Here is a 50,794-nt window from a genome sequence, read left to right on the forward strand (position 1 = left end):
CACCGCCGCCGGGGTGCTGATGGCGAAGCTGATGAACGTGTTCAGTAAACACAAAATCAACCCGCTGATTGGTTCCGCCGGGGTGTCGGCGGTGCCGATGGCGGCCAGGGTGTCGAACAAGGTGGGTCTGGACGCGGACGGGCAGAACTTCCTGCTGATGCATGCGATGGGCCCGAACGTGGCGGGGGTGATCGGCTCGGCGATCGCCGCCGGGGTGATGCTCAAGTACGTGCTGGCAATGTAACAGAGGAATAAGGCAATGGAAGAAACCGTGTTACTGGATATCCAAAGAATACAGACCTCCGAACAGAGCAGTATTATCCTCAGGTCGATACGGGCGATTGATTTAGTGAATCACCTGACCCCGGCGCTAGGCATCATTGAGAGCCTCAGCGAACAATACAATGTGCAGAAAATACTGGTGACTTGTCTTTATGCCGGACAGCAGCTTGCCATGGAACGGCGGATCGTGTTGCCGCTATTACCCGAGTCGCTCTATTTGTTGGGTGGGGTGGTGATGGCCGCCGGAAAGGCAGTGGAAAAAAGAGAGACTCTCACTCACAACCGCCTGTGCGAAGAGGCGGGAAAGCTGCTTAAAGACGATGCGGCCTGGGAGAGCTTTGATGTGATAAGAAGCATTGCTCTGCCGGTTTACCGCCGGCTGGTTAAAGAGCAGCGTACCCACGTCGCCTCTTTATTACAGGCTCTGCTGCATATCCTTGCCTGGCGTAGTGAAAGCGCATGGGCGCGGGACCAGGCGCAAAGAATGCTCTGGGCAGGGGGCGTGTTCGGGCGGGGAGGGATAGATTCGCTGATCGCCTTTGACCACGCGTTGGCAGAAAAAGAGATAACGTTCCCGTCTCTGCGCGAGTTGTTAACCGTGACGGCATTTCTGGCCCACTTCCCTGCGGGCCCGGTCTTTTCTGATTAACACGCGCTGGCGGCCAGGCGCTGCGCGCTTACTGCGGCGGCAGGCAAACGCCGATGCCGCCGATGCCGCAATAGCCGTGCGGGTTTTTATACAGATACTGCTGGTGATCGTCCTCGGCATAGTAGAACGGTTTGGCGGTGGCGATCTCGGTGGTGATGTGACGGGTATCGTGCGCGTCGTTCATCGCCGCCTGGAAGCGCGCGAGGCTGGCCTTTGCCGCCTCCGTCTGCTCCGGCGTCAACGGGTAGATCGCCGAGCGGTACTGGGTGCCGTGGTCGTTCCCCTGTCGCATACCCTGTGCCGGATCGTGGTTTTCCCAGAACACCTGCAATAACTGCTCATAGCTAATCACCTGCGGATCGTAAACCACGCGTACCGCTTCCGCGTGACCGGTCTGGCCGCTGCACACTTCGCGATAGGTCGGATTCGGCGTATAGCCGCCGGTGTAGCCTGCAGCGGTGCTGTAAACCCCCGGCAATTGCCAGAACAGGCGCTCAACTCCCCAGAAGCAGCCCATGGCGAACAGCGCCACTTCCATCCCCGCCGGGACGTTGGTCATCGAGTGGCCGTTAACTGCGTGGAGCGTCGCCACTGGCATAGGGGTATTGCGTCCAGGCAGCGCATCCGCCTGGGCGACAAGATGCGTTTTATCAAATAGACTCACGGTGGGCCTCTCAATACAGAATTCGTCGTTAAGGTTGTAACGAAGCGTGTCTTTTAACACAATAAATACGCGTAATACGTCTAGATTAATACATAAGAATTATTTGGGTTATTGCCACTTTTTCAACCCTAAGTTGTTAGGGTTTTGTTAAGCCGTGGAGCGGCACCAGTGTTTCCTGTCGGGGGAAACAGGGATATTCAGGAGAAAATGTGCTAAAAATCCGCCAGTTATGTGTCACCAGCCTTTTGCTGGTCAGCGGGATCGCCAGCGCAGCGAATGTGCGTTTGCAGGTTGAGGGGTTATCCGGGGAGCTGGAGAAAAACGTTCGCGCCCAGCTTTCCACCATCCAGAGCGATGAAGTCACGCCGGATCGCCGCTTTCGCGCGCGCGTGGATGACGCCATTCGCGAAGGTTTGAAAGCGTTGGGTTATTACGAGCCGACGATTGAATTTGATTTGCGTCCGCCGCCGAAAAGGGGACGTCAGGTGCTGATCGCTAAAGTGACCCCGGGTGAACCGGTGCGCATTGGCGGAACTGAAGTAATTCTGCGCGGCGGCGCCCGCACCGACAGCGACTATCTGGCGCTGCTGAAAACGCGCCCGGCCATCGGGACGGTGCTGAACCACGGTGATTACGACGGTTTCAAGAGCTCGCTGACCCGCGTCGCCCTGCGCAAAGGCTACTTTGACAGTGAGTTCAACAAAAGCCAGCTTGGGGTCTCCCTGGATCGTCATCAGGCATTCTGGGATATCGATTACAACAGCGGCGAGCGCTATCGCTTTGGCCACGTCACCTTCTCTGGATCGCAAATTCGCGATGAATATTTGCAAAACCTCGTGCCGTTTAAAGAGGGCGATTACTACACCTCCCAGGATCTGGCTGAGCTAAACCGCCGCCTGGCGGCAACCGGCTGGTTCAGTTCGGTGGTGGTGGCGCCGGATTTCGCTAAGTCACGGAAAACCAAGGTGCTGCCTCTGCAGGGCGTTGTCTCGCCACGCAAAGAGAACACCGTGGAAACCGGGGTAGGGTATTCAACCGATGTCGGGCCGCGGGTGAAAGCCACGTGGAAAAAACCGTGGATAAACTCCTATGGCCACAGTCTGACCTCCAGCGTCAGCCTCTCCGCCCCGGAGCAGCAGTTCGACTTCACCTATAAAGTCCCGCTGCTGAAGAGCCCTCTGGAGCAATATTATCTGATGCAGGGCGGCTTTAAGCGCACTGACCTTAATGACACCCAGGCCGACTCTACCACCCTGGGTGTCTCGCGTTTCTGGGAGATGTCGAGCGGCTGGCAGCGAGCGATCAACCTGCGCTGGAGCCTGGACCACTTTACCCAGGCGAACGTCACCAACACCACCATGCTGATTTACCCCGGGGTTTCGGTGAACCGTACCCGTTCCCGCGGCGGCCTGATGCCAACCTGGGGCGATTCCCAGCGCTACTCCGTGGACTACTCCAACACCATGTGGGGCTCGGACATCAACTTCATCGTGATGCAGGCCCAGGACGTCTGGATCCGTACCCTCTATGACCGCCACCGCTTTGTGGTGCGCGGCAACCTGGGCTGGATCGAAGCGGACAACTTTGACAAGGTGCCGCCGGATCTGCGTTTTTTCGCCGGGGGCGACCGCAGTATTCGCGGCTATAAATACAAATCCATCTCGCCGAAGGACGATGACGGCAAGCTGATCGGGGCCTCAAAGCTGGCCACCGGATCGCTGGAGTATCAGTACAACGTCAGTGGTAAATGGTGGGGGGCCGTGTTTGTCGATAGCGGCGAAGCGGTCAGCGATATTCGCGAGAGTGATTTCAAAACCGGCGCCGGGGTGGGCGTGCGCTGGCAGTCGCCGGTGGGGCCGATCAAGCTGGATATCGCCCGGCCGATCGGCGACAAAGACGAACATGGTTTACAGTTTTACATCGGTCTGGGGCCTGAATTATGAGTTTATGGAAGAAGATAAGCCTCGGCGTCTTAATCGTGTTGGTGCTCCTGCTGGGCACCGTCGGCTTCCTGGTGGGGACCACCACCGGCTTGCATCTGGTGTTCAAAGCGGCGGATCGCTGGGTGCCGGGGCTGGAAATCGGCAAAGTCACCGGCGGCTGGCGTGATTTAACCCTCGATAATGTCCGCTACGAGCAGCCCGGCGTGGCGGTCACCGCCGGTCAGTTTCACCTCAGCGTCCGGTTGCGCTGCCTGTGGGACAGCAGCCTGTGCGTAAACGACATCGCGCTGCGCGATATTTACGTTGCTGTCGATACGAAGAAGATGCCGCCCGCCGCGCCGGTCGAGGAAGAGGACAGCGGGCCGCTGAATCTCTCCACCCCTTATCCGATCGCCCTCAGTCGCGTCGCGCTGCATAACGTCAATGTCAAAATCGACGATACCGCAGTGTCTGTACGCGATTTTTCCACCGGCCTGAACTGGCAGGAGAAAAACCTGACCCTGACGCCGACCTCGCTGCAGGGGCTGCTGATCGCCCTGCCGAAGGTGGCGAAAGTGGCGCAGGAGCAGGTGGTTGAGCCGAAAATCGACAACCCGCAGCCGCAGGAAAAACCGCTCGGCGAGACGATGACCGACCTCTTCTCGCAGCCGGTACTGCCGGCAATGACCGATGTGCACCTGCCGCTGAACCTCAACATTCAGTCGTTCCGCGGCGAGCAACTGCGCCTCACCGGCGATACCGACATCACCGTGTATAACCTGCTGCTGAAAGTCAGCAGTATCGACGGTCAGATGAAGCTCGACGCCCTCGATATCGACGCCGATCAGGGTAAGGTCACCGCCTCGGGCAGCGCGCAGCTGCAGGATAACTGGCCGGTGGACATTACCCTCGCCGGAACCCTGAACGTCGACCCGATGAAAGGGGAGAAGGTGCAGCTGAAGGTGGGCGGCGAAGTGCGTAAAACGCTCAAGGTCGGGGTGGACTTAAGCGGGCCGGTGGCGGCCACGCTGCGTGCGGATGCGCAGCTGGCGGAAGCCGGGCTGCCGCTCAATATGGAGCTGAAGAGCAAGCAGCTCGCCTGGCCGTTCAGCGGCGAGAAGCAGTTCCAGGCTGACGATGTTCAGCTGAAATTCAGCGGCAAAATGACCGACTACGCGCTGGCCTTTTCCACCGCGGTGAAAGGTCAGTCACTGCCGCCGGCGAAAATCGCCCTCAACGCCAAAGGTAATGAGCGACAGATTAACCTCGACAAGCTGACGGTCAACGCCCTGGAAGGAAAAACCGAGCTGAAGGCGCTGCTCGACTGGCAGCAGGCGATCAGCTGGCGCGGCGAGCTGACCCTCGACGGGATCAACACCGCCAAAGAGGTGCCGGACTGGCCGTCGAAGCTCAACGGCATGATCAAGACCCAGGGCAGCCTGTACGGCGGCAGCTGGCAGATGTCGGTGCCGGAGCTGAAAATTACCGGCAACGTGAAACAGAACAAAGTGGACGTATCAGGCTCGCTGCAGGGGAACAGCTATCTGCAGTGGAAAATCCCGGGACTGCACCTGGCATTAGGCCCGAACAGCGCCGATATCAAAGGCGAACTGGGGGTGAAGGATCTTAATCTCGACGCCACCATCGATGCCCCGCACCTGGATAATGCGCTGCCGGGGCTCGGCGGAACGGCGAAGGGGCTGGTGAAAGTGCGCGGCACCGTCGATGCGCCGCAGCTGCTGGCCGACATCACCGCCCGGGCGTTACGCTGGCAGGAGCTGACTATCGCTCAGGTCAACGTCAAAGGGGATGTGAAATCCACCGACCAGATTGGCGGCAACCTGGACGTGCGGGTTGATCGCATCAGCCAGCCGGGGGTCAATATCAGCCTGGTGCAGCTCAATGCCAAAGGCACCGAAAAGCAGCATGAGCTGCGGCTGCGGGTGCAGGGCGATCCGGTGTCCGGCCAGCTGACGCTGGCGGGTAGCTTCGATCGTCAGGCCGAACGCTGGCGAGGCTCGCTAAGCGATACCCGCTTCCAGACGCCGGTGGGGCCGGTGGCGCTGACGCGCAGTATTGCGCTGGACTACCGCAACCTGGAGCAGAAAATCAGCATCGGGCCACACTGCTGGACCAACCCGAACGCCGAGCTCTGCGTGCCTGAAACCATTGACGCGGGCGCCAGCGGACGGGCGCGGGTGAATCTCAACCGCTTCGATCTGGCGATGCTTAAGCCGTTTATGCCAGAGGAGACCCAGGCGAGCGGCGTGTTTACCGGTAATGCCGATGTAAGCTGGGACACCACCAAAGAGGGGCTGCCGCAGGGCAAAGTGACCCTCAGCGGGCGCAACGTCAAGGTGACCCAGGTGGTCAACGACGCGCCGCTGCCGGTAGCGTTCGATACGCTGAACCTCAGCGCCGACCTGCATAACAATCGCGCCGAGCTGGGCTGGCTTATCCGCCTGACCAACAACGGTCAGCTGGATGGGCAGGTACAGGTCACCGATCCGCAGGGGCGGCGTAACCTCGGCGGCAACGTCAATATCAGCAACTTCTCGCTGGCGATGATCAACCCGATTTTCGCCCGTGGTGAAAAAGCCGAGGGGAGGCTCAACGCCCGCCTGCGTCTGGGCGGCAACGTGAAAAGCCCGCAGCTGTTTGGCCAGATGCAGCTGAGCGGGGTGGATATCGATGGCAACTTTATGCCGTTTGATATGCAGCCGAGCCAGCTGTCGATGAACTTCAACGGCACGCGCTCGACCCTGCAGGGGACGGTGAACACCCGCCAGGGGCAGATTGCGCTGAGCGGTAACGCGGACTGGACGCAGATCGATAACTGGCGGGCGCAAATTGCGGCGAAAGGCAGCCGAGTGCGGATCACCGTGCCGCCGATGGTGCGTCTCGATGTGTCGCCGGACGTGGTGTTTACCGCCACGCCAAGCCTGTTCAACCTCGACGGTAAAGTGGATGTGCCCTGGGCGCGGATCGTGGTTAACGAGGTACCGGAGAGCGCGGTTGGCGTCTCCTCTGATGAAGTGATGCTGGATAAAAACCTCAAGCCGATTAAGCAGCAGAGCGCCGGTATTCCGATCAACAGCAACCTGACCATTCACGTCGGCAACAACGTTCGTCTGGAAGCCTTCGGGCTGAAAGCGCGTCTGACCGGTGATTTGAAAGTGGCGCAGGACAAGCAGGGGCTGGGCCTCAACGGGCAGATTAATATTCCGGACGGCCGTTTCCACGCCTATGGTCAGGACTTGATTGTCCGCAAAGGGGAACTACTGTTCTCCGGTCCGCCGGATCAGCCACTGCTGAACATCGAAGCGATTCGTAACCCGGATGCCACCGAAGATGATGTGATCGCCGGCGTTCGCGTCACCGGCTCCGCCGATCAGCCGAAAGCGGAGATCTTCTCTGACCCGGTGATGTCCCAGCAGGAAGCGCTGTCTTATCTGCTGCGCGGCCAGGGTTTGAGCAGCGGCCAGAGTGACAGCGCCGCGATGACCTCTATGCTTATTGGAATGGGGGTTGCACAAAGTGGTCAGGTTGTGGGTAAAATCGGCGAGACGTTTGGCGTAAGCAATTTGGCGTTGGACACCGAAGGGGTAGGCGACTCTTCCCAGGTGGTGGTCAGCGGCTATGTACTGCCGGGTCTGCAGGTAAAATATGGGGTCGGTATTTTCGATTCCCTGGCGACGCTGACTTTACGTTATCGCCTGATGCCTAGGCTATATGTGGAAGCGGTGTCTGGCATCGACCAGGCGCTCGATTTGCTCTATCAGTTTGAGTTTTAGCAATGCGAATATTTGTTTACGGCAGTTTACGACGCAAACAAGGCAACAGCCACTGGATGACCAACGCCCAGTGGCTGGGCGCTCATAGTGTCGACGATTATCAGCTGTACAGCCTGGGCCACTATCCAGGCGCGGTGCCCGGCGAAGGCACAGTACATGGTGAAGTTTATCGTATTGATGCATCGACGCTGGCCGAACTGGATGCGCTACGCACGAAGGGGGGCGAGTATGCGCGCCACCTCATTCAGACGCCTTACGGCAGCGCATGGATGTATGTCTATCAACGTTCCGTTGAGGGTTGTACGTTGATAGCGAATGGCAACTGGTTGGATCGCGACCAGTATTAACCACGACAGCGCCACCTTCGGGTGGCGTTGTTTTTTTATTACATCAATTCCCATGGCTTCATTCTGGCGCCCTGACGTCTGGCATAACGTAATATGGCCTGATGTACCTTCACTTTACCGGCCACCCGACGTGACAGGAGATGGGCAATCATACGGACAAATTCCATCGCTATTAACAGCAGGTTAATCGGGAGCAGGGTGCCAGTCAGCCTGGTAAGCATTTCACGATAAAATGGCCAACTGCCCAGATTAAGCAGGGGGTCGTGCAGTTTGATGGTGAGCGTAAAAAACATCACTATGAGTACGAGGCCGTACGCGATTTTATAAATTGATGCCATCTGCTGATTGCCAGGATGAAAGGGGCTATTTTTTAAATAAACACTGCCATCACTGACATTGTATAACGCCTGAAGATCATCGTATCCATGCCAGCGTGCGGCGATAACCCAGTCCCCATCGGCAAGAAATGGCGGGCGGCATCGATTATTCAGGGTATCGCTCAGCCAGGTCAAGCGCGCTGAAAAAAACGAGTGACGAGTCGCCAGCTGAAAACAGGCGCCTTCTTTGATAAAATAAGGCCTTACCCTCGTAGCGATCCATATTTGATAATAACTATTCAGAATCACGCCTTCTTCAAGCGCAAATTCTTTTGGCAGCGCTATCTCGTTGTTGGCTGATGGTGGATGCCTTTCAGAAGTAGCGGGTAGAATTTCCAGACGCTGACAGAATGAAATATCGCCTTGCTTCGTTCGCTGCATTTTCGCATTGAGAACACGTAATCTGAGTGAGAAATTGCAGGAGCAAAAAGAGAAGATGCCGAAGGGATTCACCAACATTGTGATGAAACATAATAATAAAAAAATATCCAACCATGGAGCACAAGCGAGAATGATCAGGCAAACAAAAAAGACCAAGCCGACAGGCCGAAGAAGCTTTTTAATGCTCAGCGGCTGCCGGGAAGGTTCGAGCAAAATGTGCCCATCGCTTAACCAGTGGATCCAGTAACTGCCATCCTTTAGGCGGTGAGTGCCGATATGTAGCGGCTGGCCGAGCCTCAGGCGGTCAAAAAGCGAGGGGTCTTTAAAATGGCATTTATCGGTATAAAAGACATGCTCGCCTGCAATGAGGCGTAAATAGCTTTGCTCTTCCGAGGCGGCAGTGGTGAAGCCGGTAAAATTCAGGGTGAAATAATGGGTCTGTTTCACAAGGTTCCTTCCTTAATGAAATAACGGCGTTTTTCCCTATAGCCTGTACTGCTGACTCAGACATTACCACAGATGAAAGTGGCTCCTGCCAATCAACAGAAGGGCCGCCAGCGTGGTGAGTACGAGAAACAACAATCGCCGAGTTGGGGTGCTGAACATTACATGATCTCCTCGAGCGTAGTATGGCGGGCCGCTCCCTGCAGGTAGCGCCGCATCGCCGAGCGCATCTTCATCCAGTCAGCCACCCGGTGTGACAATAACCAGGCCGTTGGGCCAATCAGCTCCAGTACCGCCAGGATCCCGCCGAAACTGAGTAATAATAGGGACAGCATGTCCAGTGAATCCTGAATTAACCACCAAAATCCCCTGGCTGGTTTGTATGGGTTATTTAGCGACATGCCGAGTATGAGGAGATACATCACCAGCACCATGCCATAAAACAGGTTATAGACTAGCGACATTTGCCGGTCACCGGGATAACAGGGATGATTTTTCAGAAAAGCGCCCCCGTCGCTGACGTTGTATAACGCCTGGATGTCGTTATCTTTCCGTTGGTAGACGGCGACTATCCGATCGCCGATAGCGAGAAAGGGCGGTTGACGGCGGTAAAAAAAGGGATGCAGGCCGAAGTTGGCGAAGCCGTTCTGCCAGAAGAAGGCCAGCGGCGCCGTATCGCATTGTATCCCAACGCCATGGTATTCCCGCGTTGGGTTCCCCGCGAACCACTTCTTAAAAATGATATTGCTAATTTTTCCCGTCCGGACGGCATAGCGTTCCGGCAGGGCTTGCGTAAAAGGCATTGCCGTCTGGCGGAGGGCTTGCGCCGTTGCGGGTAGAGGCTGGCAAAAGGAAAAGTCGCGGCGGCGGGCCTGCGCCATCTTCGTCAGCAGATCGCGCATGGCGGGGTGCCATTTTAGCGCCGGGTGGAACAGTCGCTCATAGAGCCCGGTTAACAGTCCGATGAGGGCCAGTATGGCGATAATGCCGAAGCCGAACCGTCCCCATTCTGAGGTGCTCATCACGAGCGGGATAAGAGCGACGATGAGCGTCAGCAGGCTGATAATCAGCAGCGGCCGGGCCCAGCGCTTTACCCGTTGATTGGGTTCAAGGTGCGTTTCGCCATCGCTGAGCCAGTGGATCCAGTAACTGCCGTTGTCCAGGCGGCGGACGCCAAGGTGCAGAGGCTGATTGATCGTCAGGCGGTCAAAAAGCGAGGGGTCTTGAAAATAGCGTTTATCGGTATAAAAGACATGTTCGCCGGCGATAAGGCGCAGATATCCCTGCTTTTCACAGGCGGCGGTGGTGAAACCGGTATAGTTCAGAGTGAAATAGCGAACGCTTTTCACGGGACACCCTCCATGGTGTTATCGCGGCTATCCGTGCCGCAATCAGGCAGGGTATGACCCTGCCTGAGACAGAATTACTTCTGCTTAGCGCGCTCGAAAGAGGCAACGATTTCAGCTTTCGCCGCTTCCGCGTTGTCCCAACCGTCGACTTTAACCCACTTGCCTTTTTCCAGATCTTTGTAGTGCTCAAAGAAGTGAGTGATCTGGGCTTTCAGCAGTTCCGGCAGGTCGTTCACATCGTTGATGTGATCGTATTCTTTGCTCAGCTTGGTGTGCGGTACCGCAACCAGTTTCGCATCTTCACCGGATTCGTCGGTCATCTTCAGAACGCCAACCGGACGGCAGCGGATCACGGAGCCCGGCTGCAGCGGGTACGGGGTCGGGACCAGTACGTCAACCGGGTCGCCGTCCAGGGACAGGGTGTGGTTGATGTAACCGTAGTTGCACGGATAGAACATCGCCGTGGACATGAAACGGTCAACGAACAGTGCACCGCTCTCTTTGTCGACTTCGTATTTGATTGGGTCTGCGTTCGCCGGGATTTCGATCACGACGTAGATGTCTTCCGGCAGATCTTTGCCCGCAGGTACGTTGAGTAAGCTCATGTCTGTTTCCTTTAAAATGTATGGCAAACAAGTGCTCGGTATTATAGCCAACTCACATCGAATGTCTTCGCTTCTTTTTCCCGATATCGCCGCGGCGTGCTCTGAATTTTGCGCGCAATAATGACATGAAAATCCATAAACATAGCCACATCATGAATAAATTTATGTAACCGTTTTCATTGCATGTGATTGATTTATCAAACCGCTTAAAAAAACGTCATAAACCGCGATCACCGCGCTCCTCGCGAAGCCTTATCGGCTCTTCGCTCGACAAATGACCAGGTGTTAACATCTCATTTACTTTTTTGAAGTGTGATGTAACGCATTCAGTTACATCACCGATTGTCTATAGTTTGTCCGCAGATGAGACTTTAACCAACAATAACCCTACGAGGATACCCTTATGTGGAAGCGCTTACTTCTTGTCACAGCAGTTTCCGCAGCTATGTCGTCTATGGCGATAGCTGCCCCGCTAACCGTAGGTTTTTCACAGGTCGGTTCTGAATCCGGCTGGCGTGCGGCAGAAACCAGCGTCGCGAAAGAGGAAGCCGCCAAGCGCGGTATTACGCTGAAGATTGCCGATGGTCAGCAAAAACAGGAAAACCAGATCAAAGCAGTGCGCTCGTTTATCGCCCAGGGGGTAGACGCGATCTTCATTGCGCCGGTGGTGGCCACCGGCTGGGAACCGGTGCTGAAAGAGGCGAAAGAGGCCAAGATCCCGGTCTTCCTGCTCGATCGTTCCATTGATGTGAAAGATAAAGATCTCTACATGACCACCGTGACCGCCAACAACGTGCTGGAAGGGCAGCTGATTGGCGACTGGCTGGTGAAAACCGTCGACGGTAAGCCGTGTAACGTCGTTGAACTGCAGGGCACCGTTGGGGCCAGCGTGGCCATCGACCGTAAGAAAGGGTTCGCCGACGCCATTGCCAAAGCGTCCAACATCAAAATTATCCGCTCTCAGTCCGGCGACTTCACCCGCAGTAAAGGGAAAGAGGTCATGGAGAGCTTTATCAAAGCTGAGAATAACGGCAAAAACATCTGCATGGTCTTCGCCCATAACGACGATATGGTGATCGGCGCCATCCAGGCGATTAAAGAAGCGGGACTGAAGCCGGGCAAAGATATCCTCACGGGCTCTATCGACGGTGTGCCGGATATCTATAAAGCGATGATCGCCGGCGAGGCCAACGCCAGCGTCGAGCTGACGCCAAACATGGCTGGCCCGGCGTTCGATGCGCTGGAGAAATACAAAAAAGACGGCACCCTGCCCGAGAAGCTGACCATCACCAAATCGACCCTGTATCTGCCAGATACGGCGAAAGAAGAGTTAGAGAAGAAGAAAAATATGGGTTACTAAGCCTTCATGAAAATGCCGGGGGCGCTACGCTTGCCCGGCCTACATTTCGCTCTTTTGTAGGCCGGATAAGCGCAGCGACATCCGGCGTGATGCAGGGGGAACCATGACCACCGACCAACACCAGGAGATCCTTCGTACTGAAGGACTCAGCAAATTCTTCCCCGGCGTGAAGGCGCTGGATAACGTCAACTTTAGCCTGCGGCGTGGTGAAATCATGGCCCTGCTGGGCGAAAACGGCGCCGGAAAATCGACGCTGATCAAGGCGCTGACCGGCGTTTACCATGCCGATCGCGGCACCATCTGGCTGGAAGGCCAGGCTATTTCGCCCAAAAATACCGCCCATGCCCAGCAGCTGGGGATCGGCACCGTCTACCAGGAAGTAAACCTGCTGCCGAATATGTCGGTGGCGGACAATCTGTTCATCGGCCGTGAGCCGCGGCGCTTTGGCCTGCTGCGACGTAAAGAGATGGAGGCCCGGGCGACGGCGCTGATGGCCTCCTACGGCTTTTCCCTCGACGTGCGCGAACCGCTGAACCGCTTTTCGGTGGCGATGCAGCAGATCGTGGCTATCTGTCGGGCCATCGACCTGTCGGCCAAAGTGCTGATCCTTGACGAGCCCACCGCCAGCCTCGATACCCAGGAGGTGGAGATGCTGTTCACCCTGATGCGCCAGCTCAGGGATAACGGCGTCAGCCTGATCTTCGTCACCCATTTTCTCGACCAGGTCTATGCGGTCAGCGACCGCATCACCGTGCTGCGTAACGGCACCTTTGTGGGCTGCCGCGAGACTCGCGAGATGCCGCAGATTGAGCTGGTGAAAATGATGCTGGGTCGTGAACTGGACCACAATGCCCTGCAGCGGGCGGGCCGTACTCTGCTGAGCGATAAGCCGGTGGCGGCGTTTGAAGGCTACGGTAAAAAAGGCACCATCGCCCCGTTCGACCTGCAGGTCCGCCCGGGGGAAATAGTGGGCCTCGCCGGCCTGCTGGGTTCCGGACGCACGGAAACCGCCGAGGTGATCTTCGGCATTAAAACGGCGGACAGCGGGAAGGCGTGGATCAAAGGCAAACCGCAGACCCTGCGCTCTCCGCATCAGGCTTCCTGCCTCGGGATCGGCTTCTGCCCGGAGGATCGCAAAACCGACGGCATTATCGCCGCCGCTTCGGTGCGGGAAAATATCGTCCTCGCCCTGCAGGCGCAGCGCGGCTGGCTGCGGCCGATCCCCCGGCGTGAACAGAACGAGATCGCCGAGCGCTTTATTCGCCAGCTGGGGATCCGTACCCCGAGCGCCGAGCAGCCGATCGAGTTTCTCTCCGGCGGCAACCAGCAGAAGGTGCTGCTCTCCCGCTGGCTGCTGACCAAACCGCAGTTCCTGATCCTCGATGAGCCGACCCGCGGCATCGACGTCGGCGCCCATGCGGAAATTATTCGCCTGATTGAAACCCTCTGCGCCGATGGCCTGGCGCTGCTGGTCATCTCCTCTGAAATGGAGGAGCTGGTGGGTTACGCCGATCGGGTCATTATCATGCGCGATCGCCGACAGGTGGCGGAGATCCCGCTCGCCGAGCTCTCTGTGCCGGCGATCATGAACGCTATTGCGGCATAAGGAGTAACCCATGATGCCTCGATCTCTTTCGCAAACCGGCCCGGAGAAGCGACGCTTCACCTGGCCGAAAGGCACCCCGCAGATCATTGCCCTGCTGCTGGTGCTGCTGGTCGACAGTCTGGTGGCGCCCCATTTTTATCAGGTGGTACTCCAGGATGGCCGCCTGTTTGGCAGCCCAATCGATATTCTTAACCGCGCCGCCCCGGTGGCGCTGCTGGCGATTGGCATGACGCTGGTGATCGCCACCGGCGGTATCGATCTGTCGGTGGGGGCGGTGATGGCGATTGCCGGGGCGACGGCCGCCTCGATGACCGTCGCCGGGCACAGCCTGGCGGTGGTGGTGCTGGCCGCGCTGGGGGCCGGTGCGCTGGCCGGGCTGTGGAACGGCATTCTCGTCGCCGTTCTTAAGATCCAGCCCTTTGTGGCGACGCTGATCCTGATGGTGGCCGGGCGCGGGGTCGCGCAGCTGATCACCGCCGGGCAGATCGTCACCTTTGATTCTCCGGCCCTGGCGTGGCTCGGCAGCGGATCGTTTCTGCTGTTCCCGATGCCGGTGATCATTGCCGCCGCCACCCTGCTGCTGTTCTGGCTGTTTACCCGTAAAACAGCGCTGGGCATGTTTATCGAGGCGGTAGGGATCAACATCCGCGCGGCGAAAAACGCCGGCGTGAATACCCGCATCGTGGTGATGCTGGCCTATGTCCTGAGCGGCGTCTGCGCAGCGATCGCCGGGATCATCGTGGCGGCGGATATTCGCGGCGCGGATGCCAATAATGCCGGTCTGTGGCTCGAGCTGGACGCCATTCTGGCGGTGGTCATCGGCGGCGCCTCGCTGATGGGCGGGCGCTTCAACCTGCTGCTGTCGGTGGTGGGGGCGCTGATTATCCAGGGAATGAATACCGGCATTTTGCTCTCCGGCTTTCCGCCGGAGCTCAACCAGGTGGTGAAAGCGGTGGTGGTGCTGTGCGTACTGATTTTCCAGTCGCCGCGCTTTATCGGTTTACTGAAAGGGGTACGCGGCCATGATAAAACGTAATTTACCGTTGATGATCACCCTGGCGGTGTTTGTGCTGGGCTATCTCTACTGCCTGACGCAGTTCCCCGGCTTTGCCTCAACGCGGGTGATCTGCAATATCCTGACGGATAATGCCTTCCTCGGGATCATCGCCGTGGGCATGACCTTTGTGATCCTCTCCGGTGGGATCGATCTGTCGGTGGGGTCGGTGATCGCTTTTACCGGCGTCTTCCTCGCCAAAGCGATTGGCTTTTGGGGAATCTCGCCGCTGGTGGCGTTTCCGCTGGTGCTGGTGATGGGCTGCGCCTTCGGTGCGTTTATGGGGCTGCTTATCGACGCGCTAAAGATCCCGGCTTTTATCATCACCCTCGCCGGCATGTTCTTCCTGCGCGGCGTCAGCTATCTGGTGTCGGAGGAGTCGATCCCGATTAACCATCCGGTGTACGACACCTTGTCCGGGCTGGCATGGACCATTCCCGGCGGCGGTCGTCTCAGCGCCATGGGGCTGCTGATGCTGCTGGTGGTGGTAGCCGGTATTTTTGTCGCCCATCGCACCCGTTTTGGCAACCAGGTGTATGCCATCGGCGGCAACGCGACGTCGGCGAATTTAATGGGGATTTCCACCCGTAGCGCCACGATCCGTATCTATATGCTCTCCACCGGGCTGGCGACGCTGGCCGGGATCGTCTTTTCCATTTATACCCAGGCGGGCTATGCGCTGGCGGGCGTCGGCGTGGAGCTGGACGCGATTGCCTCGGTGGTGATCGGCGGTACGCTGCTCAGCGGCGGCGTTGGGACTGTGCTGGGGACGCTGTTCGGGGTGGCGATTCAGGGGCTGATTCAGACCTACATTAACTTCGATGGCACCCTCAGTTCATGGTGGACGAAAATCGCCATCGGTATTTTGCTGTTTATCTTTATCGCGCTACAGCGTGGACTGACGGTGCTGTGGGAAAATCGGCAGAATGCAACGGTGACGCGGGTGAGCGGAGCGGGGACTCAATGAGAAATGCTCCTCCCGCAGGCGCGGGAGGAGCGGGCAGGGCGCTTAGGCGTCCGGGAACGCTTTAATAAAGTTCTCGACGTCTTCCACCATGTGGTTGTTGCCGACGAAGAACGAGCGGCGCTGGTGCAGGCTTTCCGGAATAATATCCAGAATACGCTCTTTACCGTCGCTGGCCTTACCGCCCGCCTGTTCGGCGAGGAAGGCCATCGGGTTGCATTCATACAGCAGGCGCAGTTTACCGTCCGGGTGGCTGGCGGTGCTCGGATAGAGATAGATGCCGCCCTTCAGCAGGTTGCGGTGGAAGTCCGCCACCAGCGAGCCGATATAGCGTGAGGTATAAGGACGCTGAGTCGCTTTGTCCTCTTCCTGGCAGTACTTAATGTACTTCTTCACGCCCTGCGGGAATTTGATGTAGTTGCCTTCGTTGATGGAGTAGGTATTGCCCTTCTCCGGGAAGCGCATGCGCTCCTGACACAGACAGAAGACGCCGAGGGACGGGTCGTAGGTGAAGGCATGGACGCCGCAGCCGGTGGTATACACCAGCATCGTCGAAGAGCCGTAGACCACATAGCCCGCGGCCACCTGCCTGTTACCCGGCTGCAGGAAGTCTTCTTCTGTCACCGGCGTGCCGACAGGCGTGACGCGGCGGTAGATGGAGAAAATCGTGCCGACAGAGACGTTAACGTCGATGTTAGAGGAGCCATCCAGAGGGTCCATCAGCACCACGTATTTGGCGTGTTCACACCCTTCGAAGACGACAATTTCATCTTCTTCTTCGGAGGCGATCCCGGCAACAATATCGCGTGCTCGCAGTGCGGCTTTTAATTTTTCATTAGCGAACAGATCGAGTTTTTGCTGAACCTCGCCCTGAACGTTTTCAGCACCGCTGGCACCCAGGATATCGACCAGACCGGCCTTGTTGATATCGCGGTGGATGATCTTGGCGCCCAACTTTATTGCTGACAACAAAGCAGTCAGCTCACCGGTGGCGTGGGAGAACTCGTGCTGCTTTTCAACAATAAACTCACCTAACGTTTTCATAACTCGTTCCCTGCATTTTTATGTTGAGTAAAACGAACGCAACAATCTTAACAAAGAATCAAAAAAGTGCGCACTGGTGAATCGCGCCAGCAAAATACAGATTCGCCTGAAATGCATTTCGCCAGGGCCCGGGATATGGGTAAAATGTGCCCCGGATAAGAGAAGGAAATGACGAATGCGCATTCATATTTTAGGAATCTGTGGCACGTTTATGGGGGGCCTGGCCATGCTGGCGCGCTCCCTCGGTCATGAGGTAACGGGGTCGGATGCTAACGTCTATCCGCCGATGAGCACCCTGCTGGAAAACCAGGGGATTGATTTAATTCAGGGTTATGACCCCAGCCAGCTGGAGCCCCGGCCGGATCTGGTGATCATCGGTAACGCCATGACCCGCGGCAACCCGTGCGTTGAAGCGGTGCTGGAAAACAATATTCCGTATATGTCCGGCCCGCAGTGGCTGCACGACTTCGTGCTGCGCGATCGCTGGGTGCTGGCCGTCGCCGGGACCCACGGCAAAACCACCACCGCCGGCATGGCGACCTGGATCCTTGAAGCCTGCGGCTATAAACCGGGCTTCGTGATTGGCGGCGTTCCGGGCAATTTCGACGTCTCCGCGCGCCTGGGCGACAGCCCGTTCTTCGTCATTGAAGCAGATGAATACGACTGCGCCTTCTTCGACAAGCGCTCCAAGTTTGTTCACTACTGCCCGCGGACGCTGATCCTCAACAACCTTGAGTTCGACCACGCGGATATCTTTGACGACCTGAAGGCGATTCAGAAACAGTTCCACCATCTGGTGCGCATCGTGCCGGGCAAAGGCAAAATTATCCTGCCGGAGAACGACATCAATCTGAAGCAGGTGATGGCGATGGGCTGCTGGAGCGAACAGGAGCTGGTGGGCGAGCAGGGCCACTGGCTGGCGAAAAAACTGAATACCGACGCCTCACAGTGGGAAGTCCTGCTCGATGGCGAAAAGGTTGGCGAGGTGAAGTGGACGCTGGTCGGTGAGCATAATATGCATAACGGCCTGATGGCGATTGCCGCGGCGCGTCACGTCGGCGTGCTGCCGGCAGATGCCGCGAATGCGCTGGGCAGCTTTATCAACGCCCGCCGTCGCCTGGAGCTGCGCGGGGAAGCCAACGGCGTCACCGTGTATGACGATTTCGCCCATCATCCGACGGCGATCCTCGCCACGCTGCAGGCGCTGCGCGGCAAAGTGGGCGGCACCGCGCGTATTCTGGCCGTGCTGGAGCCGCGCTCCAACACCATGAAAATGGGCATCTGCAAAGACGACCTGGCGCCGTCTCTCGGCCGCGCCGATGAAGTGTTCCTCCTGCAGCCGCAGCATATTCCGTGGCAGGTGGCGGAAGTGGCGGAAGCCTGCGTCCAGCCGGCGCACTGGAGCGCCGACGTCGATACCCTGGCGGAGATGGTGGTCAAAACCGCCCACCCGGGCGACCATATCCTGGTGATGAGCAACGGCGGCTTCGGCGGCATTCATCAGAAACTGCTGGATAAGCTGGCGCAAAAAGCGGCGGCGGCAGAGTAAGCGCGAACGCCTCCGGTTACTGCCCTCCGCGTGAGGGCAGTTTTATTTTCACCACCAGGGATTGTGCGATGCTGACCTGCGAAAGATTACGTTCTACCGACTCGCCCCATTTCGCCACGCTGGACGCGCTCTACGCCCGGGCCTTTCCGTGGCACGAGCAGCGCGAAAGCGACGCCAAACTTCAGGCGCTGAGCCACCCGCACTACGCGCTGGAAGCGTGGTTCGATGAAGGCGTCTTTGTCGGCCTCAGCGGCTGCTGGCAGTTTGCCGGCTACTGCTATATCGAACATCTGGCGATCGATGATACGTTGTGCTCCCGCGGCTATGGTAAACAGCTGCTGGCGCAGATCCTGACGCGTGCGCCGCTGACTATTCTGGAAATCGATCCGCTGACCACGGCAATCGCCCACAAGCGGCTGCGCTTTTATCAGTCGATGGGATTTCACGCTAACCCTTGGGCGCATCGTCATCCCACCTATCATCAGGGCATCGCGGATCATGAGCTGCTGGTGCTGAGCTACCCGCAGCCGATCGATGAGCGACAGTACCAGCAGTTTGCCCGGGAGCTCGGGCGCGAGGTGATGGGGCGGGAGTAGCCCGGAACGGTGCGTTGCCCCGCTCCGGGAATTCACTGGTTACCACCTTACTCTTTGGCGATCGGCGTCTCGTTCTCTGCGACGTTATTGTCGCCCTGAATCTGCGCGATTTTCTGCTCAACGGCGGCCACCTGAGCGCTGTCGTGCAGCAGGGTGTAGGTCAGATCAAACTGCGCGCTGGCGCCCGGCTGCAGCTGTTTCACGCGTTTTTGTTCCCGTTCGATGGTGACCGGATAGGCGTAGCTGGTGCCCGGTTCAATACCGGTGACGTAGCCCTGTTTGATGGTGTCGGTATTTTTCCATAGCGTCAGGACCGGCAGCTGACGGGTGTCGAACTGAATGGAGGCCCCTTTGTCGCCCGCTTTGTTAACCACCGCGGCCAGGGTCTGGTGATTTTCATCAGCCAGCGGCTGAATATTAAACACCATCTCGTCAAAGTCTTTGGTCGGCCCCTGATAGGTTTGCCAGGTTTTTAACCCGCTCTTCGCGTAATCATTGAACGGGCTGATGCTGGACATCGGGGCGAGGAAACGCGCGCCTTCTTCCAGAATTGGGGTGCCGAAGTTGCTGTGGTAGATGATCTGATAATCATGCGGATAGTCGGCATGGTTGGTTAAGACATCGTGCAGGCTGAAGCTGTTGCTGCCCGGCACGTAACGCAGTTCGGTCAGGGTCTGCAGATCGGCTTTTTTGAAGGTGCTCTCTTTCACCAGCCCGCGGATGCGGATTTCATACGGCGCGCTGTCGGCCACCTCGACTTCTACCCGCGAGGCCGGGGTGTTGCCAGCCTTGCCATGCAGGGTATAAATCTGCCCGTCCGCGGTCACCGGATGGCCGGTCCATTCATAGCCGCAGCGGACCATCATCTCGTTGAACCCTTCCAGCCAGCCCAGCCCGTTGCGGCTTTCCAGGTTGATAAACGCCGGGTTGACGACCTCTTTAACCGGTGAATCCCAGCCCATCCGGCTGCCGAAACCTTCAATACGCAGTAAGTTCATGCCGCGGGTTGGGCTGAGAGTGATAGTCAGGCCGTCTTTACTGTGAATGGTGAGGATTTTGCTGCCTTCCTGCTTGCCGCCGTGCAGGACTTTTTGCTCAATGCTGAACGCATGATCTTTCACCTTCAGCTGATCGCTGCTGATCTGCCAGTTTCCTTTATCCATCCCCTCGTCAGCATTCGTCAGCACCCATGTTTTTGCCGCGGCCGAGCCGGAAACCAGCAGGGCTATAGTCGTCAGAACCAATGTCTTTTTCATTTTTATTCCCTTTTTGCTGAATCGATTGTGTCGTTGACGTGTGAAATCTACCGGGATGGGGGTGTTGAAAATGTGAAGCGCCTCACCTGGTGAGAAAGTGGCCGATTTTATGATGTTAAATGCGATTAATGTCGTATTACTGTGCTAAATATTGCCTAATTATCACTATAAAATGTGATCTACATTGTTTTTAGATTTAACGATTCAGCTAGGCGCAAGAAAATAAAAAGTATCGTCGCGCGGGTGAGAGGGGACCCAGACGATGCGAAGGGTACATCCCTGCTGGCGCAAGCCTTAGAACTGGGGTGAAGGTAGGCCGGATAAGGCGTTAGCCGCCATCCGGCACAACGACGGGAACGGAGTCTGGTACAGATTGCCCGGTGGCGCTGCGCTTGCGCGGGCCTACGAAACAGAGTAACCGTTTGATATATAGGGATCTGTAGCCCGGATAAGGCGCTGCGCGCCGCCATCCGGGAGACTATTGCGGACAAAAACGGCGAGAATTAGCCCTCGTTTTCCGCCAGTTCGCGCAGGTACTGGAAGATCAGGCGCGCGGATTTCGGCGGCTTGTTGCCTTCTTTCTCTTTCTTCGCATTGCGGATCAGTGAACGTAGCTGCTGACGGTCAGCATCTGGCCACAGGTTCAGCACTTCAGCAACGGCGTCATCCCCGTCATCAATCAGGCGATCGCGGATCTGCTCCAGCTTGTGGAACAGCGCAACCTGCTGGTTGTGGCGGTTTTTCAGCTTATCCAGCGCCTGACGAATCGGATCGACATCGCGGTTGCGCAGCATCTTACCGATAAGCTGCAGCTGGCGGCGGCGACCCTCTTTTTTGATTCGCTGGGCGAGTTCGATGGCGTCGCGCAGGTCGGTATCCAGCGGAATTTTATCCAGCGCGTTTTTTCCCAGGTCAACGAGTTCCGCGCCAAGACGCTTCAGTTCTTCCGCGTCGCGCTTAATTTCACTCTTACTGACCCAGATAATTTCATCGTCTTCATCCTCGATATCATCACCGGGAACGTCGTCGAGCCAGTCTTCGGGCTGCTTTGTCATCTCAGGCTCCTTAAAAAAAGAGGCTAATGTTACCAGTTAAGGCGCGCACTGAAAAACGGTTCTCTGTTAGACTTCAGTTAACTCCTTCTTACATTATGGCATTAGCAATGAAAGTGATCTCTCAAGTTGCCCAGCAACGTAAGACGCTGGAAGAGGCCGTGACCACGGCGCTGGAACTGGCGGCAGGTAAATCCGATGGCGCGGAAGTCTCCGTCAGCAAAACGACGGGCATCGGCGTCAGCACCCGCTATGGCGAAGTGGAGAATGTAGAATTCAATAGCGATGGGGCGTTAGGCATCACGGTTTACCATCAGAACCGCAAGGGCAGCGCCTCCTCCACCGATCTCAGCCCGGACGCCATCGCCCGCACCGTACAGGCGGCGCTGGATATTGCGCGCTACACCTCGCCGGACCCGTTTGCCGGTGTGGCGGATAAAGAACTGCTGGCCTTTGACGCTCCGGATCTGGACCTGTTCCATCCGGCAGAGGTCTCTCCGGACGAAGCCATCGAGCTGGCCGCCCGCGCCGAGCAGGCCGCCCTGAAGGCGGATAAACGCATCACCAACACCGAAGGCGGCAGCTTTAACAGCCACTACGGCATCAAAGTGTTCGGCAACAGTCACGGCATGCTGCAAAGCTATTGCTCGACCCGCCATTCGCTCTCCAGCTGCGTCATTGCGGAAGATGACGGCGACATGGAGCGCGACTACGCCTACACCATTGGCCGGGCGATCGAGGATCTGCAGTCCCCGGAATGGGTCGGGGAAGAGTGCGCCCGCCGCACCCTGTCGCGTCTGGCGCCGCGTAAGCTGTCGACCATGAAGGCGCCGGTCATTTTCGCCAACGAAGTGGCGACCGGGCTGTTTGGCCACCTGGTCGGGGCGATTGCCGGTGGTTCGGTATACCGCAAATCCACGTTCCTGCTCGACTCGCTGGGCAAACAAATTTTGCCGGAGTGGCTGACCATCGAAGAGCATCCGCATCTGCTGAAGGGGCTGGCGTCTACGCCGTTCGACAGCGAAGGCGTGCGCACCGAACGTCGCGATATCGTCAAAGACGGGGTGCTGACCCAGTGGCTGCTGACCAACTACTCCGCCCGTAAGCTGGGGATGAAAAGCACCGGTCACGCCGGGGGCATCCACAACTGGCGCATCAACGGCCGCGGCCTGAGTTTTGCAAAGATGCTTAAAGAGATGGGCACCGGTCTTGTGGTTACCGAACTGATGGGGCAGGGTGTCAGTGGCGTCACCGGCGACTACTCACGCGGCGCATCCGGCTTCTGGGTAGAAAACGGCGAAATTCAATATCCTGTCAGTGAGATTACCATTGCAGGAAATCTGAAAGAAATGTGGCGTAATATCGTGACCATCGGCGACGATATCGAAACGCGCAGCAACATTCAGTGTGGTTCTGTGCTGCTGCCGGAGATGAAAATCGCCGGGCAATAACACCTGTTTGCTTAAATAATAAAAAGGAAGTGAGCAATGCGTAAAAAACTGTTAGCGATGCTGGCTGTCTCTGCTTTTGCGCTCGGTTCAGCATCGGCCTTCGCCGATCTGGGCGAAGACATGGACACTCTGGCAGAAAACCTGCAAGTGGTACAAAAAACCTCCGACGCCGGCGAGCTGAAAGCGGCGCTGAATAAGATGCGTACCGCCGCGGTTGATGCCCAGAAAGAGACGCCGCCGAAGCTGGAAGGCAAAGCTGCCGACAGCGCCGAAATGAAAGATTACCGTCACGGTCTGGATATCCTGATTGGTCAAATTGACGGCGCGCTGAAGCTGGCGAATGAAGGCAAGGTGAAAGAGGCGCAGGCCGCCGCGGAAGAGTTTAAAACCACCCGCAACACCTACCACAAGAAGTATCGCTAACGGCAGTTTTCGGGAGGTATCAGCCGATGCCTCCCACCTGAAAGCCTACCGATATCACATTTTTCCACTCTCTTTTTCCGGCCTTTCCGCTGCCGCGGGCGCCTTGTCCACGCTCATTGTTGTGATACATCTCACGCCATAGCCGTCGTTTTTACCTTTTCCCTGTGAATATGTGGGGTCGATCACCCCTGCCGTCTCCCTTTCCACTTCGAAGTGGAAAACTACTCGCTACAAACTCCCTCCCCCCGGCGCTACTTTGATTCCCAGAGACATCAGCGGGGTATCAGAAGTGAATAACGGAGCGGTAATACACGACGAAGGGGAGCAGGCGGCGCAGACCGAACGCCTGGCCGACAAGATGCTGCAGCAGGTTTTCGCCCTGTTAAGCCGTCACGGCATTGTCCCTAACGACGTTCAGGAGCAAATGCTGACTTCCCACGTGCGGGCCATGGCCCACCGGTCAATCAGCGGTGAACCGCTACCGGAGGTGGATGCCAGCCTGTTCGAAGAGATTTCAGAAGATTCAATGATGTTGGCCCGCGAAGTGGTCGCACAGTTCGGCAACCTGCCTGATGAAGAGGCCTGGCTGCTCTCCGTCCACTTCGAAGTCGCAAAAGATAACCTGTAAGGAGCAAAACATGGAACAAATCACCGTAGTCATTGGCGACCGTCTGGGCAAAGGACAAAAAGTCGCGGCAGGGGCAGAAAAAGCGGGCGCACGTGCTGTGGTCGTCCCGGGCGTGGCGGCTGACATGAAGCTTGGCGACATGATGAAAGCAGAAAACGCCACCTTCGGCATCTCCTTCTGCGGCAGCGGCGGCGCCGGCGCCATCACCGCGCAGACCAAGTACGGCTACAAAGCAAAATACGGCATGCGTTCCGTGGAAGAGGGCGTCACCGCCATCAACGAAGGCTGCAACGTGCTGGGCTTCGGCTTTATGGATAAAGAAGAGCTGGGCGAACGCCTGGTAGAAGCCTGGAAAAAGAAATACGGCGCATAAGTATGAAAGAGCAATTCACCACCACGGTGAGGGTTGCCGGCAAAGGCGAAAGCAAATCACGGGCCTTCGCCGATGCCCTGAACCATGTGCAGGCTGCGGTGATGAAAACGTCAGCGCACATTCTGCTGCGTATTGAGCCACAGGACGTGACGGTTGTTCATGCGCGCGAAGCGGTACGAAAAGAGGCCTTCCTGTTCTTCTTTTTGCGCCGCGAACGACGGACCTACAGCGTGGAGCTGGACGTCACCGTCAACGTGACCGCCATCGATCTCGATAAAGTGGATTTCGTCACGCAAACCTGATTGTTAGCAAAGGGTCTGACTATGTTCCTGATAATTTTAATAAAATCGCTTATCATCGGCGGCCTGGTCGGCGTCGGCGTGGGCGCCGGAGCGGCACGCATGTTTCACGCGCCCACCACGCAGGGGATGGGGGCATTTCGTACCCTGGGTGAGCTCAACTCCTGCGAGGGCGACCCGGCTTCCCACTTCTCCTTTGGCCTTGGCTTCTTCTTTAACGCCTGGGCTTCTTCCGTTGCAGCAGGCTCCTTCACTCAGGACGTCGACCACCGCATTATCCCCAACTGGGGCGCGGCGGCGCTAATGGTGAAAAATCGTAACGTCGGCGAAACACTGCACGATCCGAAAAAAATGGCCATTGCCTGCGGCATCATCGGCATGATCGTCGTCGCCTTCCTGAACCTCACCGCCTCGTCCGTGCCGGAAGCGCTGCAGGTCACCGCGGTTAAGGTACTGGTGCCGGCGGCAAACCTGCTGGTGAACACCGTGATGCCGGTGATCTTCTGGCTGGCGGCGATCGATGCCGGTAAGAAATCAGGCTTCTGGGCGACGATTTTCGGCGGCGCAGCGCAGCTGATTATGGGCAACGCCGTACCGGGGCTGGTGCTGGGGATCCTGATCGGTAAAGGCGTCGAAGAGAGCGGCTGGAACCGGGTAACCAAAGTGATGATGGTGGCCATCGTCGCGCTGTTTGTCCTCAGCGGCTTCTTCCGCGGCTTCGACATGAAGATGATCGAATCCTTCCATCTGACCGTGCCGAACTGGCTGGACATGATCCACAACTCACTCAGCGGCAAGTAACGGGAGCCTGATAATGGAACAGAATAAAGGTTTTTGGTATGCCGACTGGTCGTTCCCGATCTTTGTTGGCCTGCTCTCCTCCGGCGTCTTCGCCGGGACCCACATGTATTACCTGTACGGCATCGGCGCCTTTAACGAAGTGGCCTTCGTGGCGATGCTGAAGTCGGGGATTGATACCGGCGTGTACGGCGCGGTGGCGGCGTTTGGCGCCAGCTTCCTGTTCGCCCGCATCATTGAAGGGTCGCTGGTGGGCATTCTGGATATCGGTGGCGCTATCCAGACCGGTATCGGCCTTGGCGTGCCGGCGCTGCTGCTCGGCGCGGGCTTTGTCTTCCCGGTGGCGAATTTCGCCGCGTCGCTGGTCACCGGCCTGGTCCTCGGCCTGGCGGTCGGCTACATCATCATTCTGGCGCGTAAGTTCACCATCAACCAGAGCGATTCCACCTACGGCGCCGACGTGATGATGGGGGCTGGTAACGCCTCTGGCCGCTTCCTCGGTCCCTTGATCATCCTCAGCGCAATGACCGCCTCGATTCCTATTGGGATCGGTTCGCTGGTTGGCGCACTGCTGTTCTACATCTGGCAGAAACCGATCACCGGCGGCGCCATCCTCGGGGCGATGATCCTCGGCTCCATCTTCCCGGTGGCGATTAGCTAGCCGCCCGATGGCGCAGCGCTTATCTGGTCTTCAAGTCAGCGCGATTTGTAGGCCGGATAAGGGGGTACGCCGCCATCCGGCAACAGATTCACTCTTTCATCAGGAGATAGCTATGTTTGATTTACTCCTGCGCCGTGCGCGCCTCGTCGACGATACCCTGACTGATATCGCCATCCAGGACGGGAAAATCGCGGCGCTGGGCGAGATTAGCGCGCCCTCCCGCAAAACCCTCGAGCTGAACGGCAAGGTTTACGTCAGCGCTGGCTGGATTGACTCCCACGTTCACTGCTACCCCAATTCGCCGATTTATCACGATGAGCCGGACAGCGTCGGTATCGCCACCGGCGTCACCACCGTGATCGATGCCGGCAGCACCGGCGCCGACGACGTCGATGACTTCTATCAACTGACCCGTAAAGCGGCGACGGAAGTTTATGCGTTGCTCAACATCTCCCGCGTCGGGCTGATAGCGCAGAACGAACTGGCGAATATGGCCAATATCGACGCCGCCGCGGTGAAGCAGGCGGTGCAGCGCCATCCTGACTTTATCGTCGGTCTGAAGGCGCGGATGAGCAGCAGCGTTGTCGGCGAAAACGGCATTACGCCGCTGGCGCGCGCCAAGGCCATTCAGCAGGAAAACGGCGATCTGCCGCTGATGGTGCACATCGGCAATAACCCGCCGAATCTCGATGAAATCGCCGATCTGCTGAGCAACGGCGACATCATTACCCACTGCTATAACGGCAAGCCGAACCGCATTCTTAATCCTGCCGGCGAGCTGCGCAGCTCCATTACTCGCGCGCTGCAGCGCGGCGTGCGCCTCGATGTCGGCCACGGTACCGCCAGCTTCAGCTTTGAGGTGGCGCGGCGGGCGATTGCGCTGGGCATTCTGCCGCACACCATTAGCTCCGATATTTACTGCCGTAACCGGATCGACGGCCCGGTGCGCTCGCTGGCGCTGGTGATGTCGAAATTCCTCGCTATCGGCATGACCCTGCCGCAGGTGATTGACTGCGTGACCGTCAGCGCCGCCGAGGGGTTGCGCCTGGCGCGTAAAGGGCGCCTGGAAGCGGGATTCGATGCCGATTTAACTCTATTTAGCCTGCAGCATCAGCCCACGTTGCTGGTGGATGCCGAAAAAGAGAGCCTGCAGGCTGACAACATTCTGGTGCCGCTGGCCGCGATCCGCGCGGGCAAAGGCTATCTGACCGAACAAGGGAGTGCGGAACATGCCTTCGATTTTTGAGAAATACCATTTAAAACAGGTGATTAATACTTCGGGCCGCATGACGGCGCTGGGCGTCTCCACGCCGCGCCCGGAAGTGGTGGAAGCCGCGATAGCCGGTATGAACCAGTACTTTGAAATGAAAGACCTGGTGAACAAAACCGGTGAGTACATCGCCAAACTGCTGGACGTGGAAGGGGCGACCGTTGTCTCCTGCGCATCGGCAGGGATTGCGCAGTCGGTAGCGGCGGTGCTGGTGAAAGACAGCGACTGGCTGCTGGAGAACCTGCACGTTACCCCGATTGAGAATAATGAAATCGTGTTGCCGAAGGGCCACAACGTCAACTTCGGCGCGCCGGTCGGCACCATGGTAGCGCTGGGCGGCGGTAAGCTGGTGGAAGCGGGCTACGCCAACGAATGCTCTGCCCAACAGCTGGCGGCGGCGATCACCCCGCGCACCGCGGCGATCCTGTACATCAAATCCCACCACTGCGTGCAGAAAAGCATGCTCAACGTCGCGCAGGCCGCGGAAGTGGCGCGCCAGCATAACTTGCCGCTGATCGTCGATGCGGCGGCGGAAGAAGATTTGCAGTGCTACTACCGCATGGGCGCCGACCTGGTGATCTACAGCGGCGCGAAAGCCATTGAAGGGCCGACCAGCGGGCTGGTCATCGGCAAAACGCAGTACGTCGAGTGGGTTAAGCGCCAGTCGATGGGGATTGGCCGGGCGATGAAAGTGGGTAAAGAGGGCATCCTCGGCCTGACCTGCGCCATTGAACACTACCTGACGGCGACCAAAGAGAGCGGCGAGCAGATGGTGGCCAAAATGACGCCGTTTATCGAACAGCTCAACACCCTCAACGGCGTGACCGCGCGGGTAGTGTGGGATAGCGCGGGTCGCGATATCGCCCGTGCCGAAATTAAATTTGATGAAGCGACTACCGGCGTGAAGACCGGCGATCTGGTTAACGCGCTGAAGCAGGGCGAATACGCCATCTACTTCCGCGGCTATAAAGCGAATAAAGGCATTATCGAAGCCGATGTCCGCAGCGTGAACGCGCAGCAGCTGGCGGTGGTCGCCCGCCGCATCGCGGAAGTGCTGAATAAGGAGAAACAAGCATGAAACTGACCCCAAACTTTTACCGTGACCGCGTGTGCCTGAATGTCCTGGCGGGCAGCAAAGACAACGCCCGTGAAATTTACGACGCGGCGGAAGGTCACGTCCTGGTCGGCGTGCTCTCCAAAAACTATCCGGACGTCGCCAGCGCGGTGGCCGATATGCGTGACTACGCGAAGCTGATCGATAACGCGCTCTCCGTCGGGCTGGGCGCAGGCGATCCAAACCAGTCGGCGATGGTGAGCGAGATTTCTCGCCAGGTGCAGCCGCAGCACGTCAACCAGGTCTTCACCGGCGTGGCCACCAGCCGCGCGCTGCTCGGGCAGAACGAGACCGTAGTGAATGGTCTGGTCTCGCCGACCGGTACGCCGGGAATGGTGAAGATCTCCACCGGGCCGCTGAGCAGTGGCGCAGCGGATGGCATTGTGCCGCTGGAAACCGCCATCGCGCTGTTAAAAGATATGGGCGGCAGCTCGATCAAATACTTCCCGATGGGCGGCCTGAAGCACCGCGCCGAGTTCGAAGCCGTCGCCAAAGCCTGCGCTGAGCATGATTTCTGGCTGGAGCCGACCGGTGGTATCGATCTGGAAAATTACAGCGAGATCCTGAAAATCGCGCTGGATGCCGGCGTGAGCAAAATCATTCCGCATATCTACAGCTCGATTATCGATAAAGCCAGCGGCAACACCCGCCCGGCCGATGTTCGCCAGTTGCTGGAGATGACTAAACAGCTAGTGAAGTAGTGCCATTGTCCCTCACCCCAACCCTCTCCCAAGGGGAGAGGGGACCATCTGGTTTTCTCCCTCAGGGCGAGGGAACCGTCTGGTCTTCTCCCTCAGGGAGAGGGAACCGTCCGGTTTTCTCCCTCAGGGCGAGGGGACCGTCTGGTTTTCTCCCTCAGGGCGAGGGAACCATCTGGTTTTCTCCCTCAGGGAGAGGGGACCGTCCGGTTTTCTCCCTCTCCCTTTGGGAGAGGGCCGGGGTGAGGGGAAACTTATCCCACCGAACCATCAAGGAGTTGCTATGCCTGTCGCTCGTCATCTGCTTGTCGCTTCACTGTCCCTGTTTGCCGTCGCCGCGAGCGCCGCGCAAACCCACTACGCCTGGGTAGGTACCTACAATCCCAATGGCGAAGGTCTGTACCGCTTTACCGTCGATGGTAAAACTGGCGCGCTGCATGACAGGGCGCTGGTGAGCGCGTTGCCGAACGTCGCGCAGCTCACCGTCTCGCGCGATGGCAAAACGCTGTATGCCGCCAGCGAGGTGGAGAAAGGCGTGGTGCAGGCATGGCGCATTGAGAAAAATGGCGAGCTGACCGCGCTCAACCAGGTGGCTTCCGGCGGCGCCGGACCGGTCTACCTTTCGCTGACGCCAAACGGCAAACAGCTGCTGGTGGCCAACTATGTCAGCGGCAGTATCGCCGTGCTTCCGCTGAAAGAAGATGGTAGCCTGGGCGAGGCGGTGGATGTGCATCAGGATGAAGGTCCGGCCGGCGCCGAACGCCCGGCGGCGGCCGTTGAGGGCAGCTTTGCCATTAGCGATCACAATGGCCCGCACGCCCATATGATCGCCGCCGATCCCAGCGGGAAATATGTTTACTCCACCGATCTGGGGCTGGATCGGATCTACCAGTACCGTCTGGATAGCGCCAGCGGCAAGCTGACGCCGAACGATCCGCCGTTTATCGCCGCTTCGTCGCCGGGAGCCGGTCCGCGCCACTTCGTCTTTACGCCAAAGGGCGACGGCCTGTGGTTAATCAATGAAGAAGCGTCGACGCTAACCTTCTATCATCTGGATAAACAAAGCGGCCTTCTGCGCGAAGGCAAAACCGTCTCCGCGCTGCCGAAAGAGTATAAGGGCACCAGCTTTGCCGCCGGTCTGGCGCTGAGCAACGATGGCAAACAGCTGTACGTCGCCAACCGTCTGCATAACAGCATCGCCCACTTTACGGTGCAGGCTGACGGCAGCCTGAGCCATCAGGAAGATATCTGGACGCGTGGCGATTACCCCCGCACCCTGACGCTGGATAATCAGGGGCAGTGGCTGTACGTCATGAACCAGCGTAGCGATAATATTACCCGCTTCAGCGTGGCGCCGAAGGATGGCAAATTAACCTTTGCCTCAGACTACACGCCGGTCGGTAGCCCATCGCAGATGGTGATATCCGCCCAACCCTGAGCCGTAACCACAAGGAACCGACATGCGATTTCCCAACCAGCGCTTAGCGCAACTCTTCACCCTGCTGCGAAATGAAACGCTGCCGCAGGATGAGCTGGCGCAGCGCCTGTCGGTTTCTACCCGTACCGTGCGCGCCGATATTACCGCGCTGAATGCGCTACTGGCGCAGTATGGCGCGCAGTTTATCCTCAACCGCGGCAGTGGTTATCAGCTGAAGATAGACAACCCGGCGAGCTTCCAGGCGCTGGAGGAGAGTGCGCCGAAGGCGCAGCACGTGCCGCGTACCGCCCAGGATCGCATCACGTTTCTGCTGGTGCGGTTCCTGACGTCGGCGTTCTCGCTCAAGCTGGAAGATCTGGCCGATGAGTGGTTCGTCAGCCGCGCCACGCTGCAAAATGATATGGTCGAAGTGCGTGAGCGCTTCCAGCGCTATCAGCTGACCCTCGAAACCCGCCCGCGCCACGGCATGAAGCTGTTCGGCAGCGAGGTATCTATTCGCGCCTGCCTGACCGATCTGCTGTGGGAGCTGAACCAGCAGGGCGGTATTCATCCGTTGATTAGCGCCGAGGCGCTGGAAGCGGATGTCCCTGCACAGCTGGAACCGGTGCTGCAGGAGACGCTCACCCGGCACCATATTCGCCTCACCGATGTCGGCGAGCGCTTTATCTGCCTGTACGGCGCAGTGGTGGTACGTCGCGTTAGCGAAGGCTATCCGCTGGCCGATTTTAGCGCTGAAGATGTGGCGCAAAACGTCCGCGACGCCGCGCGCGATTTGGCGGGAGAACTACAGCGGCTGGCCGGAAAACCCTTTTCGCCCGCCGAAGAAGAGTGGCTGTGCGTGCATCTCGCCGCCCGCCAGGTACAGGATGTCGATCCGGAAACCATCAGCGCCGACGATGACGAAGCGCTGGTCAATTACATTCTGCGTTACATCAACAGCCAGTATAACTACAACCTGCTGGAAGACGCCCAGCTGCACGCCGATCTGCTGACCCACATAAAGACCATGATCACCCGCGTGCGCTATCAGATAATGATCCCCAATCCGCTGCTCGATAACATCAAACAGCACTATCCGATGGCATGGGATATGACACTTGCTGCGGTATCGAGCTGGGGCAAATACACGCCTTATACCATCAGCGAAAACGAAATCGGCTTTCTGGTGCTGCATATTGGCGTCGGGCTGGAGCGTCACTACAACATTGGCTACCAGCGCCAGCCGCAGGTGCTACTGGTCTGCGATACCAGCAATGCGATGGTACGGATGATCGAGGCGATCCTGCAGCGTAAATACCCGCAGCTGGAGATCGCCGCTACTATTTCCCAGCGCGAGTACGAACAGCGAGAAGCGATCGATGAGGATTTTGTTATCTCAACGGTGCGGATCGGCGAAAAAGACAAACCGGTGGTGACCATCGCGCCGTTCCCCACCGATTACCAGTTGGATCAGATAGGCAAGCTGGTGCTGGTGGATCGCACCCGTCCGTGGATGTTGAATAAGTACTTCGATGCCGCCCACTTCCGGGTGATCGATAAGCCGATAGATCAGCAAACGCTGTTCGCCGAGCTGTGTCAGCAGCTGCTGCTGGAGGGGTTTGTTGACGCCGAGTTTCATGCGTCGGTGGTGGAGCGTGAGGCGATCGTCAGTACCATGCTCGGCGATGGCATTGCGCTGCCGCACTCCCTGGGACTGCTGGCCAAAAAGACGGTGGTGTATACGGTTATCGCCCCTCAGGGCATCGCCTGGGGCGACGAAACCGCCCATATTATCTTCCTGCTCGCTATCAGTAAGCGCGAGTATGAAGAGGCGATGGCGATCTACGATATTTTCGTGACGTTCCTGCGCGAGCGCGCCATGAGCCGCCTCGCCGCGACCCGCAGCTTCGATGAGTTTAAAACGGTGGCCATGGAATGCGTCAGCCGGTTTTGAGAGGCTGACGGAGGGGATTAACGCAAATGATGTACCACCTGGTTGCTGCTGCCGCGCCAGATAAGCGCCGGGTCTTTTAAATCCTGCACAAACTTACCGTCGACCAGCACGTTGATCAGGTTCACCACCTGCATCTGCGCCTCATTCAGCTCATCCAGTTTATAGCCGGTCCAGACCCAGATATCTTTGTCGGGGCATTCGGCGCGCACGCGCTGAACCAGTTTGAGAATCTCCGCGACGTTCTGCGGATGCAGCGGATCGCCGCCGGAGAGCGAAAGCCCCTGGCGCTTGATACGCGTATCGTTGAGGTCGGCAATGATGCGGTCGGCCATCTCAGCGGTAAACGGCATGCCGGAGTTCACCCGCCAGGTGCTTTTGTTGTAGCAGCCAGGGCACTCGTGGACGCAGCCGGAGACAAACAGGGTGCAGCGGGTGCCGGGGCCGTTGACGATATCTACCGGGTAGTACTGATGGTAATTCATTTTTCGCTTCTCAATTAACGCCATAGCCGCGTTGGCTGCGCTCGCTCACCCCAGTCACGTACTGAATGTACGCTCCCGGGGATTCCCTCGTTTGCCGCCTTGCTCTGACGCTAATTGCTTTGCGAAAACGGAGGAATGCGGCCATTTCCCGGGTCGCGGCGTTCCGCCTTACCCGGGCTACCGGACGGTGCAAAACAGTAGCCCGGATAAGGCGCTGCGCGCCGCTATCCGGGAAAAGCGCATTGGTCTTTAACCGATCTGCCCATTGCTCAGATGCTTAACGCGGCGCTTCACTTCTTCCTGCTTACCGGCGTTGAATGGACGCGCGTCCGGGCTGCCGAGATAACCGCACACCCGGCGGGTCACCGATACGCGTGAGGCATCGTGGTTACCGCATTTCGGGCAGGTAAAGCCCTTACTGGTGCACTCGAACTCGCCGGTAAAACCGCACTCGTAGCATTCATCGATCGGCGTATTGGTCCCGTAGTACGGCACGTGCTGATAGCTGTAATCCCACACGTCTTCCAGCGCCTTCAGGTTGTGCTGGATGTTCGGATATTCGCCGTAGCAAATGAAGCCGCCGTTGGCCAGCGGTGGGTACGGCGCTTCGAAATCGATCTTGTCGTACGGATTGACCTTCTTCTCCACGTCGAGGTGGAAGCTGTTGGTGTAGTAACCTTTGTCAGTCACTCCCTCCACCACGCCAAACTCGGCGGTGTCGAGACGGCAGAAACGGTCGCACAGGTTTTCGCTCGGTGTGCTGTACAGACTAAAGCCGTAGCCGGTCTCTTCCTTCCACAAATCGACGGCGTCGCGCAGGCGCTGAACGATGGCCACGCCCTTCTCACGCAGCGCCTCGCTGTCGTACATATGCTGGTTGCCGTACAGCGCATTGATGGTCTCATGGATGCCGATATAGCCCAGCGAAATCGACGCGCGGCCGTTTTTGAAGATCTCGGAGACATCGTCGTCGGCTTTCAGCCGCACGCCGCAGGCACCTTCCATATACAGAATCGGCGCCACACGGGCTTTCACCCCTTCCAGGCGGGCGATGCGGGTCATCAGCGCCTTGCGCGCCAGCTGCAGACGCTCATCCAGCAGCGTCCAGAAGGCGGTTTCATCGCCTTTCGCTTCCAGCGCAATGCGCGGCAGGTTCAGGCTGATAACGCCGAGGTTATTACGCCCATCATGTACCTGCTCGCCGTTCTCGTTCTCCCATACCCCGAGGAAGCTGCGGCAGCCCATCGGTGTTTTAAACGATCCGGTGACTTTCACCACCTGATCGTAGTTGAGGATATCCGGGTACATGCGCTTGCTGGCGCACTCCAGCGCCAGCTGTTTAATGTCGTAGTTCGGGTCGCCGAACTTATGGTTCAGGCCGTCGCGGATCGCGAAGACCAGTTTCGGGAACACCGCGGTTTTGCGGTTTTTCCCGAGGCCAGCAATGCGGTTGCGCAGAATCGACTGCTGAATCAGCCGGGATTCCCAGCTGGTGCCGAGACCGAAACCAAAGGTGACAAACGGCGTCTGACCGTTGGCGGTATGTAGCGTGTTGACTTCATACTCCAGCGACTGGAAGGCGTCGTAGCACTCTTTTTCGGTTCGCGTACGGGCATAGCCTTCGGCATCCGGGATCTGCCACTCTTCGGCAATTTTACGATGCTTTTTGAAGCTTTCGGTGACGAACGGCGCCAGCACTTCATCGATACGGTTGATGGTGGTGCCACCGTAAATATGGCTGGCGACCTGGGCGATAATCTGCGCCGTCACCGCGGTGGCAGTCGAGATAGACTTCGGCGGCTCGATTTCCGCGTTGCCCATTTTAAAACCCTGGGTCAGCATGCCTTTCAGGTCGATCAGCATGCAGTTGAACATCGGGAAGAAGGGCGAGTAATCGAGGTCATGATAGTGGATCATGCCGCGTTCATGGGCCATCACCACATCGTGGGGCAGCAGGTGCTGCCGGGCGTAGTGTTTGGCGACGATACCGGCCAGCAGGTCGCGCTGGGTCGGAATGACTTTACTGTCCTTGTTGGCATTTTCGTTGAGCAGCGCGGAGTTGGTCTGCTCGACGAGGCCGCGGATCTCCTGATTGAGACGGCCGCGCTTTTCGCGCTGGCTATCGCGGTCATGGCGATACTCAATGTAGGCGCGCGCCAGCTGCTTATAGGGGCCGGACATCAGCTGGTTTTCCACCGCGGTCTGGATCTCGTTGATGTCGACCTGCGCGCGGCTCTGCATTTGTTGGCTAACGACTTCTGCGACGGTGGCGCAATAGTCTGCGTCATCGACTCCCGCTGCTTTAGCTGCACGCAGAATTGCTTCCTGAATGCGCTCTGACTTGAACGGCACTTTACAGCCATCACGTTTCATCACATGCGGTGTCATGATCACTCCATATATAGAACAGGTTATCCACAGAGGCGGAAGTTATCCCGAAGACGCTGCACGCTACGGTTCGTGCTGTTTGCCTTCAGATCCGGCCCATTTTATCCACATCTCATCACCGCCAGACATCGACAAGATATGGTGACATAATAGACGATTAATACAACATGTAGGGCCGGGACGCATTTTAAGTTCTATATGTAGTGATTTGCATCAAAGATGTTTGCGATTTTATTGACCCAGAACAAGGTAAAAAGGTGAGAGTACGGATGATGGGCGCTGGCGATAAATGTAAATTTATCTGGCTGGAAAATAAGCAAAAATGCCTGGCATCCACCTCCGATGCCAGGCATTACGCTCCGGTTTCTGTCGGGCAAGAACTACCTTACGCCTGCAGCCACCATACGGCTTCGAACGGCCGCAGCGTCAGACCGGTCGGGCGGGGCGTGGTTTCGGCATAGTTGCTGATGATCATCTTCCAGTCGCCCTGGGCTTCCTCTGGCTGCCAGGTCTGCAGATCGCGGCTCAGGTTAGCGGCGACCACCAGCGTTTGCCCCTGCCACTGACGGCGATAGCACCACAGCGACGGATGCTCTGGCAGCAGATCCTGGTAATCACCCCAGGTCAGTAGCGGCAGGGTTTTACGCAGCGTAATCAGCTGCTGATAGGCGTAAAATACCGAATCGGGGTCCGCCAGCGCCGCCTCGACGTTGATCTCCTGGTAGTTATCGCCAAGGCCGATCCACGGCTCACCGTCACTGAAGCCGCCGTTCTTGCCGGCGTGCCATGGCATCGGCGTGCGGCTGTTGTCGCGAGACTTGCTGGCGAGGATCGCCAGCAGCTCGTCCGGGCTTTGCCCCTGCGCCGCACGCTCGATAAACATATTGTGACTTTCGACGTCACGGTAATCGTTAATGCTGCTGAAGTGCGGATTGGTCATGCCGATCTCTTCGCCCTGGTAGATATAGGGCGTGCCCTGCATGCCGTGCAGTACCATCGCCAGCATCTTTGCCGCCGGCACCCGGTACTCGCCCTCATCGCCGAAGCGCGAGACGATGCGCGGCTGGTCGTGGTTACACCAGAACAGCGCATTCCACGCCCGGTTGTGCATCCCCTGCTGCCAGTGGCGGAACAGCGCCTTCAGCGCCACATAGTCCGGACGGGCGAGGGTCCACTTCTCGCCGCCGGGGTAATCGACCTTTAAATGGTGGAAGTTAAAGGTCATCGACAGCTCGCGGCCGTCCAGCGCGGCGTACTGCTGGCAGTGCTCCAGCGAGGTGGAGGACATCTCGCCGACGGTCATCAGGTTACGCGGGGTGAAGACATCGCGGCTCATCTCCTGCAGGAACTCATGCACCCGCGGGCCGTCGGTATAGAAGCGGCGGCCATCCCCGTCCAGATCGCAGGGAAAGGTCTGGTCTTTTGAGATCAGGTTGACCACGTCGAGGCGCAGGCCATCGACGCCGCGGTCGGCCCAGAATTCGCAGACCTTTTTCAGCTCGGCGCGTACCGCCGGGTTCTCCCAGTTGAGATCCGCCTGTTCAATGGCGAACAGGTGCAGATAATACTGCCCGCTGTCGGCGTGCCACTGCCAGGCGTTGCCGCCAAACTTGGAGCGCCAGTTATTCGGCAGGGCATCCGGTTCGCCGTCGCGCCAGATGTAGAACTGGCGATAGGGGCTCTCTTTATTCAGCGACTGACGGAACCATGCGTGTTCGGTCGAGGTGTGGTTCAGCACCATATCCAGCACGATGCGGATGCCGCGGGCCTTCGCTTCCGCCACCAGCGCGTCAAAGTCGGCCATTGTGCCGTAGGAGGGATCGATGGCGGTGTAGTTCGCCACATCGTAGCCGTTATCCACCTGCGGTGAGACGTAGAACGGCGTCAGCCAGATGGCGTCGACCCCAAGCTTTTGCAGATAGTCGAGACGGGAGGTGACACCGCGCAGATCGCCGGTACCGCTGCCGGTGGTATCCTGAAAACTCTTCGGATAGATTTGATAAATAACGCCGTTTTGCCACCAGTGGGGGAGATGATTCATAGTGCTTTCCTGCTGCAACGAGGGGCGCCAAACGCGCCCCGAAAGAAGAAGTTAGACAATCTGCAAGGTGCCCTGACGGTACTTGCGCTGATACACCACGGTGGTGAGGATAATCGGCACTACCACCGCGATGGCCATCGCCATGGCGTACACCTGCCAGTAGGTTGGCTGGATGGAGAGGATCCCCGGCAGGCCGCCGACGCCGATGCCGTTCGCCAGCACACCGTTCAGGCCGCACAGCAGACCGGCGAGGCCGGAGCCAATCATCGCGCACAGCATCGGGAAGCGGTATTTCAGGTTGATGCCGTACATCGCCGGCTCGGTGACCCCGAGGTAAGCCGAGATTGCCGCCGGCACCGAGATTTCACGTTCATTCTGCTTGCGGCTGGCGATGATGATGCCGACCACCGCCGACGCCTGGGCAATGTTCGACAGCGCGATCAGCGGCCATACTGGCGTACCGCCCATGCTCTGGATCATCTGCATATCAATGGCGAGAGTGGTCTGGTGAACACCGGTAATCACCAGCGGCGCATAGAGGAAACCGAACAGTGCGGCGCCGATTGGCGCGAAGCTGCCGGTTAACAGATGGCGCACCGCGAAGGCCACGCCGTCGCCGATCAGGCGGCCAAACGGGCCGATAATGGCGTGCGCGAGGAACACCGCGAGGATCAGCGAGCAGACCGGGACAATCACCAGGTAGAGGTAGTCAGGCACGATGCGTTTCAGGCGCGTCTCGATAAAGCCTAAGGTCAGGCCCGCCAGCAGCGCCGGGATCACCTGCGCCTGATAGCCGACTTTGGCAATGGTAAACAGGCCGAAGTTCCACACCTCCGGCACCTGCTGGCCGAGGAGATAGGCGTTCATCAGCTGCGGGGAAACCAGGGTGACGCCAAGGACGATCCCGAGGATCGGCGTGCCGCCCATCTTCTTCACCGCCGACCAGCAGATCCCCACCGGCAGATAGAAGAAGATCGCCTCGCCAATCAGCCACAGAAAGTCATAGATGGTTTTCAGCGACGGATGCATCTGGGCCAGCGTCTGGCCGTTGCTCATGGGTAAATCGCCGATGACGTTGCGAAAACCGAGGATCAAACCGCCGCTGATCAGCGCCGGCAGCAGCGGGAAGAAGATCTCGGCGAAGTGCGAGATCAGCTGTTCATGCCACTTCATATTTTGCCGCGCGGCCTGCTTGACCTGCTCTTTATCGGCGGAGGTCTGGCCGGTGGTCGCCAGCAGGGCCTTGTAGTAATCGCCGACGTCGGTGCCGATGACCACCTGGAACTGGCCGGCGTTAGTGAAGCATCCCTTCACCATGCGCAGCTGCTCAATCTCTTTTGGTCTGGCGATGGCCGGGTCGTTCAGCACAAAGCGCAAACGGGTAATACAGTGGCTGACGGTGGCAATGTTGCCGCGCCCGCCCACCAGTTCGATCAGTTTATCGATGTCCTGCTGGTTTACTTTGCTCATGATGAAGCCTCAAAAACAGAGGGGAGAGATGCCGTTTTTACCTTGGGGGCATCCTAACCGTTCCGCTTGATTTGCAAAATGGGAACGTTCCCGAAACCCGGCGACGATCACATAAATCGCCCAAATGAGATTAATTGAGGGCGGCGGGAATCACGATCTGGCGGGGATCGACGCTGCCGGCGATCTGCTCGATCAGCTGCCGGGCGGCCCGGCGTCCGGACTCGGCATAGCCCGGATCGACGGTCAAGATTTCCGGGTGGAGAAACTTCATCAGCGGCGTGCTGCCGACGCTGGCGAGCTGCAGCGCATCGTGGCCCTGCTGCTGGAGATACTTGCTGGCGCCGAGGGCGAGGGTATCCGTCGCGCAGACCAGGGCGCTGGTCTCTGCCGTCAGCACGCTGGCGACGGTGTCATATCCCTGCTTCATGCCCAGTCCCGGCAGGGCGGCGGTGGGGGTCAGGCGATGCTTTTTACAGAAGGCGAGGTAGGCGAGATGGCGGCGTTCACCGGTGGTGACGTCGCTGTGCGGTACGCCAAGAAAACTAATATGGCGATGCCCGCGATCGTAGAGCCGCTGCATCAGCAGCGTGATGGCCCCCTCGTCGTCATAGCACACCGAGGCGAAGCCGGGGGCATCGCGGGCCATCAGCACCAGGGTGTCGCGCCAGGGGGCGAGCATCGCTTCGTCGATGCCGGTAAAACCGAACAGCACCACGCCGTCAATATTGCGGCGGGCGAGCATACCGAGATGCTCTTCCACCAGCGCCGGGGAGAACTGGCTCTCCATCATAATCGGATCGTAACCCTGTTCATAAAAGGCGGGCAGCATGGTCTGCACGGCAAGATTTTCCGACAGTGAATCCAGACGGGTGACGATAATCGCCACCACTTTATCGCTCTGGCCGCGCATGGCGCGGGCCGAACGGGATGGGGAAAAACCGTGCTGCTGCATTACCGCTTCGACACGCTCGCGGGTCCGTTCACTGACCCCGCTCTCGTTGTTGAGGACGCGGGATACCGTCGATTTCCCTACGCCGCTTAAGCGCGCGATATCTTTGATGGTCAGCCGGTTCTGCATGCGGAATTCTCGTCAGGGTTCGTAGAAGTGAGCCTAATGCTACTCAACCAAACCGCAATGAGCAAAGTCTGGTTTACGTTCGGTTTAGTTGCGCGGGTTTATCATCGCCATTATTGCCACACAATCCTCAGCGAAGGCGCTATAATTCGCGCCGTTTATATTCACTTACCGGAGATATTTATGGACCCCGATCCCACTCCTCATCCTCGATGGAGCAACCTTTCTTTCCGGTAAGCCTGTTTAACACTGCTTTACCGGAAAGCGTAAAGCAGTGACGTCCTTGATGTCCCTGCCATAAAAATAACATGCCTGACAGGTAGGCTTTTTCACGCCTGTTGGCCACGCTGCGTTCGCTTCGGCGAGCGCGGAGGGACTGTTTATGCTGAAAAATTATACCCGGCAGCTGTTCGCGCAGCTTAGCCGCCATCTGCCACGCCGTTTAGTCCAGCGCGATCCGCTGCCGGACGCCCGCCATCTGGCGAGTGGCCCCATTCCTGAATCGCTGGGCCAGCAGTGCCTGGACGTGGCGGCGATGGACGAACAGGAGATCTGGCGCGCCTTCGATAGCCACCCTGAAGGGCTCAATGAAGGCGAAGTGGCGGCGAAAATCCTCAAACATGGTGACAACCAGATCCCGGCGCAGAAGCCCTCCCCGTGGTGGGTACATCTGTGGACCTGCTACCGTAACCCGTTCAACCTGCTGCTGACGGTGCTTGGCATCGTCTCCTATTCGACTGAAGATCTGTTCGCCGCCGGGGTGATTGCCCTGATGGTGGGGATCTCGACGTTGCTCAACTTTATCCAGGAGGCGCGTTCGACCAAAGCGGCGGATGCGCTGAAGGCGATGGTCAGCAACACCGCCACCGTGCTGCGGGTGGTGAACGAGCAGGGGGAGAGCCGCTGGCTGGAACTGCCTATCGACCAGCTGGTGCCGGGCGACATCATCCGGCTGTCGGCGGGAGACATGATCCCGGCCGACCTGCGCATCATGCAGGCGCGGGATCTGTTCGTCGCCCAGGCCTCGCTGACCGGCGAATCGCTGCCGGTGGAGAAAGTGGCCCGCAGCCGCGATCCGCTGCAGCAGAACCCGCTGGAGTGCGACACCCTGTGCTTTATGGGCACCAACGTGGTGAGCGGATCGGCGCAGGCGATCGTCTTCGCCACCGGCGGCCGTACCTGGTTTGGTCAGCTGGCCGGTCGCGTCAGCGAGCAGGAGAGCGAGCCGAATGCTTTCCAGAAAGGCATCAGCCGCGTCAGTATGCTGCTGATCCGCTTTATGCTGGTGATGGCCCCGGTGGTGCTGCTGATTAATGGCTACACCAAAGGCGACTGGTGGGAGGCGGCGCTGTTTGCGCTGTCGGTCGCGGTTGGCCTGACGCCGGAGATGCTGCCGATGATTGTCACTTCGACGCTGGCGCGTGGCGCAGTGAAGCTGTCGAAGCAGAAAGTTATCGTTAAGCACCTCGACGCCATTCAGAACTTTGGCGCGATGGATATTCTCTGCACCGATAAAACCGGCACTCTGACCCAGGATAAGATTGTGCTGGAGAACCACACCGACGTCTCCGGCAAGGTCAGCGAGCGGGTGCTGCATGCTGCCTGGCTGAACAGCCACTACCAGACCGGGCTGAAAAATTTGCTCGATACCGCGGTGCTGGACGGCGTTGAGCTGGAAGCCGCCCGCGGCCTGGCGGAGCGCTGGCAGAAGGTGGATGAGATCCCCTTCGATTTCGAACGCCGCCGCATGTCGGTGGTGGTGAAGGAGGAGGACGCCGCGCATCAGCTGATCTGCAAAGGGGCGCTGCAGGAGATCCTCAACGTCTCGACCCAGGTGCGCTACAACGGCGATATTGTGCCGCTGGATGACACCATGCTGCGCCGCATCCGCCGGGTCACCGATACCCTCAACCGTCAGGGACTGCGGGTGGTAGCGGTCGCCACTAAATATCTGCCGGCGCGGGAAGGCGACTATCAGCGTGCGGATGAATCCGACCTGATCCTCGAAGGCTACATTGCCTTCCTCGATCCGCCGAAAGAGACCACCGCCCCGGCGCTGAAGGCGCTGAAGGCCAGCGGTATTACGGTGAAAATTCTCACCGGCGACAGCGAGCTGGTGGCGGCGAAGGTGTGCCATGAAGTAGGGCTGGATGCGGGCGAGGTGGTGATTGGCAGTCAGATTGAAGCCATGAGCGACGACGAGCTGGCGGCGCTGGCGAAACGCACCACGCTGTTCGCGCGTCTGGCGCCGCTGCATAAAGAGCGCATCGTGACGCTGCTGAAACGCGAAGGCCACGTGGTGGGCTTTATGGGGGACGGCATCAACGACGCCCCGGCGTTACGCGCGGCGGACATCGGTATCTCGGTTGACGGCGCGGTGGATATTGCCCGCGAGGCGGCGGATATCATTCTGCTGGAAAAGAGCCTGATGGTGCTGGAAGAGGGGGTTATCGAGGGCCGTCGCACCTTCGCCAACATGCTCAAGTACATCAAAATGACCGCCAGCTCCAACTTCGGCAACGTCTTCAGCGTGCTGGTGGCCAGCGCCTTCCTGCCGTTCCTGCCGATGCTGCCGCTGCACCTGTTGATTCAGAACCTGCTGTACGATGTCTCCCAGGTGGCGATCCCGTTTGATAACGTCGATGATGAGCAGATCCGTAAACCGCAGCGCTGGAACCCGGCTGACCTTGGACGCTTTATGGTCTTCTTTGGACCGATCAGCTCGATTTTCGATATCCTCACCTTCGGCCTGATGTGGTGGGTGTTCCACGCCAATACCGTGGAGATGCAGACCCTGTTCCAGTCCGGCTGGTTTATTGAAGGGCTGCTCTCGCAGACGCTGATTGTGCATATGATCCGCACCCGCCGCATTCCGTTCGTTCAGAGCCGCGCCGCCTGGCCGCTGTTCGCCATGACCCTGGTGGTGATGGCGGTGGGTATTGCGCTGCCGTTCTCGCCGCTGGCGGGCTATCTGCAGCTGCAGGCCCTGCCGCTGAGCTACTTCCCGTGGCTGGTGGCGATCCTTGCGGGCTATATGGTGCTGACCCAGACCGTGAAGGGCTTCTACAGCCGCCGCTACGGCTGGCAGTAAATGATGTCGCCCCTCTTCCGTTCGGAAGGGGGCTTACCGGTATTTCTCTTAAATCTCATCAAGTTGTGACGCCCGTCATCGTCCCGTATTGACGCCATTTTGCGCACATGTTAACCCAATGTTTTGCTTTTTTTGGCCCGTCATAAAAAGGAACATTGATGATTAACACCGTGCGTTGCACTCTGCTGACCAGCGGAATATTTCTGAGCAGCATGGCGCTTGCCGCTCCGGCAGGCGATCTGCCGTTGATGCCGTGGCCCGCCCATGTGGAGCGCCCGCAGGCGCAGGGGGCGCTGGCGCTGAACAATCAGCTGACGCTCAACGTCAGCGGCGACGATCTTGGCGAGGCGGCAAACCGCTGGCGCGACCGCCTGGCGCGGCAAACCGGCTGGACGCTGCAGCCGCAGACAGCGCCAGCAAAAAGCCCAACCATTAACGTGATCGTCAGTAAAAAAGTGCCTTTCCTGCCGCAGCCGGATAGCGATGAAAGTTATCAGCTTACCGTTAACGCAGACGGCGCAACCCTGAAAGCCAATACGCGTTTTGGCGCGCTGCGCGGCATGGAAACGCTGCTGCAGCTGGTACAAAACGGCCCTGACGGCACCACCATTCCTTATGTCGCCATTAACGATGCGCCGCGCTTCCCGTGGCGCGGGCTGCTGCTGGATTCCGCCCGCCACTTTATGCCGCTGTCGGCGATCAAACGGCAGATTGACGGTATGGCGGCGGCGAAGCTTAACGTACTGCACTGGCATCTGACCGACGATCAGGGCTGGCGCTTTGCCTCCAGCCGCTATCCGAAGCTGCAGCAGCAGGCCAGCGACGGCCTGTTTTATACCCAGGCGCAGATGAAAGACATTGTGCGCTACGCCGCCGAACGCGGCATTCGCGTGGTGCCGGAAATCGATATGCCGGGCCACGCCTCGGCGATCGCCGTGGCTTATCCGGAACTGATGAGCGCGCCGGGGCCCTATACGATGGAACGTTACTGGGGCGTGCTGAAACCAGTACTCGACCCAACGAAAGAGGCCACCTACGCGTTTGCCGAGGCGATGGTCAGCGAACTGGCGGCTATCTTCCCCGATCCGTATCTGCATATCGGCGGTGATGAAGTCGATGACAGCCAGTGGCGGGCCAATCCGGCCATTCAGAAATTCCTCAAAGAGAAAGGGCTGGCGGACAGCCACGCGCTGCAGGCGTACTTTAACCGGCGGCTGGAGACTCTGCTCGAAAAGCATCACCGGCAGATGGTTGGCTGGGATGAGATCTACCACCCTGATTTGCCGAAGAGCATTCTGATCCAGTCCTGGCAGGGTCAGGATGCTTTAGGCGACGTCGCTAAACACGGCTATCGCGGCATTCTCTCGACTGGTTTTTATCTCGACCAGCCGCAATACACCGCTTATCACTATCGCAATGAAATTATCCCGCAGGGACTCGACGGCGTGGATACGATCACCGATAGCGACAGCGCCCAGAGCTGGCAGTTTTCGATGCCGCGGCTGAAGGGCAGTGCGGTGGAGGGCAGCTTCACGCTGGTGAAAGACGATAGCGGCTGGCGTGGATTCATTGATTTCAAAGGGAAATCTCGCCGTGCTGTGCAGGAAATTGAATGGCTTGACGATAATCAGGTCACGTTCCGCGTCGATACCTGGATGGGCGAAACCCGCCCGGTGCTGACCATCAACAACGACACGCTCAGTGGCTACTTCCTGCTGGGCAATACTCGCTATCCGGTTGACGGCAAGCGGCTGGACGCTGTGCCGCAGGGTATTCAGCCGACGCTACCCGACGCGCAGCAGCAGAAGAATCTGCTCGGCGGCGAAGCGGCGCTATGGGCGGAAAACGTCGCCGCGCCGGTGATCGACATCAAGCTGTGGCCGCGGGCTTTTGCGGTGGCGGAGCGGTTATGGTCGGCTGAAGATGTCAAAGACAGCGACAATATGTATCAGCGCCTGCAGGCGATGGACAGCTGGTCAACGGTCTCCGTTGGCCTGCAGCAACATGCCCAGCAGCTGGAGCAGTTTACCCGGCTGGCGAACAGCAGCCATACGCTGGCGTTGCAGATCCTCGCCGAGGCGCTGGAGCCGGCGCATTACTATACCCGCCAGCATCTCAAGTTCCAGGCGAACAATTATCATCAGTTTGAACCGCTTAACCGGCTTGCCGATGCGCTGCCGGCGGAGAGCGACACCGTGCGCAGCCTGAATCAGTGGGCGGAGCGGTTGATCAGCGATGCCGAAGACGCCGAGAGCGCCGACGGGCTACGCCACGTCTTTACCCGCTGGCAGAACAACAGCGGCGATGCGCTGGCGCTGACCGACAATAACTATCAGCTGGCGGCAATCAAGCCGGTGGTGCAGCAGGTTGATAAGCTGGCAAGCCTCGGACTGCGCTTGACCGACCTGGTGGCGCGCCAGGGGACGCTGGACGATAAAGAGTACGCCTCAATCCTGGCGCAACTGGATACGGCGGCGAAAACCCAGGATGAACTGGTGATTGCGGCGGTCTATCCGCTGGAAAAACTGCTGCGGGCAACGAAGATAAAATAGGGCATCTCCCTCACCCCGCGGAGGCCATAAGCGCCCGGGGTGAGGGCAGAGAAGCAATCAGCGACGAATTGCGATAGCTTCGATCTCAATCTTCACGTCTTTCGGCAGACGTGCGACTTCAACGCAGGAACGCGCCGGGAAGGTAGCGTTGTGCTCGGTGAAGAACGCTTCATACGCGGCATTCACGGTGGCGAAATCATTCAGATCTTTCACGAAAACGGTGGTTTTCACGATATCGCCCACTTTCAGGCCAGCGGCTTCAACGATAGCTTTTACGTTGTCCAGGGACTGACGCGCCTGCGCGGCGACATCTTCCGGCACGCTGCCGGTTTTCGGGTCGACTGGGATCTGACCGGAAGTGATGATCATGCTACCCAGATCAACACCTTGTACATACGGGCCAATAGCGGCTGGTGCATTTTCCGTCGCAATAGTTTTGCTCATAATATCTCCAGATGAACTGCAGTAATTAGGTCGTAGCCATTATAGGGAGGGCCAGTATTAATACCAACCGCATTTAGTTGGCCAGCACCACATAATGAGAAAACTCTTTTTCACAGTATTTACATTTGAGAGCGATATCATCGGCACGTTTTTTCACTGCAAAACTGGAAGAAACGGGTTCAGCATGGCTGATACAGTTGCTGTTCGGGCAGACCAGCACGCTGTTAATCCGATCCGGCAGGCTCGGGCGGGATTTGCCCACCACTTCGTAATCATCAATGCGGTTTACCGTCGCCTGCGGGGCGTACAGCGCCAGCTGGTTAACCTGCTCGTCGGTCAGGAAGGTATTCTCGATTTTAATCAAATCTTTGCGGCCCATCTCGCCGGAAGGCAGGTTCAGGCCGATGGTGATGCGCTGGTCGGTTTCGGTCAGTTTGAACAGGGTTAACAGCTTAAAGCCGACCTGCGCCGGGATATGGTCGATCACGGTGCCGCGTTTGATCGCTTCTACCTGCAGTTTATTGTCGTGTGTCATCTCTCATTTCCCCCTTACAGTGCCAGCTCGCTATTCAGTACCAGTGCCAGTAACGCCTGGCGGGCGAAGATGCCGTTACCGGCCTGCTGGAAGTACCAGGCGTGCGGCGTTTTATCGACATCGGTGGTAATTTCGTCAATGCGCGGCAGCGGGTGCAGCACCTTCATGTTGGCGCGTGCTCCTTCGAGGTCGGCGGCGCGCAGGACGAACTGCGCTTTGACGTTGGCGTATTCCGACGGATCCAGACGCTCTTTCTGCACGCGGGTCATGTACAGAATATCCACTTCCGCCATCACGTCGTCGATCGCGCTATGCAGGCTCCAGGCGATGCCTTTTTCATCGAGCATATCAAGGATGTACTGCGGCATGGCCAGCGCGTCCGGGGCGATGAAGTAGAAGCGGTTGCCGTTGAATTTCGCCAGCGCCTGGGTCAGCGAGTGCACGGTACGGCCATACTTCAGATCGCCGACCATCGCCACGTTAAGGTTCTCGAGGCGGCCCTGAGTCTCCTGAATGGTGAACAGGTCGAGCAGGGTCTGGGTCGGATGCTGGTTGGCGCCGTCGCCGGCGTTCAGCACCGGCACGCCGCCGGAAAATTCGGTCGCCAGACGCGCGGCGCCCTCCTGCGGATGACGCATCACGATGGCGTCAACGTAGGTGCTGATGACGGAGATAGTATCCGCCAGGGTTTCCCCTTTTTTGCCCAGTGAGGTGTTGGCGCTGTCGGAAAAGCCGACCACGCTGGCGCCCAGGCGGTGCATCGAGGTTTCAAAAGAGAGGCGGGTGCGGGTCGAGGCTTCAAAGAAACAGCTGGCAATAACCTTATGCTTCAGCAGCTCGGGTTGCGGATTGGCTTTCAGCTTTGCCGCCGTCGCCAGCACCAGTTCGAGGTCTTCGCGGCTGAGATCGTTTATGGAAATGATATGTTTTTGATATAGCGGGTTAGCCATGCTTATCTCCTGACGCCTGGGCAAAAAAAAAGCCCCTTAAATAAGGGGCTTCGGGAATCCAATGAGCAACGGAAAGAAAAACGCCAGGCCAGCGTCTGCGTTCAGACGCGCTAAGACAGAATGTCGTACGCAATTGGCCATGCTTCCTCCCGGCAAAACGACTGGCATTATACGCAGACCGTTATGACGATCAAGCGATTCATTCACAAACAGGTAATCGTTTGCCTGCAGAAAAGTGCGCCAGCGCAAAGAACCGTGAAACGGTACTGGTATGGCAGCGGCGATGGGGGTATAACACGATAAAATGAAATGCTGTTTTATATTTGAGGTGAGTAATGATTATTGGCAATATCCACCATCTGCAGCCGTGGCTGCCTGCCGCGCTGCGCGAGGCGATTAAGCACGTTATCGCCCATGTCAGCGAGACGACGCCGCTGGGTAAACACGATATCGATGGTGATAAGCTGTTTTATCTGATTTCCGAAGACACCACCGAGCCGCAGGCCGCGCGTCGCGCGGAATACCATGCCCGCTATCTCGATATCCAGATTGTGCTCCGCGGCATTGAGGGGATGACCTTCAGCACCTTGCCGCCAGGAGAGCCGCAGACCGACTGGCTGGCAGAGAAAGACATCGCTTTTCTTGCCGAAGGCCAGCAGGAGAAAACGGTGATCCTCAACGAAGGGGATTTTGTGGTGTTTTATCCCGGCGAAGTGCATAAACCGCTGTGCGCCGTTGGCGCCCCGGCGAAGGTGCGCAAAGCGGTAGTGAAGATGTTGATGGCGTAAAATGGTGAGCCGAATCCCGGATAAGCGCCGTGCTATCCGGGATGTGGCCACAAGCAAAGGACTACTTGCTCAGCGTCGCCACCATCACCGCTTTGATGGTGTGCATCCGGTTTTCCGCCTGGTCAAACACCACGCTCGCCGCCGACTCAAACACCTCGTCAGTCACTTCCATGCCGCCGTGCAGGCCGTAATCGGCAGCCATCTGTTTGCCCAGCGTGGTCTGGTCGTCGTGGAATGCCGGCAGGCAGTGGAGGAACTTGACCTGCGGATTGCCGGTTAGCGCCAGCATCGCGCTGTTAACCTGATAGTCGCGCAGCAGGGCGATACGTTCGGCCCATTTTTCCTTCGCCTCGCCCATCGATACCCAGACGTCGGTATAGATAAAATCGGCGCCTTTCACCCCCGCGGCGATATCTTCCGTTAGCGTGATGTTGCCGCCCTGCTGTTTGGCCAGCGCGGTGCAGGTTTCAACCAGCGCGGCCTCCGGCCAGCAGGCCGATGGCGCTACCAGGCGCAGATCCAGACCGGTCAGCGCGGCGGCTTCCAGCATCGAATTGCCCATGTTGTTGCGCGCATCGCCGGCGTAGACCAGCGTCATCTGGTTAAAGGCTTTGCCCGGCAGGTGCTCTTTCATGGTCAGCAGATCCGCTAACAGCTGGGTCGGGTGGAACTCGTTGGTGAGACCATTCCACACCGGCACGCCGGCGTATTGCGCCAGCGTCTCCACCACCTCCTGGCCGTGGCCGCGATACTGAATGCCATCGTACATCCGCCCGAGCACGCGGGCGGTATCCTTGATCGACTCTTTATGGCCAATCTGGCTGCCGCTTGGCCCCAGATAGGTCACGCGGGCGCCCTGGTCGTATGCGGCAACTTCGAAAGAGCATCGTGTACGGGTTGAGTCTTTTTCGAAGATGAGCGCGATGTTTTTCCCTGCCAGTTTCTGGACTTCGATACCGTTTTTCTTATCGGCTTTCAGCTTTGCCGCCAGCTCGAGCAGGGCGGTGATTTCTGCAGGGGTAAAATCGAGTAACTTTAAAAAATGCTTCTGGTAAAACGCAGACATGATTCCCTCACCTGGCATAGGCCACTAATTGAATTAAAATTCAATTTATATGTATGAATATTCATTTGCAAGTCTGTGATAGAAATCTTTCACTGAGAAGTGGAGGCAATGACGGCGGTATGTGACAATAGGGATAACTGCCGCACATTATGAGGAACGAGCCATGGCAAACCCGGAACACCTGGAAGAACAGCGTGAAGAGACGCGTCTGATTATCGAAGAGCTGCTGGAAGATGGCAGCGATCCGGACGCACTGTACACGATTGAGCATCACCTCTCTGCAGACGATTTCGAAACCCTGGAGAAAGTGGCGGTGGAAGCGTTCAAGCTGGGCTATGAAGTGACCGAGCCCGAAGAGCTGGAAGTGGAAGAGGGTGACATGGTCATCTGCTGCGATATTCTGAGCGAATGCGCGCTGAACGCAGACCTGATCGATGCCCAGGTGGAACAGCTGATGACGCTGGCAGAAAAATATGACGTCGAGTACGACGGTTGGGGTACCTACTATGAGGACCCGAACGGTGAAGACGGCGACGACGATGACGAAGAGTATGTCGATGAAGACGACGATGGTGTTCGCCACTAAGTCGCAGATGTCGTAGATGGATACGGCGGCGCCTGCCGCCGTATAGCAAGGAACCTCCATGGATTACCCGCAGATTCTCTCCCCGATTATCAACTTCCTGCACTGTCCAACGCCGCAGGCGTGGATTGAGGAAGCCCGCAAGCCGGAAAACCTGCCGCTGCTGCTGACCGACCATATGGTGTGCGAGCTGAAAGCGGCGCAGAACGCCATGCTGCTGGTGCGTCGCTACGTCGCGGATAAAGCCGACGCCGACGAGCTACTGGCCTGCCTGAAGCCGTACGAAGACTTCACCTACCGCTGGGGGCCGGAGCCGGATTTTGTCGCCCTGCATAAGCGGATCAACAAAAGCGCCATGCCGCAGACCGACGACCCGTGGGGACGCCAGCTGCTGGACAGCATGATTTTGCTGATTAAAGAGGAGCTACATCACTTCTGGCAGGTGCGGGAGATGATGGTGGCGCGCGATATTCCCTACGTCAAAATTACCGCCAGCAACTATGCCCGTGGCTTGCGGCGCGAAGTGCGCTCGCACGAGCCGGTGATGCTGATTGATAAGCTGATCTGCGGCGCCTATATCGAGGCCCGCTCCTGCGAACGCTTTGCCGCGCTGGCGCCGTGGCTGGATGACGATCTGCAGAAGTTTTATCTGTCGCTGCTGCGCTCCGAGGCGCGTCATTATCAGGACTATCTGGATCTGGCGCAGAAGATCGCCGGGGAAGATATCAGCGAGCGGGTGCGTCAGCTTGGTGAGGCGGAAGCGGCGCTGATCCTCAGACCGGAGGCCGAGTTCCGCTTCCACAGCGGTGTGCCAGTAGCGGCGTAACCCTCGATATACGGGCCCTGTAGCCCCGGTAGCCACTAACACCGGCAGTTTCAGTCATGGGGAGAGCGATAGCGTTGAGAGCTTCAGCTCGCAATGGTACGGGCCGTAGATACTGTTGGGCC

49 protein-coding genes are annotated in these 50,794 nt (G+C 58.2%); 29 read left to right on the plus strand and 20 right to left on the minus strand.

Going from position 1 to position 50,794, the window contains the following annotated elements; translation table 11 throughout:
- Both ACKLKD_RS21835 and ACKLKD_RS21840 read left to right on the plus strand, forming a co-directional pair.
- Positions 1-244: sodium ion-translocating decarboxylase subunit beta (locus ACKLKD_RS21835; RefSeq protein WP_226326902.1), on the plus strand; the 244-nt coding region annotated here is incomplete at its 5' end.
- A gap of 15 nt (positions 245-259) precedes the next feature.
- Complete coding sequence (locus tag ACKLKD_RS21840; RefSeq protein ID WP_025712327.1) at positions 260-931, plus strand: hypothetical protein; 672 nt, start codon at positions 260-262, stop codon at positions 929-931.
- Positions 932-959: 28 nt separating this feature from the next.
- On the opposite strand, the gene msrA is transcribed toward ACKLKD_RS21840, so the two are convergent.
- Positions 960-1,595 (minus strand): peptide-methionine (S)-S-oxide reductase MsrA, encoded by a 636-nt coding sequence (msrA, locus tag ACKLKD_RS21845; protein WP_025712326.1) that lies wholly within the window; start codon positions 1,593-1,595, stop codon positions 960-962.
- Between the two features lie 209 nt (positions 1,596-1,804).
- On the opposite strand from msrA, the gene tamA reads away from it, so the two are divergent.
- The 3 genes from tamA to ACKLKD_RS21860 are packed head-to-tail and all read left to right on the plus strand — an operon-like array spanning position 1,805 to position 7,658.
- Complete coding sequence (gene tamA / locus ACKLKD_RS21850) at positions 1,805-3,538, plus strand: autotransporter assembly complex protein TamA (RefSeq protein ID WP_025712325.1); 1,734 nt, start codon at positions 1,805-1,807, stop codon at positions 3,536-3,538.
- Positions 3,535-7,311 (plus strand): autotransporter assembly complex protein TamB, encoded by a 3,777-nt coding sequence (gene tamB, locus ACKLKD_RS21855; RefSeq protein WP_025712324.1) that lies wholly within the window; start codon positions 3,535-3,537, stop codon positions 7,309-7,311. Before tamA ends, tamB begins: the two co-directional genes overlap by 4 nt.
- A 2-nt stretch (positions 7,312-7,313) precedes the next feature.
- Positions 7,314-7,658, plus strand: coding sequence for a gamma-glutamylcyclotransferase family protein (locus ACKLKD_RS21860; RefSeq protein WP_002886724.1), 345 nt, complete (start codon positions 7,314-7,316; stop codon positions 7,656-7,658).
- Positions 7,659-7,696: 38 nt separating this feature from the next.
- On the opposite strand, the gene ACKLKD_RS21865 is transcribed toward ACKLKD_RS21860, so the two are convergent.
- The 3 genes from ACKLKD_RS21865 to ppa form a co-directional block, all read right to left on the minus strand.
- Entirely contained in the window at positions 7,697-8,863 is a 1,167-nt protein-coding gene (locus tag ACKLKD_RS21865) for a hypothetical protein (protein ID WP_080897688.1), read from the minus strand.
- Between the two features lie 158 nt (positions 8,864-9,021).
- On the minus strand, positions 9,022-10,209 hold the full coding sequence (locus ACKLKD_RS21870) for a hypothetical protein (protein ID WP_080897687.1): 1,188 nt from the start codon (positions 10,207-10,209) through the stop codon (positions 9,022-9,024).
- 74 nt (positions 10,210-10,283) lie between these two features.
- On the minus strand, positions 10,284-10,814 hold the full coding sequence (gene ppa, locus ACKLKD_RS21875) for an inorganic diphosphatase (protein ID WP_002886766.1): 531 nt from the start codon (positions 10,812-10,814) through the stop codon (positions 10,284-10,286).
- A 403-nt stretch (positions 10,815-11,217) separates the two neighbouring features.
- Here ppa and ytfQ point away from each other — a divergent pair, with 403 nt between their 5' ends.
- The 4 genes from ytfQ to yjfF all read left to right on the plus strand — a co-directional run bounded on the left by ytfQ (position 11,218) and on the right by yjfF (position 15,801).
- Positions 11,218-12,174, plus strand: coding sequence for a galactofuranose ABC transporter, galactofuranose-binding protein YtfQ (gene ytfQ / locus ACKLKD_RS21880; RefSeq protein WP_008807147.1), 957 nt, complete (start codon positions 11,218-11,220; stop codon positions 12,172-12,174).
- A 103-nt stretch (positions 12,175-12,277) separates the two neighbouring features.
- Entirely contained in the window at positions 12,278-13,780 is a 1,503-nt protein-coding gene (ytfR, locus tag ACKLKD_RS21885; protein WP_080924698.1) for a galactofuranose ABC transporter, ATP-binding protein YtfR, read from the plus strand.
- Between the two features lie 10 nt (positions 13,781-13,790).
- A complete protein-coding gene (gene ytfT, locus ACKLKD_RS21890) occupies positions 13,791-14,816 on the plus strand; it encodes a galactofuranose ABC transporter, ATP-binding protein YtfT (protein WP_080897686.1) in 1,026 nt (341 codons plus the stop codon).
- Entirely contained in the window at positions 14,803-15,801 is a 999-nt protein-coding gene (gene yjfF / locus ACKLKD_RS21895) for a galactofuranose ABC transporter, permease protein YjfF (protein ID WP_025712317.1), read from the plus strand. Before ytfT ends, yjfF begins: the two co-directional genes overlap by 14 nt.
- A 42-nt stretch (positions 15,802-15,843) precedes the next feature.
- Here the strand turns inward: yjfF and fbp are convergent, their stop codons facing one another.
- On the minus strand, positions 15,844-16,842 hold the full coding sequence (gene fbp / locus ACKLKD_RS21900) for a class 1 fructose-bisphosphatase (RefSeq protein ID WP_025712316.1): 999 nt from the start codon (positions 16,840-16,842) through the stop codon (positions 15,844-15,846).
- 175 nt (positions 16,843-17,017) lie between these two features.
- On the opposite strand from fbp, the gene mpl reads away from it, so the two are divergent.
- On the plus strand, positions 17,018-18,391 hold the full coding sequence (mpl, locus tag ACKLKD_RS21905; RefSeq protein ID WP_080897685.1) for a UDP-N-acetylmuramate:L-alanyl-gamma-D-glutamyl-meso-diaminopimelate ligase: 1,374 nt from the start codon (positions 17,018-17,020) through the stop codon (positions 18,389-18,391).
- A 68-nt stretch (positions 18,392-18,459) separates the two neighbouring features.
- Positions 18,460-18,987 carry a GNAT family N-acetyltransferase gene (locus tag ACKLKD_RS21910; RefSeq protein ID WP_080897684.1) on the plus strand — a complete coding sequence of 176 codons (528 nt, stop codon included), beginning with the start codon at positions 18,460-18,462 and terminating at the stop codon, positions 18,985-18,987.
- A 47-nt stretch (positions 18,988-19,034) separates the two neighbouring features.
- On the opposite strand, the gene ACKLKD_RS21915 is transcribed toward ACKLKD_RS21910, so the two are convergent.
- Entirely contained in the window at positions 19,035-20,243 is a 1,209-nt protein-coding gene (locus ACKLKD_RS21915) for an aldose 1-epimerase family protein (protein ID WP_080897683.1), read from the minus strand.
- A gap of 503 nt (positions 20,244-20,746) precedes the next feature.
- Positions 20,747-21,298, minus strand: a complete 552-nt coding sequence (gene yjgA, locus ACKLKD_RS21920) for a ribosome biogenesis factor YjgA (protein ID WP_004206498.1) — start codon at positions 21,296-21,298, stop codon at positions 20,747-20,749.
- Positions 21,299-21,393: 95 nt separating this feature from the next.
- Between yjgA and pmbA the strand changes: the two genes are divergently transcribed.
- A complete protein-coding gene (gene pmbA / locus ACKLKD_RS21925) occupies positions 21,394-22,746 on the plus strand; it encodes a metalloprotease PmbA (RefSeq protein WP_042929315.1) in 1,353 nt (450 codons plus the stop codon).
- A gap of 36 nt (positions 22,747-22,782) precedes the next feature.
- Positions 22,783-23,169 (plus strand): cytochrome b562, encoded by a 387-nt coding sequence (gene cybC / locus ACKLKD_RS21930; protein ID WP_002886893.1) that lies wholly within the window; start codon positions 22,783-22,785, stop codon positions 23,167-23,169.
- 54 nt (positions 23,170-23,223) lie between these two features.
- Here the strand turns inward: cybC and ACKLKD_RS21935 are convergent, their stop codons facing one another.
- On the minus strand, positions 23,224-23,355 hold the full coding sequence (locus ACKLKD_RS21935; RefSeq protein ID WP_014908079.1) for a hypothetical protein: 132 nt from the start codon (positions 23,353-23,355) through the stop codon (positions 23,224-23,226).
- 103 nt (positions 23,356-23,458) lie between these two features.
- On the opposite strand from ACKLKD_RS21935, the gene ACKLKD_RS21940 reads away from it, so the two are divergent.
- From ACKLKD_RS21940 to ACKLKD_RS21985, 10 genes are all read left to right on the plus strand, one after another.
- Positions 23,459-23,797, plus strand: coding sequence for a glycine dehydrogenase (locus ACKLKD_RS21940; protein WP_025712310.1), 339 nt, complete (start codon positions 23,459-23,461; stop codon positions 23,795-23,797).
- A gap of 10 nt (positions 23,798-23,807) precedes the next feature.
- Positions 23,808-24,170 carry an SFCGS family glycine-rich protein gene (locus ACKLKD_RS21945; RefSeq protein WP_004206501.1) on the plus strand — a complete coding sequence of 121 codons (363 nt, stop codon included), beginning with the start codon at positions 23,808-23,810 and terminating at the stop codon, positions 24,168-24,170.
- 2 nt (positions 24,171-24,172) lie between these two features.
- Entirely contained in the window at positions 24,173-24,472 is a 300-nt protein-coding gene (locus ACKLKD_RS21950; RefSeq protein WP_025712308.1) for a DUF4312 family protein, read from the plus strand.
- 21 nt (positions 24,473-24,493) lie between these two features.
- Complete coding sequence (locus ACKLKD_RS21955) at positions 24,494-25,270, plus strand: DUF4311 domain-containing protein (RefSeq protein ID WP_025712307.1); 777 nt, start codon at positions 24,494-24,496, stop codon at positions 25,268-25,270.
- Positions 25,271-25,283: 13 nt separating this feature from the next.
- Positions 25,284-25,928: a DUF4310 family protein gene (locus ACKLKD_RS21960; protein ID WP_004152267.1), complete on the plus strand. Its 645-nt coding sequence runs from the start codon at positions 25,284-25,286 to the stop codon at positions 25,926-25,928.
- Between the two features lie 112 nt (positions 25,929-26,040).
- A complete protein-coding gene (locus ACKLKD_RS21965) occupies positions 26,041-27,174 on the plus strand; it encodes an amidohydrolase/deacetylase family metallohydrolase (RefSeq protein WP_087805878.1) in 1,134 nt (377 codons plus the stop codon).
- The gene (locus tag ACKLKD_RS21970) at positions 27,158-28,276 is read left to right on the plus strand and encodes a DgaE family pyridoxal phosphate-dependent ammonia lyase (RefSeq protein ID WP_087805876.1); all 1,119 of its coding nucleotides are present in this window, start codon (positions 27,158-27,160) and stop codon (positions 28,274-28,276) included. The genes ACKLKD_RS21965 and ACKLKD_RS21970 overlap by 17 nt, the downstream gene beginning before the upstream one ends.
- Positions 28,273-29,013 (plus strand): 2-dehydro-3-deoxy-phosphogluconate aldolase, encoded by a 741-nt coding sequence (gene dagF / locus ACKLKD_RS21975; protein ID WP_025712303.1) that lies wholly within the window; start codon positions 28,273-28,275, stop codon positions 29,011-29,013. Before ACKLKD_RS21970 ends, dagF begins: the two co-directional genes overlap by 4 nt.
- Before the next feature lie 280 nt (positions 29,014-29,293).
- Positions 29,294-30,448: a lactonase family protein gene (locus tag ACKLKD_RS21980; RefSeq protein WP_080924699.1), complete on the plus strand. Its 1,155-nt coding sequence runs from the start codon at positions 29,294-29,296 to the stop codon at positions 30,446-30,448.
- A gap of 22 nt (positions 30,449-30,470) precedes the next feature.
- Complete coding sequence (locus ACKLKD_RS21985) at positions 30,471-32,381, plus strand: BglG family transcription antiterminator (RefSeq protein ID WP_080924700.1); 1,911 nt, start codon at positions 30,471-30,473, stop codon at positions 32,379-32,381.
- A 17-nt stretch (positions 32,382-32,398) separates the two neighbouring features.
- Here ACKLKD_RS21985 and nrdG read toward each other — a convergent pair whose 3' ends face one another.
- The 5 genes from nrdG to treR form a co-directional block, all read right to left on the minus strand.
- Complete coding sequence (gene nrdG / locus ACKLKD_RS21990; RefSeq protein WP_080924701.1) at positions 32,399-32,863, minus strand: anaerobic ribonucleoside-triphosphate reductase-activating protein; 465 nt, start codon at positions 32,861-32,863, stop codon at positions 32,399-32,401.
- 249 nt (positions 32,864-33,112) lie between these two features.
- A complete protein-coding gene (gene nrdD / locus ACKLKD_RS21995; protein ID WP_025712298.1) occupies positions 33,113-35,251 on the minus strand; it encodes an anaerobic ribonucleoside-triphosphate reductase in 2,139 nt (712 codons plus the stop codon).
- Between the two features lie 385 nt (positions 35,252-35,636).
- Positions 35,637-37,292, minus strand: coding sequence for an alpha,alpha-phosphotrehalase (gene treC, locus ACKLKD_RS22000; protein ID WP_080897682.1), 1,656 nt, complete (start codon positions 37,290-37,292; stop codon positions 35,637-35,639).
- A gap of 51 nt (positions 37,293-37,343) precedes the next feature.
- Positions 37,344-38,762 (minus strand): PTS trehalose transporter subunit IIBC, encoded by a 1,419-nt coding sequence (gene treB, locus ACKLKD_RS22005; protein ID WP_025712295.1) that lies wholly within the window; start codon positions 38,760-38,762, stop codon positions 37,344-37,346.
- Between the two features lie 130 nt (positions 38,763-38,892).
- Entirely contained in the window at positions 38,893-39,840 is a 948-nt protein-coding gene (gene treR, locus ACKLKD_RS22010) for a trehalose operon repressor TreR (protein WP_080897680.1), read from the minus strand.
- Between the two features lie 180 nt (positions 39,841-40,020).
- On the opposite strand from treR, the gene mgtL reads away from it, so the two are divergent.
- The 3 genes from mgtL (at position 40,021) to ACKLKD_RS22025 (ending at position 45,480) form a co-directional block, all read left to right on the plus strand.
- Entirely contained in the window at positions 40,021-40,074 is a 54-nt protein-coding gene (gene mgtL, locus ACKLKD_RS22015; protein WP_219340445.1) for a mgtA regulatory leader peptide MgtL, read from the plus strand.
- A gap of 145 nt (positions 40,075-40,219) precedes the next feature.
- Entirely contained in the window at positions 40,220-42,928 is a 2,709-nt protein-coding gene (mgtA, locus tag ACKLKD_RS22020; protein WP_087805874.1) for a magnesium-translocating P-type ATPase, read from the plus strand.
- Positions 42,929-43,086: 158 nt separating this feature from the next.
- Complete coding sequence (locus tag ACKLKD_RS22025; RefSeq protein WP_087805872.1) at positions 43,087-45,480, plus strand: beta-N-acetylhexosaminidase; 2,394 nt, start codon at positions 43,087-43,089, stop codon at positions 45,478-45,480.
- 57 nt (positions 45,481-45,537) lie between these two features.
- On the opposite strand, the gene ridA is transcribed toward ACKLKD_RS22025, so the two are convergent.
- From ridA to ACKLKD_RS22050, 5 genes are all read right to left on the minus strand, one after another.
- Positions 45,538-45,924 (minus strand): 2-iminobutanoate/2-iminopropanoate deaminase, encoded by a 387-nt coding sequence (gene ridA / locus ACKLKD_RS22030; RefSeq protein WP_025712291.1) that lies wholly within the window; start codon positions 45,922-45,924, stop codon positions 45,538-45,540.
- Positions 45,925-45,997: 73 nt separating this feature from the next.
- Complete coding sequence (gene pyrI, locus ACKLKD_RS22035; RefSeq protein ID WP_025712290.1) at positions 45,998-46,459, minus strand: aspartate carbamoyltransferase regulatory subunit; 462 nt, start codon at positions 46,457-46,459, stop codon at positions 45,998-46,000.
- A gap of 14 nt (positions 46,460-46,473) precedes the next feature.
- Positions 46,474-47,409 (minus strand): aspartate carbamoyltransferase, encoded by a 936-nt coding sequence (gene pyrB / locus ACKLKD_RS22040; RefSeq protein ID WP_002886928.1) that lies wholly within the window; start codon positions 47,407-47,409, stop codon positions 46,474-46,476.
- A 2-nt stretch (positions 47,410-47,411) separates the two neighbouring features.
- Complete coding sequence (locus ACKLKD_RS22045) at positions 47,412-47,471, minus strand: pyrBI operon leader peptide (RefSeq protein WP_227650304.1); 60 nt, start codon at positions 47,469-47,471, stop codon at positions 47,412-47,414.
- A complete protein-coding gene (locus ACKLKD_RS22050) occupies positions 47,446-47,550 on the minus strand; it encodes a pyrBI operon leader peptide (RefSeq protein WP_012969080.1) in 105 nt (34 codons plus the stop codon). Before ACKLKD_RS22050 ends, ACKLKD_RS22045 begins: the two co-directional genes overlap by 26 nt.
- A gap of 194 nt (positions 47,551-47,744) precedes the next feature.
- Between ACKLKD_RS22050 and ACKLKD_RS22055 the strand changes: the two genes are divergently transcribed.
- Positions 47,745-48,197 carry a YhcH/YjgK/YiaL family protein gene (locus tag ACKLKD_RS22055; protein WP_025712288.1) on the plus strand — a complete coding sequence of 151 codons (453 nt, stop codon included), beginning with the start codon at positions 47,745-47,747 and terminating at the stop codon, positions 48,195-48,197.
- Between the two features lie 61 nt (positions 48,198-48,258).
- Here ACKLKD_RS22055 and argF read toward each other — a convergent pair whose 3' ends face one another.
- Together argF and argL are read right to left on the minus strand one after the other, a co-directional pair.
- Positions 48,259-49,263: an ornithine carbamoyltransferase gene (argF, locus tag ACKLKD_RS22060; RefSeq protein WP_004178387.1), complete on the minus strand. Its 1,005-nt coding sequence runs from the start codon at positions 49,261-49,263 to the stop codon at positions 48,259-48,261.
- Entirely contained in the window at positions 49,233-49,328 is a 96-nt protein-coding gene (argL, locus tag ACKLKD_RS22065) for a putative translational regulatory protein ArgL (RefSeq protein WP_373896991.1), read from the minus strand. The genes argF and argL overlap by 31 nt, the downstream gene beginning before the upstream one ends.
- A 98-nt stretch (positions 49,329-49,426) precedes the next feature.
- On the opposite strand from argL, the gene rraB reads away from it, so the two are divergent.
- Complete coding sequence (gene rraB / locus ACKLKD_RS22070; RefSeq protein WP_002886947.1) at positions 49,427-49,849, plus strand: ribonuclease E inhibitor RraB; 423 nt, start codon at positions 49,427-49,429, stop codon at positions 49,847-49,849.
- Between the two features lie 58 nt (positions 49,850-49,907).
- Complete coding sequence (gene miaE / locus ACKLKD_RS22075) at positions 49,908-50,672, plus strand: tRNA isopentenyl-2-thiomethyl-A-37 hydroxylase MiaE (protein ID WP_025712287.1); 765 nt, start codon at positions 49,908-49,910, stop codon at positions 50,670-50,672.
- Positions 50,673-50,794 lie beyond the last annotated feature (122 nt).

The sequence above is a fragment of the Klebsiella sp. 10982 genome, from assembly GCF_048589245.1.
Taxonomy (GTDB): Bacteria; Pseudomonadota; Gammaproteobacteria; order Enterobacterales; family Enterobacteriaceae; genus Klebsiella; species Klebsiella quasivariicola.

What these genes read in the sequence shown, in the direction of transcription:
- miaE (WP_025712287.1), top strand. Translation starts at nt 49,908, where the DNA reads ATGGATTACCCGCAGATTCTCTCCCCGATTATCAACTTCCTGCACTGT.
- treB (WP_025712295.1), bottom strand. Translation starts at nt 38,762, where the DNA reads ATGAGCAAAGTAAACCAGCAGGACATCGATAAACTGATCGAACTGGTG.
- ACKLKD_RS21950 (WP_025712308.1), top strand. Translation starts at nt 24,173, where the DNA reads ATGAAAGAGCAATTCACCACCACGGTGAGGGTTGCCGGCAAAGGCGAA.
- ACKLKD_RS21840 (WP_025712327.1), top strand. Translation starts at nt 260, where the DNA reads ATGGAAGAAACCGTGTTACTGGATATCCAAAGAATACAGACCTCCGAA.
- ACKLKD_RS21945 (WP_004206501.1), top strand. Translation starts at nt 23,808, where the DNA reads ATGGAACAAATCACCGTAGTCATTGGCGACCGTCTGGGCAAAGGACAA.
- ACKLKD_RS21915 (WP_080897683.1), bottom strand. Translation starts at nt 20,243, where the DNA reads ATGAAAAAGACATTGGTTCTGACGACTATAGCCCTGCTGGTTTCCGGC.
- ACKLKD_RS21910 (WP_080897684.1), top strand. Translation starts at nt 18,460, where the DNA reads ATGCTGACCTGCGAAAGATTACGTTCTACCGACTCGCCCCATTTCGCC.
- tamB (WP_025712324.1), top strand. Translation starts at nt 3,535, where the DNA reads ATGAGTTTATGGAAGAAGATAAGCCTCGGCGTCTTAATCGTGTTGGTG.
- ppa (WP_002886766.1), bottom strand. Translation starts at nt 10,814, where the DNA reads ATGAGCTTACTCAACGTACCTGCGGGCAAAGATCTGCCGGAAGACATC.
- dagF (WP_025712303.1), top strand. Translation starts at nt 28,273, where the DNA reads ATGAAACTGACCCCAAACTTTTACCGTGACCGCGTGTGCCTGAATGTC.
- argL (WP_373896991.1), bottom strand. Translation starts at nt 49,328, where the DNA reads ATGAATATTCATACATATAAATTGAATTTTAATTCAATTAGTGGCCTA.
- pyrI (WP_025712290.1), bottom strand. Translation starts at nt 46,459, where the DNA reads ATGACACACGACAATAAACTGCAGGTAGAAGCGATCAAACGCGGCACC.
- yjfF (WP_025712317.1), top strand. Translation starts at nt 14,803, where the DNA reads ATGATAAAACGTAATTTACCGTTGATGATCACCCTGGCGGTGTTTGTG.
- pmbA (WP_042929315.1), top strand. Translation starts at nt 21,394, where the DNA reads ATGGCATTAGCAATGAAAGTGATCTCTCAAGTTGCCCAGCAACGTAAG.
- mgtA (WP_087805874.1), top strand. Translation starts at nt 40,220, where the DNA reads ATGCTGAAAAATTATACCCGGCAGCTGTTCGCGCAGCTTAGCCGCCAT.
- fbp (WP_025712316.1), bottom strand. Translation starts at nt 16,842, where the DNA reads ATGAAAACGTTAGGTGAGTTTATTGTTGAAAAGCAGCACGAGTTCTCC.
- ACKLKD_RS21860 (WP_002886724.1), top strand. Translation starts at nt 7,314, where the DNA reads ATGCGAATATTTGTTTACGGCAGTTTACGACGCAAACAAGGCAACAGC.
- treR (WP_080897680.1), bottom strand. Translation starts at nt 39,840, where the DNA reads ATGCAGAACCGGCTGACCATCAAAGATATCGCGCGCTTAAGCGGCGTA.
- ytfQ (WP_008807147.1), top strand. Translation starts at nt 11,218, where the DNA reads ATGTGGAAGCGCTTACTTCTTGTCACAGCAGTTTCCGCAGCTATGTCG.
- ridA (WP_025712291.1), bottom strand. Translation starts at nt 45,924, where the DNA reads ATGAGCAAAACTATTGCGACGGAAAATGCACCAGCCGCTATTGGCCCG.
- pyrB (WP_002886928.1), bottom strand. Translation starts at nt 47,409, where the DNA reads ATGGCTAACCCGCTATATCAAAAACATATCATTTCCATAAACGATCTC.
- argF (WP_004178387.1), bottom strand. Translation starts at nt 49,263, where the DNA reads ATGTCTGCGTTTTACCAGAAGCATTTTTTAAAGTTACTCGATTTTACC.
- cybC (WP_002886893.1), top strand. Translation starts at nt 22,783, where the DNA reads ATGCGTAAAAAACTGTTAGCGATGCTGGCTGTCTCTGCTTTTGCGCTC.
- nrdG (WP_080924701.1), bottom strand. Translation starts at nt 32,863, where the DNA reads ATGAATTACCATCAGTACTACCCGGTAGATATCGTCAACGGCCCCGGC.
- mpl (WP_080897685.1), top strand. Translation starts at nt 17,018, where the DNA reads ATGCGCATTCATATTTTAGGAATCTGTGGCACGTTTATGGGGGGCCTG.
- ytfR (WP_080924698.1), top strand. Translation starts at nt 12,278, where the DNA reads ATGACCACCGACCAACACCAGGAGATCCTTCGTACTGAAGGACTCAGC.
- ACKLKD_RS21970 (WP_087805876.1), top strand. Translation starts at nt 27,158, where the DNA reads ATGCCTTCGATTTTTGAGAAATACCATTTAAAACAGGTGATTAATACT.
- ACKLKD_RS21980 (WP_080924699.1), top strand. Translation starts at nt 29,294, where the DNA reads ATGCCTGTCGCTCGTCATCTGCTTGTCGCTTCACTGTCCCTGTTTGCC.
- ACKLKD_RS22025 (WP_087805872.1), top strand. Translation starts at nt 43,087, where the DNA reads ATGATTAACACCGTGCGTTGCACTCTGCTGACCAGCGGAATATTTCTG.
- yjgA (WP_004206498.1), bottom strand. Translation starts at nt 21,298, where the DNA reads ATGACAAAGCAGCCCGAAGACTGGCTCGACGACGTTCCCGGTGATGAT.
- nrdD (WP_025712298.1), bottom strand. Translation starts at nt 35,251, where the DNA reads ATGACACCGCATGTGATGAAACGTGATGGCTGTAAAGTGCCGTTCAAG.
- ACKLKD_RS21955 (WP_025712307.1), top strand. Translation starts at nt 24,494, where the DNA reads ATGTTCCTGATAATTTTAATAAAATCGCTTATCATCGGCGGCCTGGTC.
- ACKLKD_RS21965 (WP_087805878.1), top strand. Translation starts at nt 26,041, where the DNA reads ATGTTTGATTTACTCCTGCGCCGTGCGCGCCTCGTCGACGATACCCTG.
- ACKLKD_RS22050 (WP_012969080.1), bottom strand. Translation starts at nt 47,550, where the DNA reads ATGGCCAATTGCGTACGACATTCTGTCTTAGCGCGTCTGAACGCAGAC.
- ACKLKD_RS22055 (WP_025712288.1), top strand. Translation starts at nt 47,745, where the DNA reads ATGATTATTGGCAATATCCACCATCTGCAGCCGTGGCTGCCTGCCGCG.
- rraB (WP_002886947.1), top strand. Translation starts at nt 49,427, where the DNA reads ATGGCAAACCCGGAACACCTGGAAGAACAGCGTGAAGAGACGCGTCTG.
- ytfT (WP_080897686.1), top strand. Translation starts at nt 13,791, where the DNA reads ATGATGCCTCGATCTCTTTCGCAAACCGGCCCGGAGAAGCGACGCTTC.
- ACKLKD_RS21985 (WP_080924700.1), top strand. Translation starts at nt 30,471, where the DNA reads ATGCGATTTCCCAACCAGCGCTTAGCGCAACTCTTCACCCTGCTGCGA.
- treC (WP_080897682.1), bottom strand. Translation starts at nt 37,292, where the DNA reads ATGAATCATCTCCCCCACTGGTGGCAAAACGGCGTTATTTATCAAATC.
- ACKLKD_RS21960 (WP_004152267.1), top strand. Translation starts at nt 25,284, where the DNA reads ATGGAACAGAATAAAGGTTTTTGGTATGCCGACTGGTCGTTCCCGATC.